We start from the raw sequence: 55,696 nt of genomic DNA on the forward strand, positions 1-55,696 counted from the left end.
TTGCAGACCATCGACAACCCGTTCGGCACGAGGTTGTCACCCATGTCTTAGGTACATTCTGTTACCCATGTCTCCGGGTCGTACCTTCGATTTTTGGTAGCGGGAGAGGGACTTGAACCCCCGACCCCAGGATTATGATTCCCGTGCTCTAACCAACTGAGCTACCCCGCCAGGGCGGCGAAGGCCCGAAATCCAGCTTAAATCGGCAGGCATATCGGCGCGTTCGCCAAGGTCGCGCGGATATAAGGTTGCGAGGCCAAGCCTGTCAAGCATCGAAGTGGCTGCCGCGCCGGCATATTGCTGGCGCCTAAAGCTTTGCCGGGCAGACATTGGGCGCACAGGCCGGGGTTGAGTTCAGCGAGGCACGTCGCTATGTCTCGGCCACGAAAGCCATGGTCATGAATTGATGAAACCGCGCATTGCAGTCCTCGGTTGCGGATACTGGGGCAGCAACCACATCCGCACCCTAAAGGCGCTCGGCGCGCTGCATGCGGTTTCGGACGTCAACCCTGCGCGTGCGGAGGGTTTTGCCAGCGAGCAGGATTGCCTGGCGATCGAGCCGGAGGCGCTGTTTGCCCGCGACGATGTCGACGCCATTGTCATGGCGCTGCCGCCGCAGTTCCATGCCGACATGGCGGTGCGCGCCGTGCTCGGCGGCAAGGACGTGCTGGTGGAGAAGCCGATCGCGCTGACGGTGGCCGATGCCGAGCGTTCGGTGCAGGCGGCCGCCGATAATGGCCGTGTCTTCATGGTCGGCCACGTGCTGCGCTTTCATCCCGCCTTCGAGACGCTGAAGGCGCTGATCGACAATGGCGAACTCGGCGAAGTCCGCTACATCCACTCGCATCGGCTCGGGCTCGGCAAGTTCCACACCGAAAACGATGCGTTGTGGGATCTGGCGCCGCACGATCTGTCGATGATCCTGGCCATCACCGGCACCGAACCGGTCGAGGTGCGCGGCGAAGGCGCTGCCCTTCTCGACAATCTCAGCGACTTTGCGCATCTGCATATGCGCTTTCCCAGCGGCTTGCGCGGCCATCTGTTCGCCTCGCGGCTCAATCCCTACCGCGAACGGCGGCTGACCGTGGTCGGCACCAAGGCGATGGCGGTGTTCGACGATGTCGAGCCGTGGGAGCGCAAGCTTGCCGTCTACCGCCATGCGGTGTGGCAGGACAGCGGCCAATGGGCGTTCACCGCCAACGAGCCGTCCTATGTGGCGGTCGGCGAGGGCATGCCGCTCACGCGCGAGCTGGAGCATTTCATCCACTGCATCGAGACGCGGGCCGAACCGCGCACCAGCGGTGAGGAAGCCATCCGCGTGCTGCGCATCCTGACCGCCGGCACCGTTGCCCACACCAGACCCTAAAGAGAAAACGCCCTCTATTCGGCGGGAACCCGCGCCGGCTGGACGGCAAGCCGCGTCAGCATCGCCTCGGCTTCGGCGCCGCGCTCGGAGCGCTCGATGAAGCCGCCGCCGAACACGCGCGCCTCGTTGCCGTCGCCGGAATAGAGCACGCAGGCCTGACCGGGGGCGATGCCGGACTCGCCGTCAACCAGCTCCACCGAAGTGACGCCGGCGCGGTGATGCAGCACCGCCGGGCGCGGCGGCCGCGTCGAGCGTACCTTGGCGAAAAGCTCAAGCCCGGCCGCCGGGATAGCGGTCAGCGGGCCATCGCCGAGCCAGTTCATGTTGCGCAAGAAGATCTTGTGGGTCTCCAGCGCCTCGCGCGGGCCGACGACGACACGGGCCCGGTCGGCGTCGAGATGGACGACGTAGAGCGGCTCGCCGGAGGCGATGCCGATGCCGCGGCGCTGACCGACGGTGTAGCGCAAAATGCCCTCGTGGCGGCCAAGCACGCGCCCGTCTATATGGACGATGTCGCCCGGATTGGCGGCAGCCGGCTTCAGCTTGGCGATGATGTCGGAATACTTGCCCTGTGGCACGAAGCAGATGTCCTGGCTGTCCTGCTTGGCGGCGACCGTCAGTCCCATCTCCTCGGCGATGGCGCGAACTTCAGGCTTCGACAGGCCGCCGAGCGGAAAACGCAGATAGTCGATCTGCGCCTGGGTGGTGGCGAACAGGAAATAGCTCTGGTCGCGGTCGGCGTCGACCGGCCGGTAAAGCGCGCGATGGGCGCCATTGGCGCCGGAGCGGATGTAGTGGCCGGTGGCCAGCGCATCGGCGCCGAGTTCCTTGGCGGTCGCGAGAAGATCGGCGAATTTCACCGTCTGATTGCAGGAGACGCAAGGGATCGGCGTTTCGCCGGCGACATAGCTCTCGGCGAACGGGTCGATCACCGCCTTGCGGAAGCGCTCCTCGTAATCGAGGACGTAATGCGGGATGGCGAGCGTCTCGGAGACGCGGCGGGCATCGTCGATGTCCTGGCCGGCGCAGCATGAGCCGGCCCGGTGCGTTGCCGCGCCGTGGTCATAAAGCTGCAATGTGACGCCGACGACGTCGTAGCCCTCGCGCTTCAGGAGGCCGGCAACGACCGACGAATCGACACCGCCCGACATGGCGACGACGACGCGGGTGTTTTCGGGGCGTCCGGGAAGATCGAGGCTGTTCATGGTTCTTTCGTTCTGCGCGGCGCTTCAGTGCCAATGGCCGGAATATAGGTCAAGCGTCTCGACTGCGCCAGCTTTGCCGGGCCGGTTCATTTTTCCTGCCGGGTTCAACGCGCATGCCGGCAGATGTTTCAAATGCCGATGAAAAGGCTAACGCCGCGTTCATGATCCTTACCTAACCATTAGGGTCTGCTTAGGCAAATTTTAAAGCTGTGGCGGTAATGTGGTGGGGATTGGGTCTTTGAGTTTTTTGTAGAGAGTACGATGACCGATCTAATTAGACCGCGAGTCAAATATGTTATCGGGCCAGACGGCAGCCCACTTACCATCGCCGATCTGCCGCCGACAAACACACGTCGCTGGGTTATCCGGCGCAAGGCGGAAGTGGTGGCGGCGGTGCGTGGCGGGCTTTTGAGCCTCGAAGAGGCATGCCAGCGCTACAAGCTCACCACCGAGGAATTCCTGTCCTGGCAGGCGTCGATCGACGAATACGGCCTTGCCGGCCTGCGCACCACGCGCATCCAGCAATACCGGCATTAGGCCGGTAAGGGCGCTGATCAGCGCCCTTACGTTTGCGAGGGGCGACGATCTGCAATTTCAGACCGTCAGCACCACCTTGCCGATCGGCCTGGTGGCGAGAAAGGCATGGGCGGCACCGGCCTGTTCGAGCGGAAACGCCTTTGCCACGTGGACGGCCAGCTTTTTCGCGTCGATCAATTTGCCGAGCTCCACCAGGGCGGCACGGTCGGGCACTACGGACATGCGCTCGACGCGGACGCCTCGCGTCCTGGCCTTTGCCTTGGTGGCATCGCTGACATCGAGCAGCGACACCAGAACGCCGCCAGCGGTGAGCACTTTCAGTGATTGCTCCGCATGCACGCCGCCGAACGGGTCCAGAACCAGATCGATGTCGCGGGCCTTCCCGGTGAAATCATCCCTTGTGTAGTCGATCACCTCGTCGGCGCCGAGCGAGCCGACGAAATCGAGCTTTTCCGGGCTGGCGGTCGCGACGACGTAAGCGCCGTGCGCCTTGGCGATTTGTACCGCCAGATGGCCGACGCCACCGGCTCCGGCGTGGATCAGCACGCGCTTACCAGGTTCGAGCCGGCCATGGCGAACAAGGCCTTGCCAGGCCGTCAGGCCGGCCAGCGGCAGTGCGGCGGCTTGCGCGTGATCCATGCCTTCGGGTTTCGGCGCAAGCTCATCAGCCGGGACAGCGGCGAGTTCGGCGTAGGCTGCCGCCTGTTTGGGAAAGCGCGTCATGCCGAACACGGCATCGCCGACCTTGAGGCCGGAGACGCCGGAGCCCAGCGCCTCGACAACTCCCGAAACGTCCCAGCCAAGGACAAAAGGCGGCTCGCCAAGCAGCGGATAGTGGCCGCCGCGCACCGCACCATCGACCGGATTGATGCCGGCCGCCTCGATGCGGACGAGCACTTCGCCGGCCTCGGGTGATGGCGCGGGGCGATCGGCAACGACGAGGACGTCGGGTCCGCCGAAGGAATTCTGAATAATGGCACGCATGGAAGGCTCTCCTGCTGGTTTTGATGTGCCACTATCATTTTGGATAGTTACATTCTCTTGTCTAGTATGTACCTTTTTGATATATACGCACCTCATGGATAGTGAAGATGTTTCCCCTTTCGGCTATGACGCCTTTCGGCGGTCGTGCCCGTCACACGCCGTGCTCGAGACGCTCGCCAGCAAATGGGTCTACCTGGTGATCTGTGCGCTGCGCCGGGGCCGGCTCCGCAACGGCGAATTGGCGCGCAAGCTCGAAGGCATCACGCCGAAAATGCTGACGCAGACGCTGCGTATCCTGGAACGCGACGGGCTTGTGCGGCGCGAGGTTTTCCCGGTCGTTCCGCCGCGGGTCGAATATGAGCTGACCGAACTTGGCAAGAACCTGGCAGGACTGCTCAATCAGATCAGAGCCTGGTCGGAGCAGCATGTGCCCGACATCAAAAATGCGCGCGCACGGGCGGCGGAACAGCAAGAAGATTTGAGTGCCTGAGGTGGGCACAGTTCGGTGCGCAGCAATAGCGCGCAAGCGCGACGCGCGTTAAAGTCTTGTTTTCAGCCGATCATGGCGCTGCGGCCGCCGGCTTCCGTGTCGCGCGCCTTGGTGTCGCGCGATTCCAGCATCTCGGCCTTGGAAAGCTCCGCTTCGGCTTCGCTCAGCAGTGATTCGGCGACATTTCGCTGCTGGGCGAGGTCGCTTTGCGAATTTCTAAGGTTGTCGCGGCGTAGACGTGCCGCCTTGGCGAAGGTCGGATAAGCAAAGTGATTGATGTCGGTGATGCCGGCCTTCTTCTCTTCGGCAGCGATCTGAAGTTCCAGCTCGACGGCCATGCGCTCGAATTCGGCGATCATCATGTCGAGCTGCAGCAGCTGCCGCCGCTTCTCGCTCACCTGAAATTGCTTCAGCCGAACGAGGTTTTCACGTGACTTCATGATTCGGTACTCCCGGAAACGCACACCTGCACATATCGTCCAATTCACCCGGCAAGGCCCAGGCGTGACCCGTTTCCACCGGCTTTCCCGGAACTATGGGAAACAAACTCCTAAAGTTTTTTGCCGGCGGTAACCATTCGTTTACGGGCATTGTTAATCATACGGCTCAGGACTTAAGGGCGGGTAAAAATTCTGCTTCTCGTCGCGAAACCCGGCCAACGAGTCCGAAGAGTCACTTAGTCTGGCTTATTAATGTGCCGCATTAACGGTTTGGGTCTGTGATTCGTTATTGGATTCAACAAGGTGTAGAAAGGGGTTAAAAAATCTGATACCGTCACGGACGGGGAATTAGGTTTTATTAACCATTCGATGGCAGCCTCTGCTCAGGGCAATCACTGCTCCGGTCCTGGACGGGTCGTGAAATGGTCCGGCAGCAGAAAAGGGGAATGAAATGCGCGTTCTGCTGATAGAAGACGACAGTGCAACCGCACAAAGCATCGAGCTGATGCTGAAATCAGAAAGTTTCAATGTCTATACGACCGACCTTGGCGAAGAGGGCGTCGATCTAGGCAAGCTTTATGATTACGACATCATTCTCCTCGATCTCAATCTCCCCGACATGTCGGGCTATGAAGTTTTGAGAACGCTTCGCCTTTCCAAGGTGAAGACGCCGATCCTCATCCTCTCCGGCATGGCCGGCATCGAGGACAAGGTGCGCGGCCTCGGCTTCGGCGCCGACGATTACATGACCAAGCCCTTCCACAAGGACGAACTGGTCGCCCGCATCCATGCCATCGTGCGGCGTTCCAAGGGCCACGCCCAGTCGGTCATCACGACGGGCGACCTGGTGGTCAATCTCGATGCCAAGACCGTTGAGGTCGGTGGCCAGCGCGTGCATCTGACCGGCAAGGAATATCAGATGCTGGAACTGCTCTCGCTGCGCAAGGGCACCACGCTGACCAAGGAAATGTTCCTCAATCATCTCTATGGCGGCATGGATGAGCCGGAGCTGAAGATCATCGACGTCTTCATCTGCAAGCTGCGCAAGAAGCTTGACGCCGCGTCTGGCGGGCAGAATTACATCGAGACCGTCTGGGGCCGCGGCTATGTGCTGCGTGAGCCCGAAGATATCCGCGTCAGCGCCTGAGCTAGGGGCGTGATCCCAAGGTGGGCGCCGGTTTTTTCGGAAAGAACCTGGCAAACAACAAGATAGAGCCGATCCGATTTTCGTCGGAATTGAACAGCTCTGATCAGGCGGCAACCTTCAAGGCGCGGAAGCACTCGAGCAGTTGCGGCCGGTTGAACGGCTTCAGCAGGTAGCCCTGGGCGCCGGCTCGTTTTGCCCGCCAGCGAAATCAAAACCTGCGGCAATACCGGGCTTTCCATGGCGCGCACGCGGCGGATGAGGTCCTGCGCCTGCATGTCCGGCAAGGCGCCGTCGACGACGATGATATCAGGCATGTCGGCCGCGCACATCTCGATCGCCTCGTGGCCGCTGGCGGCTTCGATCACCATCATGCCGGAACCGCCCAGGATACGCCTTGCGACCTTCCTGATGACGCTCGAATTATCGACGAACATGCAGCGTTTCATTCCCGGACCCTCTTGCCGTTTGGCGAACCGGCAGCGTCGTGGCATCTGCCGGGGAACATAGGCCGATCTGGTAAAGAAGCCGAAAAGCCGTTAGGTAAAACTTTCCTGAAGGTGTTTTTAGTGAAATCTTCTTTCGCAATGCTTCACGCAATCAATCTGCAAGCGCGTCTCTCACAAATATTAAGACCACGCCGTAAATAGGACTTGGAGAAAATACTTTCCCCGCTCTTTCGGAGAACTTCAGGCTGCCGAAAGGACGATCTCGTCGGCGGTCGCGTGGATCGAAATCGTCATGTTGGCTTCGCGGGCCAGGAGCAGCGTGTAATAGGGCTGCACCGAATGCGCGTCGATCGGCTCGTCCGGCCTGTTGCCGGAATGCAATTCCAGGAATTTGGGCGGCACGCGCAGCATCGGGCCGCTCGCCGCGAGTGCAAAGCGCGGCTCGGTCTCCAGGTTCTCCAGCGTGACCGCCAGCCTGCCGCCGCGCGGAATGGCGGCGTTGGCGACGAGGATGAGATTGAGCAGCAGCTTGACCTTGTTCTTGGGCAACAGCGCACGGGTCCCGTTCCAGACCAGTTCCGGCTTCTCGTTCTTCAGGAAGGCGATGGCCACGGCCTCGGCATCCCCGGTGTCGATCAGCATGCCGGCGGAACCGGCGGCGCCGAAGGCGATGCGGGCGAATTGCAGGCGGGCGGAAGCGTTTTTGGCGCTTTGGCGGATCAGTTTCATGGCGTCTTCGTCGGCGCCGCCCTCGTCGAGCAGCTCAAGCCCGTTGTTTATGGCGCCGACCGGCGAAATGATGTCGTGGCAGACCCGGCTGCACAAAAGCGCAGCCAGGTCGGGTGCGGAAAGGGTGAAAAGCTCGGCCATCGGCAAAAATCCCTGCAAATTTCACAACACAATGACCGGGCGATCATGATCACGCCTGTCAACACGAATCACGCTCTCTCCCAAGCATTCTGAATACACAGCGCTTATGCGTGCAGCAACAAATCCAAAATTTTGATTGTCGAAAATGGTGTGTTCACGCAGCAGGGTGCTGCGCGGGCGATGCGAAACAGCCTTCGAACCGCCATCTTCATGTGAGAGTTTAATGGTTGAAAAAGGATTACGGCATAGTTTGCCCCTAACAGTCATCCTTAACGGCCGCCAAAGAGCCGTACGGATGCGAGGCGTCGGCGAAAGTGCTCCCTGACGGAGATTGGAAGCATGGTTTCCCGATTCTACGACCGGACTTTTTTCCGTGTCATCTCAATGACGATCGCGCTCATCGGCCTTGTCGCCTTTTCGGCATCGGCGGCGCGGGCGCAGGAATACACGGCCCAGGAGATCGTCGATTCCGGTCATAAATTCTTCGGCGCGACATCGGGCGGGCTCGCCACCGTCGTCGAGAAGATTTTCGCCACCTATGGCCTGCCGAACGGCTATCTGCTCGGCGAGGAGGGGTCCGGGGCGCTGATCGGTGGCCTGACCTATGGCGAAGGCACGCTCTACACCAAAAATGCCGGCGATCACAAAGTGTTCTGGCAAGGCCCGTCGCTCGGCTGGGATTTCGGCGGCGAAGGCTCACGCGTCATGATGCTGGTCTACAATCTGGACGATGTGAGCAGCCTCTATAACCGTTTTGGCGGCGTCGCCGGCTCCGCCTATGTCGTCGCCGGCGTCGGTTTCAACGTGCTGAAGAACAACAATGTGCTGCTCGTGCCGATCCGTACCGGCGTCGGCGCCCGTCTCGGCGTCAATCTCGGCTACCTCAAGCTCACCCAGCGCGCGACCTGGAATCCGTTCTGACCGGCATGACGGAGCGACGGCGATTGGGCCTGTGATCCAGCGGCCCGAGCTTTGCCGCGACATACTCTTGCCGTGGCGCCGGATTTCCGTCATGCGAAGATGGCAAAGTCGACCTTTGGCGGTTGCCATGCACAACGGATAGTCATCTTGGTCCAGTCGATCCTGTTCTTTGTTCTCGGCTTTCTCTGCGCGGGCTTTCTGGCGCTGATGATTGCTCCGGCCGTGTGGCGGCGGGCGGTGGCGCTGACGCGCAAGCGCGTCGAGAGTTCGATGCCGTTGACGCTGGCCGAGATCCAGGCGGACAAGGATCGCATTCGCGCCGAGTTCGCGGTTTCGGTGCGCCGGCTGGAAATGACCGTCAAGTCATTGCGCGAGAAGGCCGCCGAACAGCTGGTCGAGATCGGCCGCGACCGCGAAGCCCTGAAGGAATTGGCGGCCGAGCGGCAGGACAAGAACCGGGTCGTCGCCGATCTTACAACCAGGGGCGAGGAGCTTCGCAAGCGCGATGAGCAGCTGCAGCAGCTGTCGGAGCGGCTTGCGGAGACCGAGCGCGCCCTCGAAAAGCGCGGGCTCGAACTGCGGAAACTGGAGCACATGTATGACGACGCCAGTTTCTCATCCAGCAGCCGGCAGATCGAGCTGGTGGCGCGCGAATCCGAGCTGCAGAAGCTGGCGAGCGACATTTCGCTGCTGCGCGGCCAGCGTAAGGAGGCGGACAGGCGCAGCCAGGAATTGGCAGCCGAAAGCAAGGCTTTGCGGGACGCGCTGAAGGCCGAGAAGAAAAGAACCGGCGACCTCGAAAAGAAAATCGAACGCCTGCTCGCCACGCTGGCCGATCGCGAGGACAGGCTGGAGCGCCGCGAGAAGGAACTGGTGCGCCTTCGCGAAAAGCCGAAAGGCGCTGAAAGGGCGCCTGCGGCGGGTCTTGCCGGCGTGCCAGGCAGTCAGGTCAATGTGGCCGCCAACGGCGACATCGAAAAGACAACCGCCAAGCTCGACGCCGACCGCGAGCGGCTGGAGGCCAGGCTGACATCGCTGGCACGCGAGAACAGGCGGCTGAAGACAGATCTTGCTGCCGTTGAAACGTCGAAATCACGGGCCGGAGATGATGCCGGCAGAGCCGGCGCGGCATTGCGCGAAGAGATGAACGATCTGGCGGCGCAAGTCGTGGCCCTGACGGCAAAGCTCGACGGGCCGGATTCGCCGATCGCCCGGGCGCTTGCAGCGGCTGAGGATACGCGGCCGGGGAGCGGCGGACGCAGCCTTGCCGATCGGGTGCGAGCGCTGCAGAAGGCCGCTTCGACCGACTGAGATACCGCAAGTGCGAGTGCGGCGGCTCCAAAGCGCGTCGCGTTCGACCGGCCTCATCGGACGCGCTTTAAGTTATCGCAAAACCGCTGCACGCTTTTGCGCAGCCTGCATCAGGCTCCGGAAAAATGATGCAGCGCGATGGCTGACGCGGCGGCGACGTTCAGGCTGTCGAAGCCTTGCGCCATACCGATCCGTAGCGTCTGCAGGCGGGCAAGCAGGCTTTCCGGCAGGCCTTCGCCCTCGGTGCCGAGATAGAGCGCCAGCCGCTCGTTTCTCTCGGCATCGCGAATGTCGATCTGCCCGCGCGGCGACAAGGCGAATTGGCTGAAGCCTTGCCGGTCGAGCATTGCGGTGCAGCCGGCGGTATCGGCAAAGCAGGCGAAGGGGACTTTCAAGGCCGCACCCACCGAGACGCGGATTGCCTTGCGGTACAGCGGATCGCAGCAGGTCGGGTCGAGAAGCACGGCATCCGCGCCAAAGGCCGCGGCATTGCGGAAGATCGAGCCCATATTGTCATGATTGGCGATGCCGACCAGCACCACGATCAGCGCGCGGGCGGGCAGTGCGCCAAGCAAGGCCTCGGCGGAGATGGCCGCGCCCTTGCGGCCGATCGCCAATATGCCGCGATGCATGTGGAATCCGGCAATCCTGTCGATGATTTCGCCGGATGCGACATAGATCGGAAGCCCGGCAGGCGCCTTGCGCAAGACGTCATCGAGGCCGGCCAGCCGGTTTTCGAGTACCAGCACCGATTCTGCCTCGAAGCGCCGGGCGGCGAGCAGCGTGTCGAGCACCACCTTGCCTTCGGCGACGAAACGGCCTTGCCGGCCGGCAAGATCTCGCTCCCGGATGTCGAGATAGGCTGCGACGCGGGGATCGTGCGGATCGTCTATGCGGATCGGATTCATGGCTTCCTCGGCGGACCATGGCGTCGGGCACGAATCGGGACTCGGTTTCGGAAGGCATGATGCCGGATCCGAAGCTCAGACCGTATCTCAGCGTCGAAATGGATGCACGCCGTTCTAATAGTCATCCAGTCACTGGGGCGCCGGGCCAGGATGGAATCTGCCCGGGCTTTGGCGACGGGGGAATATTGATTCCCGCGGTACGGCTCTTCGGCAAAGCCGCTTCAATGCAGAATTTCGATGGGGCGAGGGAACCGCACAGGGCCATGCCGCGTCATAGAAGCGGGCTCCTGCTGCGGTCCTGGAAGGACATCGATGATCAGGCTCCTCGTCGTCTTTGCCGCCACGCTTGCCCTTGCATGCGGCGTGGGCCGCGCCGCCAAGCTCGATCCTGCCACCGTCAATCAGGCCCAATTCACTGTCGGCGAACCGAAGGGTGTCGATCCGATGCTGCTGAAGGCGCAGATCCTTCTGGATCGCGCCCGCTTCTCGCCGGGCCTGATCGACGGTCGCCTTTCCCAGAACTTCGCCAAGGCCGTCGCCGCGTTTCAGGCGGCAAACGGACTTCCGCCCGATGGCAAGCTCAGTCCACAGACCTGGAGCAAACTCATCGCAACCTCCGCCAAGCCGGTGCTGGCGACCTATGAGGTGATGCGCAAGGATGTGCGTGGACCGTTCACCCGGCGTATTCCCGCCCGCTTGGAGAGGATGGCCCGCCTGCGGCGGCTCGGCTACCGCAATGCGGTGGAGAGGTTGGCCGAGCGCTTCCATGTCAGCGAACAATTGCTGAGAATGCTCAATCCGGGCACCAGCCTCAGGAAGCCCGGCAGGACCTTGGTGGTGCCGGATGTCGACAGGGGCGACCCTCCCGCCGGCGTCGCCACCATCGAGGTCGACAAGGGCGCTCGCCTGGTGCGTGTGCTCGACCGTGCCGGCAAATGGCTGGCGGTCTACCCCGCCTCGATTGGGAGCGAGGAGAAGCCGGCGCCAAGCGGCATGGCAGAGGTCAGGCGAGTGGTGCACAATCCTACCTATCACTACGATCCGGACTTCGCTTTCAAGGGGGTCAAGACCAAGCGGCCCTTCACCATCGCCGCCGGGCCGAACAATCCCGTGGGATCGGTCTGGATCGACCTTTCCATCGAAAGCTACGGCATCCACGGCACGCCCGAACCAGGCAAGATCGGCACGACCTTTTCGCATGGCTGCATCCGGTTGACCAACTGGGATGCCGAAGACCTTGCCTCCATGGTGCAGCCGGGCACCAAGGTCGAGTTCAAGGAGGAGATTGCGCAGGCCGCCGACGAGCGTGTTCAGTAGCAAGGCTGACTTGGCAGCAAAGCGGATTTGGCGGCAAGCGGATTTGGCGGGGTGTTCTCCGCCTCGGCCGCTCAAGTCCCGGCGCGACGCAGCCGGTGAGCCATCTGCGACAGTTCACCTTCGCCGAAAATGCCGTCCAGCATATGCAGCAATTCGCGCACCGCCCCGGATTTGCAGGAATAATAGATCATTTGCCGATCGCGGCGGGTCTCGACAAGGTCGGAAGCCCTGAGCTTGGCCAGATGCTGTGACAGGGCGGATTGGCTGAGCGACACCTTCTCGGCTATGGCGCCGACCGACATCTCGCCCTCGGCCAGATAGCTCATGATCAACAAACGCTTTTCGTTGCCCATCAGCGTCAGAAACGCAGCCGCGGTTCCGGCGTTGGCGACTAGTTTGTTCGAGACCATAGATCCCCCATGCCTTCTTGCTCATCCGCCGCTATGGGGGCAATAGCGTCGGATTCCATAGACTTTCCCTATAGATGCACGCCAGCGATTCAGCGTCACTCGCAAAGGTAGAACATTTCGCTCAAATCTCAAGGCTTGCTTTCCATGCAAGCCGATTAACTGTGCGGCTGTGATTAATTTGCCGATCGGCCTGCCTTTGCCATATCGACCAGGACAGGCCTGAGGTCGCGTGTCGCTGCCAGCGGCTCGGGGAAGAAAACCCGACAGACATTGTCGCCGGATACGAGATCCATCCCGTCGGCGTCGAACCCGGTGACGATCCAGCCGTCGCCCTCGGCCCCGCCGAAATGACTTGCGTAGAGGGCAATCGCATCGAGATGGTCGGCGTTCATATGGTCGAGTGCCGATTGCTCGCCGACGGCAAGCTCTTCGACGATCGCTCCCGTCGCGACCAGATCGGTGCGGTCGAGCAGATAGGCCTTGCCGAAGCCGCCGTTCAGGCTGGCGCGCTCCGGTTCGACCCGGAAGAGCGAGAAGTCGCCGAGTCCGGCATAGAGCTTCGCCTTGGGGTTGCGGTTGAGGTAGCGCCGCTCGGCGCGGGCGTGTTCGTTTGATCCGCGTTCAAGCCGCACGGCGCGGCAGACGAGCGTCAGTCGCGGATGCGCCAGCGGATCGCCCTTGCCGGGTTCGCCGACGAGCAACGAGCAGCGCGGGTCGGCCAGGATAGCGCCGGTGTGGGCGGACAGCATCGAGACCAGGATCAATGGCGTGCCGTCGATGTCGGTGGCGACGCCGACCCGGCTGGCCAGCGGCGAACCGGTCCCCGGTTCGAGCACCGCCAGCGCGCCGAAACGGGCGCTGCGGATCAGCGTCTTTGCCAGCCTGATCGCCTCGGCGTCGGTCGCGCGGATCACGTCTTTCCTGGGTTCGTCCAAAGCACCACCGTCGCTTTTATTTCGGCGCCATGCGGATGGCGCCATCGAGGCGAATGGTCTCGCCATTGAGCATCTGGTTCTCGACGATGTGCAAGACAAGTGCCGCGTATTCCGAAAGCTCGCCCAAACGGGAAGGGAAGGGTACTGCGGCGCCGAGCGAATCCTGCACCTCCTGCGGCATGCCGGCCATCATCGGCGTCCTGAAGATGCCGGGCGCGATGGTGCAGACTCGAATGCCAAAGCGGGGCGAGATCGCGCGCCACCGGCAGCGTCATGCCGACGACGCCGGCCTTGGACGCGGAATAGGCCGCCTGGCCGATCTGGCCGTCATAGGCCGCGACCGATGCGGTGTTGACGATCACGCCGCGCTCGCCGCCCTGTAGCGGTTCGAGCCTCGCGGTCCGGTCGGCGACCAGGCGGATCATGTTGAAGGTGCCGATCAGATTGACCTCGATCACCTTGCGGTATTGATCGAGTGGGTGCGCTCCGTCCTTGCCGATCGTCTTCAAGCCGATGGCGATGCCGGCGCAATTGACCAGAATGCGCGGCTCGCCGAGCGTCTCACCCACTTCCGCGACAGCAGCGGCACCGCTCTCCGCGTCGCTCACATCACATTGGACGGCGATGCCGCCGATGTCGGCCGCCACCTTGGCCGCCCGGTCGATGCCGAGATCGAGGACGGCAACCCTGGCGGCACGGGCGGCAAGAGCGCGCGCCGTCGCCTCGCCAAGGCCGGAGCCGCCGCCGGTGACGATCGCAATCTGGCCGTTCGGGTTCATCTTGACGTTCGCCTTCCTGCCCAGACTAATGCTGCGAAGCCACCGTGCAACAGCGCCGGCACGGTCACGCCATCGCGGCGATGTGCTCGGCAATCCTTGCCTGGTCGGCGTGGCAAACCTCGCCCACCAGCCTTGCCACCGCGCCCGGCATGATCTCGTGCGCCAAAAGCCGATCGGGATCGACCGGACGCGGCATCGAGATCTGCCCGCGCGGCAGCCTCTTGAAGCCGAGCGGGCCGTAATAGGGTTCGTCGCCGACCAGCATCACGGCCGGCGCGCCGGCCTTGGCGGCGGCTTCCAGCGCGATTGCCACCAGCTTGCGGCCAATGCCGAGATTTTTGAAGGCCGGCCGCACGGCGAGCGGCCCGAGCATCAGCGCGCGGCCGGCACCGGCGGCGATACGCGTCATCCGTACCGAGGCGACGACGATTGCGCCGTCGACGGCCACGAATGACAAAGCGCGTTCGTGCGAGCCAGCTTGGCGGATCTTGTAGGCGGCAAGCACGAAACGGCCCGGCCCGAAAGCCTCGTTGTTGATGGCTTCGATTTCAGGATCGTGCGCCGGAGTTTCCGGCAGGTATTTCACGTCGGCAAGGCTCATGGTCTTTGCGTTCCGGTATACGAGGAAAGGTTTGCTGCAAGCGGCAGCGTTCGCCAGTCAGCGCTTCATCAAGCGCGGGCGCTCTTTCGTCGTCGGTCGAACCGGATCACGGCAAAGTCAAACATGCGGATGTCCGCTACCACCAATTTTCAGCCGCCGCAATCGGCCGGCGCAGCCGACATGCACTCGACGCAGCCGTTGACGATCTGTTCAGCGTCGGGGATTTCCGCGGGGCCGCTTGCTGCCCTACATCGGGTAGGAACGCGAAAGGATATTTCATGGGATTGCTAGTCGAAGGCCAATGGCAGGACCGCTGGTACGATACCGGGGAGAGCGGCGGGAAATTCGTGCGCGCGCAGTCACAGTGGCGCGACTGGGTGACCCGCGACGGCGCGCCGGCCGAAGGGCGAAAACGCGGCTTCAAGGCCGAGCCCGGCCGCTATCACCTCTATGTCTCGCTCGCCTGCCCGTGGGCGCATCGGACGCTGATCTTTCGCGTGCTCAAGAAACTCGAGGACGTGATTTCCATCTCGGTCGTCCATCATTTCATGGGCGCCGACGGCTGGACGTTCCTGGCCGAGGACGGCGCCACCGGCGACACGCTCTACGGCCTCGATTTCCTGCACCAGATCTACACCAGGGCCGATCCCGGCTATTCGGGCCGGGTCACCGTTCCCGTGCTGTGGGACAAACGCGAGCAGACCATCGTTTCGAACGAATCTTCCGAGATTATCCGCATGCTCAATTCGGCGTTCGACGAATGGGGCGATGCCAAGCTCGATTTCTATCCGCAACCGTTGCGCGGCGAGATCGATGCGGTCAATGCGCTGGTCTATCCCGCGGTCAACAATTGCGTCTACCGTGCCGGCTTCGCCACCGCGCAGACAGCCTACGAGGAGGCGTTCGGCGAATTGTTCTCGGCGCTCGACACGCTGGAGGACCGCCTGTCAAAGCAGCGCTATCTCGTTGGCGGCCGCATCACAGAGGCGGACTGGCGGCTGTTCACGACACTGGTCCGCTTCGACCCGGTCTATGTCGGCCATTTCAAGTGCAATCTGCGCCGCATCGCCGACTATCCGAACCTGTCGAATTATCTGCGCGACCTCTACCAGGTGCCAGGCGTTGCCGGCACGGTGAATTTGCACCACATCAAGGCGCATTATTACGGCAGCCACGAGACGATCAACCCGACGCGCATCGTGCCGGTCGGGCCAGAGCTCGACTATGGCGCGCCGCATGACCGAAACAGGTTCAGGAAGGCGGCTTGAAACCACCGACCGCGAGCTGGTTACTGGAAAGGCTCCGCATCGAGTTGGGCCCGTCTGGCGCGACTGGCCTTCAGAAAGATTTTGCCGAGTCGCTTGTTGAAGCCGATCGCGTTGAGGCAAAATCCAAAAAGCGCAAGTATTGCCAGAACTAGTATCCAGGCTCCGGCGGGGATATCTTCCAAGCTCGTCGGCGCGACGCCGACCAGCACCGAGAACAGTAGGCAAACGATTGAAAACAACAACGATGCAGCTGTTGAAAGAATGACTATTTTCCAATACTCACTTCGCTCAAATAGTCTTCCATGTCGTTTTATGAATGCTGAGTAGGAGAAAGAAGATGACGCGAATATTATAGCTAAATTCACGGCCGTTGCTGTGCTCTTTTCCACGGATGGAAGCAGGTACACAAAGGCTACCCATGAAACGTACAATACTATTGTTGCAGAAATATAAATTCCAACATAACGCCAAATATTTACGGCTTCAATCTTGTCAGCTGGCATTTGTTTCCCCTGAATTCGACGCAAAATAAAGTCTTGAGTTCCAAATGCAAGAAAATTCTCTGCTGTTAAGTCACCAGTAAGGCGATACCGCCGCGCCATCAAAAACCTCGGCAATCCGTCGCAAAGTTGCCGGAGTCGTTCCCTGGGGCAAGCGATCGAGCGAAAAGAAGCCGGCTTCGGCGATCTCGCGGTCGGGCAGTTTCGGTGCTGTCTGGTTGAACTCCTCGACCAGATAGAGGCCGACATGATCGCGGCGGCTAGCGCGGCGGTTGAAATGCAGCGATTTCAGCACCGGCGATCCGGTCAGCGCGATGTTGCCTTCCTCGAACAGTTCGCGCGCCAGCGCCTCGATCATGGTCTCGCCCGGCTCGACGCCACCGCCGGGCAGGTGCCAGCCAGGAACATAGGTATGGCGGATGAGGAAGACGGAGTTGGAGGCTCGGTCGTGGATCAAGCCGCGCACGCCGAGCGTCATCGGCCGCCGCAGTACGAAGTACAGGTGAAACAGCCGTGCCCTGAGGCCCGGCCAGCCGGTCTGGCGCAGGGCTTGCTCCGGATCCGGCGTCGTCATCGTCCGCGAAACCGTGAGTGGAAAGCGGCGCGCGCCTCGCCTATGAAGAAAAGATGTTCAGGCTCGCGCATATTTCCGATGTCCATCTGGGGCCGCTCCCCGATGTAACCTATCGCGATCTCGCCTCCAAGCGCGTGGTCGGCTACGTCAATTGGCAGCGCAACCGCCGCCGCCACATGCACGACGCCGTCATCGACACGATCGTCGCCGACATGAAGGCCAGCGGGCCGGACCATCTCGCCATCACGGGCGACCTGGTCAATCTGGCGCTCGACGGTGAACTCGAGATGGCCAAGCACTGGCTGGAGACGCTGGGCTCGCCCAACGACGTGTCGGTCGTGCCGGGAAACCATGACGCCTATGTGCCGGGCGCCTTCGACAAGACCTGCCGGTCGTGGGCGGCGTGGATGACCGGCGACGGCGTCAATACGCCGGTCGACCGCAACACCTTTCCGTATCTGCGCGTACGCGGCGATGTTGCGCTGATCGGCGTCTCCACGGCGCGCGCCACGGCTCCGTTCATGGCCAACGGCTTCTTTCTGGAAGGCCAGGCGGAACGGCTGCGCGGCATGCTCGACGCCACAGGCAAGCGCGGCCTGTTCCGGGTGATCATGATCCACCACCCGCCGATGCGCGGCGCCGTTTCGCAGAACAAGCGGCTGTTCGGCATCTCGCGCTTCCACAGGGTGCTTCACCGGCACGGCGCCGAGCTTGTGCTGCATGGCCATTCGCATGTGCCGTCGCTGTTCTTCATCGGCGCCCGCAAGACAAAAATCCCGGTGGTCGGGGTCGCCGCCGCCGGGCAGGCCCCCGGCAGTTCGCATGCGCCGGCGCAATACAATCTGCTCGACATCGACGGTGAAAAGGACAATTGGCGGATCAAGCTGACGCGCCGCGGCCTGACCGGGCCGGCATTGCCGCCCAGCGACCTGCAGACGCTGGAGCTTGGCGTCGAGGCCGAGGCGTCGATGGCTAGAGCAATTCCAGGAAAAGTGTGAAGCGGTTTTCCGTCCGGAATTGCATCAAAACAAAGAGATAGAGCCGTTCAGCATTTCGGTGAAACGCTGAACCGCTTCAGAAGCTGATTTTCATCGCGACGATGCGATCCCAGAACAGTACGAGCGAAATCGCCAGGCCGACCAGGGCGCCGGCGGCGATCAGGCCGAGGCCCGAGAAGAACGCCGACCAGCCGTTGCTGCGCGCGGCGATCTGCAGCGGCGGCTCGGCCTCCGCCACCAGGGCGCGTTTGAGGCCGGCGACGGCTTGCTCGATGCCGCCTTCCATCATTCTCTGGCGTTCGACAACGCGCTCGGCGACATAGCGCGTCACCTGGTCGGCAACGACCTTCATGTCGGTCGATTCGGCGAGGACGACGCGGCCGATGCGCGTGTCCTTGAGAAAGCGGTAGGTGCGGCGGTCGCGTCCCATGGCGACATGGCTGACGGCGTCGATCCACAGCCGTGGCTGCAGGCCGGACGAGACGGCGAAGTCGAAACTGTCCATGTCGGTGGGCACGTCGCCGAAGACCGGTGCGAGTTCGGCGGCAAGCAGATCGAGCCGCATGCGATGCGCTTCGCGCATGTCGACGACGACATCGTCGCGGTCGGCGAAGGCGTTCTTGACGTCGCGAATGGCATCGGACAGTTTTCGCGACTGATCGATCTGGGTGATGTTCTCGCCTGCGTCCTTCATCGGCGTTGCCTCGCGGGTTTGGTTAACACCGAATTAACACAGCCGCCGGCAAAATGCACTTGCCAGATCGACGGGCCGGCAAGGGTTCGGTGGAAGGAGCACCTGCGCCGCGGCCGTCCCGCGCGAGGGCGGATCAGCTCGCCGCCGCAGCCAATTCTGGACGAGGCCGCCTGCTGCGGCGCCGCATGTTGCGACGGACAGCCTCGACGACCAGGCCGGGCGCTTCCTCGACCAGCATGTGGCCGGCTTCCAGCACGTGGTGCAGATGAAAATGCTTCGGCAGGCCGTCCGCCTGGCTGACGGGCAGCATCGCGTCGTTGGTTCCCCAAACCACCATGATTGGCATATTCAGCGTTTTAAGCCGCTCGCTTGGGATGACGCCTTGCCGATCAGCCCTGGTCATGGCGGCCCCGAGCTCGACAAGTGTCCGTAGCTGACCGGGACGCTGCCGCATCTCGTTGACGAGATCGACCCTATGCTGCGAAGGTCGGCTTTGTGGTCCCGACATGTCGGCAAGACAGGCGCGGATTTCATCCGTGCCGGCAGCGGCGGCGTAACGACGCAGCAGCGGACCATTGATCTCAGGACCGAAACCGCCCGGCGCCAGCAGCGTCAGCGAGGCTATTTTTTCCGGCTCGTTCAATGCCATCAGGGCGGCCACGGCGCCGCCCATCGAATGGCCGACGAGATGGGCCCGCTTAATCCCGCGAGCGGAAAAATCCGTAAGGACGGCACTGGCTGCAATCCTGGCCGGACCGCTGCCCGGAAAATCGAGCGACAGCCCATGCCCCGGCAGATCATAGGCCAACGTCCGCGCGCCGAGTGCCAGGGACGCGGCCACCTCGCGCCAGTCGTCGTGGCAGCCACCGAAACCATGCAGCAAGGCGATGGTTGTCGGGCCGGTGCCCCGTTCGGCAGCGTAAAGAGATGGGCTCATGCAAACTTTATGGATCAGATGCCCGGGGGCGGTCTTATGCGAGGATCAGTCTTTGCGGGAGATCAGACTTATGCGGAGATCAGTCTTATGCGCGATCAGACCTATGTGGGATCAGATTGGCCGGTTCAAATTGTGTCTGAATTGCGCTTTGGCCGTCCGGATGGCCAGTAAAATCTTCGCGATCACCTGACGTCGTGCACGCGCCGGGAGACGTCAGCTGGCGCCGCCAAGCCCGGCGGCGCGCAGGGCCTCCACCAGCCGGTTGGTCAGATCGGCGGGATATCTTCGCTCGACGAAGGTTGCGCGCGGATCGGCTGCGAATTTCGGGAATTTGGTGGTCAGTTCCTGCAGCAGCCTGCTCGCCAGCTTCTCGCGGCCGGCAGCTTTGGCACCGATCAGCCGCGCGGCCAGATAATGCGATTTCATTTCCGTCGTTCGCAAGCCGTCGCCGGCGAGCGTCGCCTTGTTCATGTCGCCCATCATGAACTCTCCGGCGAACAGCCCGTAATCCCACCATGTCGGATGGGCGCTGGCGATGTCCACCGCGTGAGCGATGATCGGGGTGCCCTCGCTGTACCTGCCGGCGAAAACCAGCCCGTAGCCATAGGCGGCGGCCATTGCGAGATCATACGGATTGAGCTCATAGGCCTTGCGCATCCAGCGGATCGATTCCGCGGAATCGCCCATGCGCGAGTTGAGATAACCAAGGGCGCGGTGCGCGTAGGGGCTGGTCGGGCCCATCTGGATGGCGCGATGGGCAAACGTCATCGCTTTTTCGATCGTCGCGTCGGCGGGGTAGGGATAGTGGTCGGTGACCGCTTCAAGATGCAAGGACGCGAGCTCCGAATAGACGAGCGACGACTTCGCCTTCCCGTTGGCAAGATCTTCGAGGCAGCGGTAGGCGGCTTCGTGCGTCTGGGCATTCTGGTCGAGATAATATTTGCCGTTGAGCACCAGGCACGCCGTCAGCCCGGTCTGGATGCCGCTCTGCTCGATGTAGTTGTAGATCGTGCCCGAGGCGGGAAGAGCCGAGCTCAAAATGCCGGAGATCTGGTCCTCGATGGCGGTGTTCGCGCTGTCGCCGGCGGTCAGGTTGCGTGACAGCAGCACGCGGCCTGTTGCCACGCTTTGCAGCTCGAGCATGATGTCGCCGCTGCGCGGCCCGGGCAGGACATCGAATACGAAGCTGGCGGCGTCGGTAACTGGATCGGGCGGGCTGTCGGCATCACGGCCGATGAAATTGATGGTGTCGAAGCCGCTAAGGCCGGCGCGCAGCGATGCGGCGACACGGCGAGCCACGTCGCTGTCGGCCTTGATGGCGATGTAGACCTGGGGAAGGTTTTCAACCGGAGGCGCTGCAATGCTGGCGGTCGCCACCGCGGTCTCGACCGCCGTGTCGCCGCCGGTCAGCAACACCACGCTGCCCTGACGAAGGATCAGCACACCCAGCATGAGGATGACCAGCGCGATCGCCAGCCAGAAGAACTGCAAATGGCGCTGCAGCGAAGGTGCAGCAGGGGCGACGGCTGGAACGCTCAGCAATGCAGCCGGATGTGTCCGGTTGCGGGCATCTTCCGGCGATCCGGGCGGGGCGTTTGTCGCCTCCTCTGTCGCCGGCTGCGGCTTGCTCTTTGCCTCCACCTCCGCCGGCAAGCGAATGGCATTGAGTTCGTAGGATGGAACATAGCCGCCGCGCGGAATGGCGATGCGGACCGGTTCGGCAACGCCCTCATTGGCGAAATACTGCTGCAGAAGCTCGCGCAGCCTGCCGGCCTGCACCCGCACCACCGCATCGGTCGACGGATCGAAATCGCCGTCCTTGCCGAAGACGTCCATCGCTATGGAGAAGCCCTTGAGCCGGTCGGCTTCGCCTGCCTGCTCGCGCTCGACGAGATAGCGGAGCAGCTTGCGCGCGCGCTCGGATCGTCCGAACGTTTCGCTGGCAAGCAATCGCTCCAGCGTTTCGCGCACTGCGGGGGCGGCAGGCGTGGTATGCTGCAAGTGTCGATCCCTTCGAATTCGGCACAGGTTGAGGTACAATCATATAGCGCTGGCGGCGCCTTACAAGCGTGTGCTTATGGTGCGATAGCGTACCCACCGGATAAAAGTCCGGTGGGCCGATGGCGCAAGTCTGGCAGTCTCGGCTAGCCGAGCTTTCGGCCGACGATGCGGTTGGCGGCCGAAACCACGGCTTCGAGCGAGGCGGCGACGATGTTGGTGTTGATGCCGGCGCCGAACAGCTTGCCGTCCGGATGTTCCATCTCGACATAGGAAATGGCCGAGGCATTCGAGCCGCGCTGCATGGAATGCTCGGAATAATCCAGCACCGACATGGGCACCCCGACATGGCGCGACAGCGCATCGACGAAGCCGTCGATCGGGCCGGTGCCGGTGCCTGATATGGTCACCTCCTTGCCTTTGTCGAGGATCACCGCTTCGACCACGCGCCGGCCCTTGACCTCGGTGTCGGGGTAGGTGTGGTGGTCGAGGAACTTCAGCCGCGCGCCGGGCTGGTCGACATAGGTATCGAGAAAGCGCTCGTAGATGCGCCTGGCCGGCACTTCCTTGCCTTCGGCGTCGGTGATCGCCTGGATGGCCTGGCTGAACTCGATCTGCAGGTTGCGCGGCAGGTTGAGGCCGTAATCCGCATGCAGCACATAGGCGATACCGCCCTTGCCGGACTGCGAGTTGATGCGGATGATAGCTTCATAGCTGCGGCCGACATCGGCCGGGTCGATCGGCAGGTAGGGCACCTCCCAGTGCGGCGTGTTGGCCTTGCGCAGCGCCTTCATCCCCTTGTTGATGGCGTCCTGGTGCGAGCCGGAAAAGGCGGTGTAGACGAGCTCGCCGACATAGGGATGGCGCTCTGGGATCTTCAGCTGGTTGGAGTATTCGTAGACGTCCTTCATGCGGTTGATGTCGGAGCAGTCGAGCTCGGGATCGACGCCTTGCGTGTACATGTTGAGCGCCAGCGTGACGATGTCGACATTGCCGGTGCGCTCGCCATTGCCGAACAGCGTGCCTTCGACGCGGTCGGCGCCCGCCATCAGGCCGAGTTCTGTGGTGGCGATGCCGGTGCCGCGGTCATTGTGCGGGTGCAGCGAGATCAACAGGTTCTCGCGGTTGTCGAGATTGCGGCACATCCATTCGATGCGGTCTGCATAGATGTTGGGCGTCGACATCTCGACCGTGGAGGGCAGGTTGATGATCAGCTTGTTTTCCGCCGTCGGCCTGACGATCTCGGTGACCGCGTTACAGATCTCCAGCGCCACTTCGAGCTCGGTGCCGGTAAAGCTCTCCGGCGAGTATTCGAAACGGTAGCCGCCGCCGGCCTTCGCCGCCATGTCGGTGATCATCTTGGCCGCATCGGTGGCGATCCGCTTGATGCCGGCGACGTCCTTCTCGAAGACGACACGGCGCTGCAGCTCGCTGGTCGAGTTATAGAAATGGACGATCGGGTTGGTGGCGCCCTTCAGCGCCTCGAAAGTGCGGGTGATCAGTTCCGGCCGGCACTGTACCAGGACCTGCAGCGAGACGTCGGCGGGCACGTTGCCTTGTTCGATGCACCAGCGGGCGAAATCGAAGTCGGTCTGCGAGGCCGACGGGAAGCCGATCTCGATCTCCTTGAAGCCCATGTCGAGCAGCAGGGCGAACATGCGCGCCTTGCGTTCCTGGCCCATCGGATCGATCAGCGCCTGGTTGCCGTCGCGCAGGTCGACCGAGCACCAGATCGGCGCCTCGTCGATCACTTTCGAAGGCCAGGTGCGATCGGCAAGGCCGACGGTCGGATAGGGTTGGTATTTGCGGGCAGCGTCCGGCATGCCCCTTGCGGGCTTGGTGGTTTCCTCTACGTTCAGACGGATATCTTCTCTTGCGTTCATCGTCTTTTCTCCCGGCGGCTCGCGGATCCAGCTTCAGGCGGATTGGTGGCGAGCGGCGCCTTTACCAGAATTTCGTTCGCTTGATGTGACGTGCCAATTTGTAGACTGGCCAAGGAGCGTGCGCGTGAGCGGCGAATTCGACCGCCGGGCGCTCCTTCAGCGAACCCGGCGATCGCCGATAAGGCCAAGAAGCAGCAGGGTGGAGGCAAGCGCGCGAACGGTCTGGCCGGCAATGCCGGTCGGACGGGACGCAAAAGAGGTGGCGCGCGGGCTCATGGCGGTTTTCATACAGGAGCGGGCAAAGCGAGGCAAGTGGGAGCCTCGCTGTCGGCTTGGGGCTGTTCGATGCCAGGGAAATCAATCAAAAGGATGACCGATGCCGGCGCTGCCCTTCACGCAGGGCGGCGCAAACCTGTCGCGATTGTCCGGGGTAGCCACATTTTGTTCTTGCTTTGTGCCGGCAGCTATGCTACTAATCTGGGTATGGTGCTAATTGGCTCCAACGACCCGCCTCCCGAGGCGGGTTTTTATTTTCGGCGTCATGCTTCGAGGACTACCCTATCGTCCCATCCGGCCGCTCCTTCCAGAGCACCGGAATCCGGTCCAGGAGGAAAGACATGGACACGCCCGATCCCATCCGCCGCTTTGTCGAAGCCACCAATGCCGGCGACACCGAAGCCTTCCTGGACAGTTTCACGCCGGATGCCTTTCTGAGCGACTGGGGCCGGTCGTTCCGGGGCCGCGAGCAGATTGCGCGCTGGAACCAGTCGGACAATATCGGCGTGCAGTCCAGGTTCAGCATCCTCGGCATCGCAGCAGCGGACGGCACCTGCCGCGTTCGCATCGCCGTCGAAGGCAACGGTTTCAACGGCGAGGGCGATATGGTCTTCACGCTGGACGGCGAGCGTATATCGAGCCTGGTGATCAGCTGACGCAGCCCAGCTGGTCTTTACTCCCGCAGGCTTCTCGCCACCAGCCGCGCCACGCTTGGGCCGACCAGAAGCACGATCAGGAAGCGTGCCGATTGCAGCGCCATGACGAAGGATATGTCGACATGCTGCGCGGCGGCGGCGATGATGGCGACGCTGTCCATGCCGCCCGGGCTGGTTGCCAGATAGGCGGTCAGCGGATCGATGCCGAGCAGGCGGCTGATCAGGAAGGCGAGGCCGCCGCAAAAGCCGATCAGGGCAATGATCGAGCCGACGATCTGCGGCAGCGCGCGGGCCGCATGGCGCAAAATGGCCCTGGTGAAATTCAGGCCGATGCTCCAGCCGATCGTCGTATAGCTCAAGGCAAGCAGCCAGGGCGGCAACTGCATGGTCACGCCGAGCCCAAGATGGATCACGGTGCCGAAAATGAAGGTGCCGAGGAAGAACGGCGACGGCAGCCGGAAAATCTTGCCGGCGAGGCCGCCAACCAGCGCCACGCCGAAAGTCGCGGCTAAGCCTTGCGGGTCGACCGGTGGGAACCAGACGATGGCCGGCACCTCGATGCCCGAGGTGTCGACCCAGAGCTTGGCCACCAGGGCTGCCGTCATCGAGACGCAGATTACGCGCAGATAAAGCATGAAGGCGACGAGGCGCTGGTCGGCGCCGAACGCACCGGCCATCAGCACCATGGCGGTGGCGGCGCCCGGCGACGAGCCCCAGACCGCGGTGGTGCCGGGCAGGATGCGCCAGCGGCTGATCAGCCAGCCGAGCAGGCTGGATGCCGCGACCGTCGCCATCACGACCCCAAGGAACAGCGGCCATTCCTTGTAGAAGACGGGAAAGATATCGGCCGAGATGGAACTGGCGACCAGGCAGCCGACGACCGCCTGGGCTGAGCCGAACAGAACCCGCGGCACGCGCACCGTGGCGCCGTTGGTGCCGGCGACGATGGCCGCCAGCATCGGTCCGATCAAGAGCGCGGCCGGCAGGGCGGCGAGTTCCAGCGCGCCGGCAAACAGCACCGAGACCACCACCAGGACGGGCCACTGCCAGGCCTTGTGGATCCGCGCCAGGTGCTCGATGGCCGGCGGGTTCGGGGAAGAATCCATAGATGGGCTCTTAGACCGGCCGCGAAAAAATGCGAACCCTTTTTGCGGGGTTGGCCTTGGGTGACGACTGCACTAGGAGATGGCCGGCAGGCCAGAGGGGGGCGCTGTCCCGCCGGCCTCTCCCTCTATTCCGCCTTCACTGGCAAGCCGAACCCGCCAACAGGATGCGTCTCCACCTGGAACTCGAACCCGGCGATGATCGGCCGTGCCTTGGCGATTGCCGCCTGGATTTCGGGCAGCTGCAGCGAAGCCTTGTGGCTTTCGGCATCGGTCCACACCTCGGTCACCCAGATCGCGTCGGCATCGGCCGGATCGGTGGCGATGATGTAGTTCAGGCAGCCGGGCATGGCGCCGGTGCTGGCGAGCAGGATATCCATCATTGCGTCACGCTGGCCGCGCATCGCCCGCATCTTGCCGATCAGTCCGTACATTCGCTTTGCTCCGTTGAGATGACGCAACCAGGAGTATGCAGTTCGCCGTCTACGGCATCAACTGCCCGCCATTGACCTCGATCACCTGGCCGATGATGTAGCCGCTCAACAGATCGGAGGAGAGGAACAGATAGGCGCCGACGCAGTCCTCGGCCGTGCCGGCGCGGCCCTGCGGGATGGTGGCGATCATGCCTTTCATCTGGTCGTCGGTCGAGTAGCGCTCGTGGAAAGGGGTGGCGATGGTGCCGGGCGCCACCGCGTTGACGCGGATGTTGAAGCCGATCAGCTCCTTGGCCATGCCGCGCGTGACGTTGGAGACGAAGGCTTTGGCCGAGCCGTAAAGGCCGGCGCCGCCACCGGCGCCGTTGCGCGCGGCGATCGAGGAGGTGTTGACGATGAAGCCGCCCTGCCGCTTCAGCCATGGGATCGCCTTGCGCGAAGCTGTCAGCACGGAACGCGCGTTGAGATCCATCACCGCGTCGTAATGCGCTTCGGTCTGCTCGGCATAGGGCACGCGGCCGAGCATGCCGCCGGCATTGTTGACGAGGCCGTCGAGCCGGCCGAAATGTTGCGCACTGTCCTCGACGACGCGCTCGACATCGGCGGGGATCGAGAAATCGCCCTGGGCGAGGAACACGTCGCCGCCGCCGTTGCGAATGGTCGCGGCCAGGTTTTCGGCAGCCGCGCGGCTCGAATTGTAATGCAGCGCGACGCGGCATTTCTGCGCGGCGTAGGCGAGTGCGAGCGCCGCGCCGATGCCGGTCGAGGCGCCGGTCACCAGGACCGCCTTTCCGGCAAGGTCGGGGATGACCAGAGAGGGGCTGACAAGGGTGGTGGTGGCTGGCACGTCTATTCCTCCGGGGACTCTGCCTGCTCTTCGTAGGCCCTCGCAGTCCTCGCGTTCAAGTCCGTAAAAGTTTAGAGCGGTTCACCGTTTCACGGAAACGGCGAACCGCTCCCTCTTTGTCTTGACGCAATTCCGGACGGAAAACCGTTTCACACTTTTCCTGGAATTGCCCTATGGCCTGAGATAGGCGTAGCCCTGGCGTTGCAATTCGGCGAGCTTGACGACGCCGCCCCTGTCGGCTGCATGGAAGCCGTCGAGCAGGTCGGCCAGGCCGATATCCATGCCGTGCATGGTGTTGGCGCAAGCGTGCGGGCTGAGCCCATCCTGGACAAGGCCGGCGAACCGCCCGGAAATGGCGGCCGATATGCCCTTCGACTTGAAGGCGGCAAGTGCTGGGCCGTGCACGACAAGCGCGATGTCGACTTTGCCGTCGGTGCCTTCGAAGTGGTTCTTGATGTTGCCGAGCACGAAATTGACCTTGTCGAGGTCGCTGAGGTGATAGGCGACCTTTTGCCTTTCCTCTTCGGCCGCCGCCGGCTTGACTTCACTAGCTGCGGCCTTGATGGGGCGCAGCCCGAAAAGCCCGGCGGCCCCGGCAAGACCGACGCGGAAAATATCGCGGCGTCGCATGGCTTCATCTCCCATTTGGCCGGCCGGCGCAAATTGCGTGGCCTCGGCCTCGATCCTAACATAAGTTCACGCCATGTCTTGTCGGGGCAGGGGGAGCCAGCATGATATCAAGGACCGTGATGGGCGCCGGAGTTGGGGTTGCCTTGCTCGCCGCCGTCGCCGGCTCTGCTTTCGCCGATGACACGCTCAAACTCACCGAGCTCAGCCCCGACGGCAAGGACGCCTGCTTCGGCCGCGTCTATGACGCCGCGCATCTCAAGTCGCATCCGCAGCAGAAGGTGACGCGCATCTTCTTCTATTACGGCCGCGATCCGGTCAGCCGGCCAAACGAGGAGCCAAGCACCGGCATCGATTCCTCCTACAATGGCTTCATGGCGACGACGGTGCGCGGCGCCGAGGCGCCTGAATGGCTCGGCGGCTGGTGCAGTCATGAGTCGGAGGACGGCAAGACCGGCCCGATCCGTTGCGGCATGGACTGCGACCGCACCATGGCTTCGCTGAAGGTCGACGACAAAGGCCGGCTGATCGTCTCGGACGTGCAGCCCGACCTCTACCTCGACGCGGGATCGGAAGACGAGCTCGGCAAGGCGGAGTATGAAAGGCAGGCGCTGGGCAAGGACGACAACGGCTTCAGGCTCGACCCGATGCCGGCCGCCACCTGCAAGGCGGAGTTCGCGCGCATCGACCCGATCGACCCGGCCCTTGGCCCGCCATTGCGCGAGCGGCTGAAGCCGGACCAGCCCTTCTGCTACGGACGCGACTACGACGCCGAGCATCTCGGCTCGCATCCCGATCAGCTGACCCAGTCGATCAGGGTTTTCCGCGGACCGGTCGAGCTGGCGTCTTTCGCCAAGGAGGGCGATCCGGCCAATTGGCCAAGCGGCGCCGATATCGCCGTTTCGGTTACCACGCGGCAGAAATCGGCCAAGGTCACGCAGGTCTATAACTGTCAGGGCGAGGGCGACCAGTGGCGCTGCGCGGCGAGCGCGAAGACGGGTGCTGCCTCCTGCGATATCGGGCAACAGGAGGTCTTCCTTCGCCGCGGCGCCAACGGCACGATGATGCTGGCCAACCCGAACAGCGGTCTGCCGATCATCGATCTGTGTTCGGCGGAGGGCGACACAATGTCCGACGACAAGGTCTACCGGCTGGAGCCGATGCCGCAGGCTGCCTGCGGGCTGTAGCAGTTCAGAGACGCGATGCCGGCGGGACAGCACCCCCCTCTGTCCTGCCGGACATCTCCCCCTCAAGGGGGGAGATCGGCAGCTTCACCGACAGCGTTCTTCTTTGAAAATTGGCGAAAGCCGAAGCGACATCCAATCTCCACCCTTGAGGGGGAGATGTCCGGCAGGACAGAGGGGGGTGCTGTCCCGCCAACCTCAAGGTTTTGGATGGCGGCGTCCCGCTATCGCCTCACGCGAACGGCACGGCGGTCGTGCCTTTGGGCAGTTTCGCTTCGTCGTCGGGTTCGACATGGATGATGACCCGCACGGAAGGGATCTCTGCCTGCAGCGCGTCCTCGATGCGGTCGCAGATGACGTGGCTGGCGCCGACCGACATGTCGGCGTCGACGACCAGGTGGAACTCGATGAAGGTGGCGCGGCCGGCGATGCGCGTCTTCAGGTCGTGGACCTCGAGCGCGCCCTTGCAATTGGCCGAGATGATGTCGCGTATGCGGATATGTTCCTGGGTGTCGACCGCGCGGTCCATCAGCCCGTTCATCGACGAGCCGATGACGTGCCAGCCCTGCCACAGAATGTTCAGCGCCACGATCACCGCAAGAGCCGGATCGAGAACCTGCCAGCCGGTCAGTACGGCGCCGACCAGGCCGATGAACACACCGACCGAGGTCGCCACGTCGGTCATGATGTGCCTGCCGTCGGCAACGAGAGCCGGCGATTTTTCGCGTCGGCCGGTGCGGATCAGCGTCAAGGCCCAGACGGCGTTGATGACCGTTGCGACGCCATTGACGGCAAGGCCGGTCCATGGCTTTTCCAGCAGGGCGGGATGCTGCCAGGACCACCAGACCTCATTGAGGATCAGCAAGGCGGCAAGCACGATCAGCACGCCTTCGAGGACGGCCGAGAAATACTCGGCCTTGTGGTGGCCGAACGGATGGTCCTGGTCGGCTGGCTTGTAGCTGACCTGGATCGCCCAATAGGCGGCGGCAGAGGCAATGACGTTGACGATCGATTCCAGCGCGTCCGAATAAAGCGCGACCGAACCGGTGACGTACCAGGCCACCAGCTTCAGGCCGAGCACGACGCAGGCGACGACGATCGACCAGAAGGCGAGGCTGGCGACCTTCTGCCTGGCGGCGGCTTTGATTTCCGCCGCGGTCACTGGGGAAAAGATCCCAACACTGAGCCCTCGAACTAAGCGGCCTTTTCCTTGGCCTTGCGCGGCAGGTGCGCGACGATGTTCTCGATGATGCGCATGCCGGCATTGTGGCCGAGCGTCATGATCGATTCCGGGTGGAACTGCACTGCGGCGATCGGCTCCTTGCGGTGCTCGAAGGCCATGATGATGCCGTCCTCGGTCTCGGCGGTGACGACAAAACCATCGGGCAGCCGTACCGGATCGGCAACGATCGAATGATAGCGGCCGACCGTCACCTCCTTGGGCAGGCCGGAGAAGATGATGCCCGGCTTCGACACGCGGATGCGCGACGGCTTGCCATGCATCGGGATGTGCAGTTGGCGCAGCTCGCCGCCATAGGCCTCGGCCAGCGCCTGCAGCCCGAGGCAGACGCCGAAGATCGGCAGGTCGCGCGCACGGGCCCGCTTGATGGTGGCGGCGCAGTCGAAGTCCTTCGGCATGCCGGGGCCGGGCGAGAGCACGACCAGGTTTGGCTTCAGCCGGTCGAAGATCTCGTCCGGCACCGGTGTGCGCACCGTCGAGACATTGGCGCCGGTCTGGCGGAAATAGTTGGCGAGCGTATGGACGAAACTGTCCTCGTGGTCGACCAGCAGGATGTTGACGCCGTCGCCGACACGCGCGGTGCTGCGTTCGGTGCTGGCGGCATTGCCTGATTTGGCGTCGCGGATGGCGGAGAGCATGGCGGATGCCTTCAGTTCGGTTTCGGCTTCTTCTTCCTCGGGAATGCTGTCGAAGAGCAGCGTGGCGCCGGCGCGCACTTCGGCGATGCCATCCTTGATGCGGATGGTGCGAAGCGTCAGGCCGGTGTTCATGTCGCCGTTGAAATTGACCATGCCGATCGCTCCGCCATACCAGGCGCGCGGGCTCTTCTCGTTCTGCTCGATGAAGCGCATTGCCCATAATTTCGGCGCGCCGGTAACGGTGACGGCCCAGGCATGCGACAGAAAGGCGTCGAAGGCGTCCATGCCTTCGCGCAGCCGCCCCTCGATGTGGTCGACGGTGTGGATCAGGCGGGAGTACATCTCGATCTGGCGGCGGCCGATGACGCGCACCGAGCCCGGCTCGCAGACCCTCGACTTGTCGTTGCGGTCGACGTCCGAGCACATGGTGAGTTCGGATTCGTCCTTCTTCGAATTGAGCAGCTTCAGGATCTGCTCGCTGTCGGAGATGGCGTCGTCGCCGCGCTTGATGGTACCGGAGATCGGGCAGGTCTCGACGCGGCGGCCGTTGACGCGCACGAACATTTCCGGCGAGGCGCCGATCAGATATTCGCCCTCGCCGAGATTGATGAAGAAGGAATAGGGCGAAGGGTTGATGCTCTTCAGCTTGCGGGAAATCTCGGAGGGCTGGGTTTCGCAGCGTTCGTAGAACATCTGCCCCGGCACCACTTCGAACAGGTCGCCACGCTCAAAGCTCTTCATCGCCTTGCGCACCAGCTTGGCATATTCGCCGGGCTCGTGGTCGCCGCGCGGCGGGATGCGGTCGGCGGTCCTGAACGGCTCGACGATTTCGTCGCGCGGCAGGCCTTCGGTCGAGAAGCCATCGCCGGAATAGTCGTAGCGGTCGGTCCAGGCCTTGGTCGAATAGTGGTCGACGACGAGGATCTCGTCGGGCAGGAACAGCACGAGATCGCGCTGGCTTGGCTTGCGCTCGAGCTTGTAGTCGACCGGATCGAACTGGAAGGCGAGGTCGTAGCCGAAGGCGCCGTAGAGGCCGAGATTGGCATCTTCCTCGGTCTTGAACAAGGCGGTGATGGCACGCAGCACCGTGAAGACGGAGGGAACGCGGCTGCGTTCCTCCTCGGTGAAGACACGGCCGGGCTTGGCAACTTTGAGGCGGACGAGTTTGTTCGACGTCTCGGCGATCGTGACATCGTCAAGGCCGGCAAGCACCGTGCCGATCACCGGCAAAAGCACCTCGCCGCGGCGGTTCAGCGCCTCGATGCGCATGGCGCGGCCGCGTGCCGAGATCACCACCGGCGGATCGATGATGGCGGTGTCCCAGCGCGTATAGCGGCCGGGATATTCGTAATTCGAGGAAAACACGGCGCCGCGGCGCGAATTCAGCCCGTCGACATAGCCATCGATCGCTCCCTCATAGGGCCGATCATGGCGCTGGCGGGTAATCGCCACGCCGCCCGCAGTGACGAAGCGCTCGGCTCCATTCTCCAGAATTTTCGTCGTCATTGCCGTCTCCATCAGCGTCTTTGGGCAACGGACCCGGGAATGGCTTGAAAAAACAAATGGCCGCCCGGACATTCCGCTGCGGCCACCCTCTATTGTCACGCGAACGCGTTCGAACAGGCCGCTGTCAGCGAGCCCACCACCAAATGGTCTTGATCGAACGCATGTTCATGGCGATTCCCATAGCGGCGATTGGTCGGCCGCGCAACTGGATTCAAATGAAGGCTTCAATCCTCCAGCGTCCCGGACCTTGCATCGGCGCTCTTCCTGTCGCCGACCAGCTTCAAGAGGTCTTCGCCGGCGCGGATGATGCGGCGGGAACGCCGCGTCAGGATGAGGCCCGCCTGCGGCGCCAACACTTCCGTGCGGCCGTCGGGCTCGCCGGGCGCGTGGACGATGGTGGCAAGGCGCGCACCCTTGGTGACGCGGTCGCCCGGCTTCACGTCGTAGAGGATCGCGCCCGAGCGGGGCGCCGGCATCATCTCGGCGTTTTCGAGCGGCGCGACAATACCGGTAAAACAACTGGGCCCGACGAAGCTGCCAGGCGCGGGCAGCGCCTGATCCTGGATGACGCCACGCGCCACCAGCAGCCGGTAGAGCCCTTCGGCATCGGCGACGGCCAGGGCGCCGTCGACATCGAGTATGCCGCGATATTCGACCGTGGTGGCGACACGCCGGTCCAGGCGCGCCACGTCGGCTGGAGCGTTCTGATACGGCATGATCGAGGCGCCTTCGAAGGTGCCGTCGGGATCTTCGTGCCACAGCATCACCGCATCGACGCCCATGGCCGCTGCACAATCCGCCATGGCCGGCCACAGGCTGGTGTGGACATAAAGATAGGCGAGGCCCTCATCGTCGCAATGCAGGTCGAGCACAATGTCGTGGCCGATGGAGAGCTGCAGCAGCCGCGTTTTCAGCCGCTGGTCGACCGTGCCGTGCGTCGGCAGCAGGGCGACGTCGGGCGCGGCGAGCCGCGGAAAGCCGCGATTGAAATTGGTGCGCGTGCCCAGATGAAAGCGGCCCTGATGGTCGCCGTAAAGATATTGCGCGCGGCCTATCGGATTGGCCCAGGGCACGATGGTCATATTGCCGGTGATGCGGCCTTCGGCTTCCGCCTTGCTGAGCATCGGCATTAGCGTGTCGATAGCGACGACGCCCGGCAATTCGCCGGCATGAAGTGCCGCCTGCAGATAGGCGGAAGGCGCCGTCTTGTCCGACCCGGCGAAGCGGAAGAAGGGGAATTCGTAGGAAACGCCTTCGCTGTCGCCGGCGATGCGTTCGATGGACTTCTGCATGCTGTCCTCCGTCAAGAGTTCGGAAGACATGCCCGTCGCCGGCGCGCTTGTCGATTGGTCCAGCCAGCGGCGCTATGGGCGCAATGAGCCTACTCGGCGGGATGCGCGAGGGGTCGCGCGATACGCCCGGTTCACACCAGCGGCTTGAGTTCCTGGGCGATGGTCGGCAGAAGCTCCGAGACGTTCGGGTGGATGTGGACGGCGCGCGCCAGCGTGCTGACCGGCGCCTTGGCATACATCAGGTCGAGCACGCAGTGCACCGCCTCGTCGCCGCCCGGGCCGAGCACCGAACAGCCGAGGATCTCCCTGGTGTCGGCATCGACCAGGATCTTCATGAAGCCTTGCGTCTCACCTTTTTCGACTGCACGGCTGACGCGGGTCATTGGTCGCTGGCCGACCAGGGCGCGGCGGCCGGATTTCCTTACCGCTGTCTCGGTCATGCCGCAGCGGCCGAGTGGTGGGTCGATGTAGAGCGCATAGGCCTCGATGCGGTCGCTGACCTTGCGCGGATCGTTGTCGAGCAGGTTGGCGGCGACGATCTCGTAATCGTTGTACGAGGTGTGGGTGAAGGCGCCCTTGCCGTTGCAGTCGCCCATCGCCCAGATGCCGGGCACGCTGGTGCGCAACTGGTCGTCGACGACGATGAAGCCGCGTTTGTCGACCTCGACGCCGGCTTTGTCGAGGCCGAGATCGTCGGTGTTTGGCGTGCGGCCGAGCGCCAGCAGAACATGCGAGCCGACCGCAGCCGCCTTGCCTGGCGAGAAGGTCACGGCGATTTCGTTGCCTCGCCTGGCGAAGCGGATGTCGTCGGCGCCGAGATGGACGGCAATGGCTTCGTTTTCGAGGATCGACAAAATGGCGTCCGAGACGTCCTCGTCCTCGCGGCCGATCAGCCGCGGGCTTTTTTCGATGACCGTGACTTCGGAACCGAAGCGGCGGAACATCTGCGCGAATTCGAGCGAGACATAGCTGCCGCCGACGACGATGAGATGGCGCGGCAGCTCGTCGAGATCCATCATCGACGAGTTGGTCAGGTAAGAAATGCCGTCGATGCCGGGCAGGTCGGGCACCGAGGCGCGCCCGCCGGTGTTGAGGAATATCTTTTCGGCGCTCAGCAGATCGTCGCCGACGCGCACCGTGTTGGCGCTTACGAAGCGCGCATGGCCGCGATAGAGCGTGCATTTGTCCATGCCGGCAATCCAGCCTTCGAGATTGCCGCGGGCGTCGTTGGAGACCTTGTCCTTGCGCGCTTTGATTGCCTTGTAGTTTACGCCGACGGGACCGGAGAGCGTCACCCCGTAATCCGCGGCGGAGCGGGCGAGATGCGCGGCATAGGCGCTTGCCACCATCGTCTTGGTCGGCGTGCAGCCGGTGTTGACGCAAGTGCCGCCGACCAGCTTTCGCTCGATCAGCGCCACGCTCATGCCGGCCGCATTCAGCCGGCCGGCGAGCGGCGGGCCGGCCTGCCCGGCACCGACGATGATGGCATCGAATGTCTTTGCCGTCATGCCGCCGCCGCCACGATCAGAAGCCCGCCGGCGATCGCCACCGCGTCCTCGATGAAGGCGGCGGGCGGGTCCTTGCCGAAGCCGGTGGCCAGGCGCTTGCGCGCCTCGGCGCCGCCCAGCGTGCCGATCACCGCGCCGATGGCGCCGGCGATCAGGCCGCCGATGATGGCGCCGCCGGTGGCGCCGATCACCGCGCCGGTGAAAGCGCCCAGGACGATGCGCGTGCCGAATTGCTGCGGCACCTTGCGGCTCGGCGTCGATGGCAGCTGGTCGGTGACCAGTTCGGCGATGGCCAGGATGGTGAAGATGCCGACGGCGATCCAGTGGCCCATGAAGCTCGCCCAGGTGCCGGCGACCGGTAACCAGCCAAGCCAGGCGCCCCAGGCGACCGCGGCGGGCGCAGTCATGGCGCGAAGCCCGGCAACGACGCCAATCAGGAGTGCAAGAATGTACAGCATGATCGATCCCCTCGATGGCCGGCTTGGGACAGGTCCGAGAGAGCAAGCTACCATAGGTCGGGTATTTGACCAGAGGTGGTGTCGCCGCCGGCGCTTCCGTATTTTCACCACTTGTGCTTTGGCAAAGTTGAAACTGGAGTTGCGGCCATGACGGCGAGCGAACGCACGAAAATGGCGGCGGGCGAGTGGTATTGCTGCCTCGATCCGGAACTGGAGGCGCTGCGCATTACGTCGCGCGACGCGGTGTTCGAGCACAACAGCCTACCACCGCGGCAGCGTGGCGATATCGGGCCTGGATTGCGGACGCTGCTCGGCGCTGCGGGCGAGGGCGCCCGGATCGAAGCGCGGTTCCACTGTGCCTATGGCTTCAACATCTTTCTCGGCGACCGCGTCTTCCTCAATGCCGGCTGCACCATCCTCGACACGGCGCCAGTCCGCATCGGCAAGGGAACGCTGCTCGGCCCTAATGTGCAGATCTATTGCGCCGAGCACCACAGAGAGACTGCTGGGCGGCAGGCAGGGCTGGAAATCGCCAGGCCCGTCGAGATCGGCGACAATGCCTGGATCGGCGGCAGTGCCATCATCCTCGGCGGGGTCAGGATAGGCGACGGCGCCATCGTCGGCGCCGGTGCCGTGGTGACGCGCGACGTGGCGGCGAACACCACGGTGGTTGGTAATCCGGCACGGATAATCAGCAACAGCTGAGCACCGTGCTTCTGTCGCCGGTCATGTCGTCGTTTTGATGGACATGGGGGCGGCTGTGTCACTTGGCCGGAGGTGGATGCAACCGTGTGTCGAGCGCAAACGCCTCCTGCGTCTTCATGGCGTATGCCCCTCTGGCGAGGCTCGCGTCGAAGATCAGGTTCCAGCTATGCTGCGATACGGCGCTCGGAATCACAACAAACCGGTGCCGTTGCAGAAGATCGTCGCCAAACGCCTGTTGTCCGGAGCTCGGGATGCCCGGGCGCAACCAATTGGGGTTGGGCACGGCGGCGGGGTCGACGATATGCACATCCGCGACATCGCTGACGATCGCTGCCGTCATGACATGCGCAATCGTGTCGAGCACCCTGAAGCCCTTATGGACCGCAACTTCGAGGATCGCAGTCGACGGATCGATCGAGCAGTAGACGGCGCGCACGCCCTTGCTGTTCCAGCGTCCGCCCACCCTGTATGCGCCCTCGCCACTATCCCATGTAGGCGCAAACGCGGCTTGATCGAGGCGCCATCCGATGAGGTCGGAGCCACCGAGCGCCGCCGGCAGCGGCGTCATGCATAAACGCCATATTCAAGCCGTTCCAGATAGTCTTCTACAAGCTCGATCCCCGCCGGTGTCGCCAGAAGGTCGATTGGACGACGCTGGTCGAGCCCAATCGCCGGGCGCTCCAGCCATTGCTCTGCCTCCACCTGCGAACCGAACACGTCGGTCGCTTTCGACAGGATCTCCGCGAACTTCCAGGTTCGTCCGCTCTGGTCCTGACTGAGAGGCTTGGAAGGAGCATCCTTGCGGCGCTGGTAGGTGCGCAGGCTCATGCCGACGGCCTTCTCCAGCGAATCAGTCTTCTGGATGAAGACGAGTTGCCCGATAAGATGGTCCAGCGCTGAAGCCGGCAGGCCGTGCAGAAGCAACTCGTGGGCATCCAGAGCGCTGCTGAGGCGCCTTGCCAGAATGCGGCTGCCGCCTAGCAATTTCGCCACCTTCTGAAGTTCATTGTTTTTTGCTGCTGGCGCAGCCTTTTCCAATGCCATCGCTACGGCGAGCCCTCTTCGCGTCATCTGTCGCTTTAATATATGACAGATGACGCAGAGCCTTTCAAGCACGACAGGCTCGAGAGCAGGGCAATCGCTTAGAGAAAAAGATAGCCTGCTCGGGCCAGATGGCAGTCCAACGTTGGCACTGAAGCGATTGCCCTGGAATCGAGCGCAAGCCTAATTTCGCCTCGGCATGTGCGCCACGCGCTCCGCCTGAGCACTCTTCGAGAATTCGCGCCGGTACTGCGCCGGCGAGGTTCTGAGCCGCGCCGCGAAATGCTGGCGCAGCGAGGTGGCGCTGCCGAAACCGGCCTCGAAGGCAACCGTGTCCATCGATTTTTCCGTTGCCTCCAGCAGCCGCTGCGCCAGCTGGACGCGCTGTTCGGTCAGCCAGTCACCGAAACTGGTGCCGATCGTTTTCTGGAAACGGCGCGTGAACGTCCGGCGGGTAAGGCCGGCGAGACCGGCAACGCTGTCCAGACTGTGCGGCTCACCCAGGGTTTTGCGCACCGCTTCGAGAGCCTGGGTGAAGCGGTCCGCATTGCCGGTCCTGGCGATGGGACGTTCGATGAATTGAGCCTGCCCGCCCTGCCTATGCGGAGAAAGCACGATCTGCCGGGCCAGGCGAAGTGCCGCCTCCGCGCCGTAACGAGCCCGTACGACGTGCAGGCAGCAGTCGAGCCCGGCGGCGACGCCGGCGGATGTCACGACATCGCCATTGTCGATGTAGAGCACTTCCGGTTCGACGAGAATGTCGGGATAGAGTTCCTGCAGCTGATCCGCGTAGGCCCAGTGCGTCGCCGCTCGCCGCCCCGAAAGCAGTCCGGTCGCCGCAACAGCGAACGTTCCCAAGCACAGTCCGACGATCAGCGCGCCGCGCTCGTGCGCGCCAAGCAACGCGTCGATCAATGCGGCTGGAGGCGAGCTCCCGAGATCCTTCCAGCTTGGCACGATGATGATGTCGGCGTCATCGAGCGCGGAAAGCCCGTGCGGGACGCTGATGGTCAGCCCGGCATCGGTGCGGATCGGCCCGTCCTCAATCGCGCAGACCCGGAAGTCGAAGCGCGGCAGGCCGAGCTCCGTGCGATCCGCGCCGAACACGAGACACGGCACGGAGAGATGAAACGGGCTGATGCCATCGAAGGCGATGGCGGCAACGGCAGGATCGGTCATGGGAGCTCCAGCAACGGGCGAGGCCGATTGTCCCAATTCTTTCGAATAATGTCAATTGGGACACTTTTTGCGATCCGGCGCCGAGCTTATCGTCCACCCATTAATTTCAAACAGGAAAGGAAAACCCCATGTCGCAACCAGCCACAGGCAAAGCTCCACGCCGCGCCCTCATCGTCATCGATGTTCAAAACGACTATGACGGCGGCAACCTCGCCATCCAGCATCCGCCCTTCCGCGACAGCGTCGTCAATGTGGCGCGAGCGATGGACGCGGCCACCGAGGCAGGCGTCAAGGTGGTGGTCATCAAACAGTTGGCGCCGGAAACCTCACCGGTCTTCGCCAAGGGCAGCCATGGCGCCGAGTTGCACCCGGAAATCGCCAGGCGAAACCGTGACCACTATGTCGAAAAACACCTGCCAAGCGCCTTCACCGGCACCGACCTCGAGGCGTGGCTGCGCGCCAACTCTATCGATACGATCACGGTCATCGGCTACATGACGCATAATTGCGACCTGTCGACGGTCATCCACGCCGTGCATATGGGCTTCGAGGTGGAGTTCCTATCGGACGCAACGGGGTCATTGCCCTACGCCAACAGCGCCGGCTACGCGTCGGGGGAGGAAATCCATCGCGTCATGACGATCGTCCTGCAATCGCGCTTCGCGGCCGTTCTCAAAACCGCCGAATGGATCGAGTGCCTGAAGACCGGCGTGGTACCCCAGCACGACACACCCTATGCCTCCAACCAGCGCGCGCTGGCGCGGAGCGCAGCGTAGGAGACCATTGCGGACAGGCAGAAGGGCGCCGCAGCGTTGCGGCGCCCTTTGCCGTACGAGCACTGATTATCCCTAAAACAGGCCTTCGATCTGGCCGATTTCGTTCAGGAAGATCTTTTCCGACGATGGCGCTTTGGGCAGACCGGGCATGGTCATGACCTCGCCGCAGATGATGACGACGAAGCCTGCGCCGGCAGACAGCCTGACCTCGCGCACCGGTACGGTGTGGCCGGTCGGCGCGCCGCGCAGATTCGGATCGGTGGAGAAGGAATATTGCGTCTTGGCCATGCAGACCGGCAAATGACCGTAGCCGGCGTGCTCCCAGGCGTGGAGTTGGTCGCGCACCGATTTGTCGGCGATCGCTTCGGAACCGCGATAGATGCGCTGGACGATGGTGTTGATCTTCTCGAAGAGCGGCATGGCGTCGGGATAGAGCGGGGCGAATTGCGACGCGCCGGATTCGGCCAACGCCACGACTCTTTTGGCCAGTTCCTCGATGCCGGCCGATCCCTGAGCCCAGTGCTTGCACAGGATCGCCTCTTCGCCCATCGAGGCGACGTAGTCCTTCATCGCCTGGATCTCGGCCTCGGTGTCGGAGTAGAAATGGTTGATGGCGACCACAGCCGGCACACCGAACTGGCGGATGTTCTCGATGTGGCGGCCGAGATTCGCACATCCCTTCCTGACCGCCTCGACGTTCTCCTTGCCGAGGTCCTCCTTCTTGACGCCGCCATTCATCTTCATGGCGCGAACCGTGGCGACGATCACCGCCGCTGCCGGCCTCAGGCCGGCCTTGCGGCATTTGATGTCGAAGAACTTTTCGGCACCGAGATCGGCGCCAAAACCGGCTTCGGTGACGACGTAATCGGCTAGCTTCAGCGCCGTCGTCGTGGCAACGACGGAGTTGCAGCCATGCGCGATGTTGGCGAAGGGGCCGCCATGGACGAAAGCCGGGTTGTTCTCCAGCGTCTGCACGAGATTGGGCTGCATGGCGTCCTTCAAGAGTACGGCCATGGCGCCGTCGGCCTTGAGGTCGCGCGCATAGACGGCCGACTTGTCGCGACGATAGGCGACGATGATGTCGCCGAGGCGCTTTTCCAGGTCCTTCAGGTCGGTCGACAGGCACAGGATGGCCATGACTTCCGAGGCGACTGTGATGTCGAAACCGGCCTCGCGCGGGAAACCGTTGGCGACGCCGCCGAGCGAACAGATGATCTCGCGCAGCGACCGGTCGTTCATGTCCATGACGCGGCGCCAGACGACACGGCGGGTGTCGATGCCGAGCTCGTTGCCCCAATAGATGTGGTTGTCGATCAGCGCCGACAGCAGATTATGCGCGGTGGTGATGGCATGGAAATCGCCGGTGAAGTGGAGGTTCATGTCCTCCATCGGCACGACCTGCGCGTAGCCGCCGCCGGCGGCACCGCCCTTGACGCCGAAATTCGGTCCGAGCGAAGCCTCGCGGATGCATACGATGGCCTTCTTGCCGATGCGGTTGAGGCCATCGCCCAAGCCCACCGTCGTCGTCGTCTTGCCTTCGCCGGCCGGTGTCGGGTTGATGGCGGTGACGAGGATCAGCTTGCCATCCTTGTTGCCCTTCACCGACTTGATGAACTCGGCCGAGATCTTCGCCTTGTCGTGGCCGTAGGGCAGAAGATGTTCGCTCGGAATGCCGATCTTCTGGCCGATCTCCTGGATCTGCTTCTTCCTGGCGCCGCGCGCGATCTCGATGTCGGACTTCACTTCGGCCATGGACGACTTCCCTCTGAATTGGACGGATTTGACTAGTGTGGTCGCAAGAATAGCCCGGCATTGCAGGCGCGGGCATGTTCTACCCCTGTCGCTGCCGCGGCGTCAACTTTCATGCAACTATGTTTCCTACGAAGAAAATGCCTCTGCGGCCGGCTGCCCTGCTACAGGTTCTTTTCGCGCCGGTTGCCGCGCCGTATAGAAGCCAGAGCAGGCGCGGTTCCGCCGTCTCAAAACAGCCGCGTAATACGCGAAAAGCGACAGAAGCAACGGCGCAAATTCACCAGCGCCGGCTGTGCGGGACGATCCGCTACTGCGTCAGCACGTTGCTGATCTCGACCATGTTCGAGCGCACCCTGAGTATGTAAAACCCCATCGTCGTCAGATGTGTCGGCAACAGCCAGCCGTCCTCGCGACCATTGGCGATGATGAAGGGCTGGATGCGCAGCGCCGAGACGAATTGCGCGTCCATCGTATCCCACAGGTTCTGCAGGTGCTTTTCCTTGATGACGTCCTCGAAGTCGGCCTGTGCGCCCTTCATCAGCCCGTAATAGGCATAGAGCTGGCCATAGGCGAACCAGAAGCGGTCGTCGGCGCGCGTGTCGAACCAGCCATTATTGTGGTTTTCGGCACGCTCCTTGAGGATCGCCGAGGTCGAACCGATATCGGACGAAATGCGGTCGATATACTGCTTGAGATTGTCGGCGCGGGCATCGAACGTCGCCTGGCAGGCTGCGAGGCGGGCGTTGAAGGAACGCAGCTTGCGCACCGCGTCGCGATAGTAGCTCGGCGTCGGCGTCTTGGGCCCGAACGGGTTCAAGCCGAAATACCAGGTTTCCTCATCGAACTGCAGATTGCCGCGGGCGTCCTGCAGGTCGGCGTCGATCTGCGAGGTGGTGCGGACGCGGCCGAGATTGTCGGCAAGCTCGGTCGCCGTGCGCCGCACCGCCTGGTTGATGCCGCGCTGGAACGACGCCTTGTTGTCCATGAACGGCGTGTGGTCCCAGTCGATGCCGAACAGGCCGAGCTTGTAGAGGATCATCGACGACACCCAGGCATTCTGGTTGACGTTGAAGTCGGTCAGGTCGGCAGCGACCTGGGCAATGGCTGAATTTCCGCAGGTCTTGGCCGTGTCGGTGCCGGCGCCGGCGGAAACCTGTTCACCGGCGGAGCTGTTGCGTTTTTCGAACGTGTATTTGTCGACGTAATTCGGGTCGAAATTGTTCCACCACTGGGTGGCGTAGAAGAAGTTGACATAGAGACCGATCAGCACGAGCACAGCCAGGCCGAGCACCGCCTTCAGGATCCAGCCGCGTTGCCTGTACCAGCGCCCCGCCCACAGGAACGGCCACAGGATCGCGCCGATGAGCAGGCCGATGCCGCGGCCAATCCACTGGAAAATCCGGGTGAAGAAATTCACGATCGGATCAAGCATGGCGATGTCACCCCCTCAGTCAGTCAAGCCGTAGAGGCGTGTGCGAAACGCCACCTTGTCCTTCAGATATGTGGTTTTCAGAACGTCCACAACATGCGATCGCCAGGCGTCGCTGAAGCCTTCATAGTCCCTGTAGAAGCCCGGCTTGTTGAAGACGTAACGCGAAACGAAGTCCTGCGGCACGAAGTCCGAGATCAGCTGGTTGGTCAGCCAGGCGTCGGGATGGTCCGGCTTGGCGCGGATGACCAGGAAGCGCTGCTGCGGGAACACGTCCTCGATCTTGAGATGGCCGAGCTGGGCGATCTCGCGCTTGGCGGCGTTGAGGAAGGGAAAATTGCCGTCCCTGGTGATCAGATCGGTATGGCCGTGGATCCAGGTCTGCAGCCAGACCTTGTCGACGTCGGTCAGATTGCGGTCGGGATCGGCGTCGCGGATCAGCGCGCGCACCACCATTTCGGCGCGATGCTCGAGATAACCGGAGGTTTCGATCCATGAGGCGCGCGGCAACTCGAGGCGGCCGGTCGAAGCGAGGAATTTGAACACCTTGTCGGCGTCGTGGATCGAAAGGTAACTCACCTGCCATGGCCGCGAGCGGCGGAAGCCCGGCGCTGCCGGGTCGCTGATCACCGTCGTCACGTCCGGATCGACAAACACATAGAGCCCGCCGAAATGGCTGGTCCAATAGGCATTGTGGCGGAAGATCACCTGGTCCGGCACCAGCGCATTCTCGCGGATGTCGCCGCAGATCTTCGCCAGCTCGACCATGTGGGCCAGCATGGCGTTGTCGCGCCAGGCATCCGGCTCCTGTTTCAGCCGGTCGACCAGCTTGCCGAGCTCGGCGGCCTTGCCGAGCACATCCTCGGCCGACAGCACCTTGAACTCGACCTGGTTGATCGACAGCAGGTCCTCGATGCCGTCGACCTTGGGGACCGAATCCTCGATCTCGCCGTAGATGACGTCCTTGATCGTCAGCGCATCGATGGCGCGCTGGTTCTTGGACATGAACTCGTACATCAGCAGCGAGGTGTTGGAGAACGCCGTGTGCACCACCGGCAGGTCGATCTGCGACGGCGTCAGGATGATGAAGCGGCGGTTGACCTCGTTCGGATCGAGGTAGCTGTAGTCGCCGCATTCCTCGGCGACCTGCGGCGAAAAGCCGGTACGGTCGATCTCGAAGCTTTTCAGCTTGGTCGGCTTCAAGCCGAACGCGACCATCGCCTTGTTGTAGCGCTGGATCAGATGCGGCTCGTCGATCGTCAGCAGCCGGCCGTAGATCAGCTCGTTGTCGCGCAAGAGGTCCATGGGCAACTTAGACGATTTGGAGGGACTTCATAAGCCCTCGATGAACTACAATGCTCTCCTTAAAATTCAATTCTGCGTCAGGCCGTTCGTACCTAAACATATGGATACCTACCCTCACGACATTGCCAACAACCGAAAAATAGAATAAAGTTCTCAAAATAAAATCTACATCAGATATTTTCAGCGTGTTCGATTTTAGTCGCTGATTGTAAGCTGACTTAAACTCACTGATATTCATTATCCATTTTCTTGATTCAGAGAATATCGAAAAGACGCTATCAATATCGGGTATAAGCCCATGCATCTCGTCAATAAGTTCTTTTCTTAGATAATTAGAGTATGCCTTGTCCGCATCTTTTACAGTATCAGCCGATATTTCTTCGCCATTTTTACTCAACTCAATATCTGCGCACTCTTTTAGATAATTTATGTAGTCGCGAGGCCTGCCTTGGGTGCTCATCGTGATGTACTTATAAGAGTCAATCTGCTTTTTTCCCCCTGAATAGCTCATGGGCGATCGTGAAAAGATAGAATACCAGAGTTTCTCAAAATTATCTTCTTGAATTCCGAAGACACGAGAAAGGCGGTAAGCAATCAGCCTTCTGATTTCAGGATCTTTCCATTTGAGTGATATTTCAAGATCTCGCCACTTATTTTTGTCGGCGTCCTTTATAAGATCATAGATGTCGTCTCTAAGGAAAATTACTGGGTACAGTTTTTTCCCTTTTGAGGTTATAGATGATCTAACATCTTGAACAGCCTTAAATAGACTTGTGAGAAGGTCTAAATAATTACTTTTATTGTAGCTAGCAAAAACATCTTTATAATCCTCATCCAATTCATCGAATAGAACGAATATCTTTTGATCGGGAATATTCTTCAGCACAAAAGCTTCTAAATTTTCCACTTTCTCCTGAAGTGTCGCCTTTTTCTTGTTGCGAAGCCAGTTCGTTACATTTATACCTGATCCTAAGACGTTTATTCCAAAGTCGCCAGCGATCCATTTTCCCACAATCGTACCCAGATTGTCACTGTCCGGAGCTGGGAACGCTTTCTCAATTGTACGCCTTACAAGAGGATCTGTATGGACGCTTCTGGCAATTGATCTGCACGCTGCGGAATATATAATTAATTTCCATATAGTTATGTATTGGTTTGGTTTCGTATATGTGCTATTATCTTGAGTATATAACTCATTGAATGGGAAATTTTTGAACGTTAATTTTGAGATTAGGTTCAAATTTGAATCATCATGATCGTGCAGATATTGAACAAGCGCCGTTTTTCCTGTACCTTTTCTGCCTATTACATAAGCTTTTTCTCCATCAATAATGTCGTGAAGCTCTGGAACAGTAAAGAAATATCTCTTAAGATCGTCGAGGCGAGCCTCAAGCTTCCACTTCGAAATTTCCGACAAAGCTTTTCTGCGAGTTTCTTTCGAGAGTTCGAGTGTTGGGCCTGCATACGGTTCAAGTGTTTTTACCCGATTTTGCTTTTCAGGGCTCGGGCGACTAACTGTCATCGCACTTCTCGCGTTGCGAGCTTTCATTTTTCCATCGGATTCATCTGCTTCAAAGGACAACCTTTCACCCTTCTTGAGGTCTGTCCAAGCACCGTGATATTCTGAAGAGTGAAGGAAATAGCGAACGAGAGTACCCTCGGCTTTGACGAAGCCGTAGTTTTTGCCAATGGGCAAAGTGTCAACCCAGCCGTAAAGCACTATTCCAACCCTCCCTTATGTCCGCGTCGAAAGTATATTGTAACTCACGCATTCCACAGCCCCTTCTTCTTCATCTCCTCGATCTCGCGGACGGCACGCTCCCGCAGCCGAGTATCGCGGATCATCTTGCTCACCGCGGCATCGTCGGACTTGTCGGAATAACGGAATTCGGAATCCGCATAGCGATTGATCTCCTGCATGACCATGTCCATCGAGAATGGCCCGCGCAGTTCCTCGATCATGGCTTTCTTGTCGTCGTAACCCTTGTGCATGAAGGCTTCCGGCTTTTCGAACCACTCGTCGGGCAATTCGATGTCCATGGCACGCATCTTGATCGCGTCGGTGACGTTCTTGATGGCGCGGCCGGTAAAGCGCGGCTCGGCATCCTTGATCATGTGCAGATAAGTGCCGATGTCGGCCATCGTCTTCGGTGCGCCGTTCTCCTTCATATAGCGCTCGTAGACCTTCATCAGCCCGTCTTCCTGCGGCTTTTCATGTTCCTCGTAGGCCTCCATCACCGCGCGCTGGATTTCCTGGGCAGCGTAGAGCTTGTGCTCGCCGAGCGGGATCTTGTGGTTCTTGCCGGCGAGCAGAACGAAGATGTCGATGTAGTCGTCGCGGCTCTGCGGGCCATCGACCAGCCAGCGCGCGCCGGCGCGCTGGCGCAATGCGTCGTCGACGTTCTCGGGATAGTTGGAAAACATGCCGAACGAGCAATTGCCGCGCACCACCGTGCCGGCACCCCCGAACGCGTCCATCAGGACGCCGGTGATTTCCTGCTGGCCGGCCGAGGCGCGATCGTCGGAGCGGCGTGCGGCGACCTGGTCGATATCGTCGATAGTGCCGAAGCCGATGACGCGCGGGTTCAGCACATTGTTGATGAACTGACGGCAGTTCTGGCCGGACTTGCCCTGGTAGGAGGAGATCTGGTCGACGCCGAAATTCTCGTAGGCGAAGGGATAGCCGGCGACCTGGCAGTAGCCGTTGAGAAGGCCGGCGATCATCTGGATCAGCGTCGTCTTGCCGGTGCCGGGCGCGCCGTCACCGATGAAGGTGAACAGGAAGCCGCCGAGTTCGACGAATGGGTTCAGCTCGCGCTCGAAGTCGTAGGCCATCAGCATCTTGGCGAGCTTGACCGACTGGTATTTGGCGATGTGGTTGCCGACGACCTCTTCCGGCTTCTTGAAGGTCATGACCAACGGTTTTGCCCGCTTGCCCGGCGCGACGTCGAAACCATCGAGCGTGAAATCGTCGACGTCGATGCGGATATGCGCGTTCTCGAACGGGCCGATGCCGTCGAAGCGGCCTTTTCGCGCCAAAAGCCCATCGATGGCAATACGGGCAAAGGCGCGCGCCCGGGTCATCAGGTCGGCGTCGTCCTTCGCGCCTGATATCGCCCTGTCGAGGCCGGCCACGATCGATTTCACCGCATCCTGGGGCGTGTCGAACAGAAAGTCCGGCTCGGGCGTGTCGTTCGGCGCCTCGCCGTCGCTATCGATCAGCTGGAACAGATAGGAGGCGAAGCTGAAGGCGGAAATATAGGCCGAAGCCGACAGCAGCTTTTTGAATGTGGCGGCCTCGTCGCCTTCGAGCGGCGCGCGGGCGTTTTTCGCCTGCAGGCTTTCGAGGTCAGAGCCTTCGGCGAAGACATCGGATATTGCCAACGCAATGGCCAGCCCACGCCGGGCGCGAAACAGCAGCGTGTGCTGCGGGATGGTCAGCAGCTGGTCGTCGGGATGGACGGCAGCGACGGTTTTGGCGAACTCGACCTCGCGCGTGCGGCGAACCGAGCCCACCGAAACGGTCGAGACGAAGCGGCGGTTGGTGCCGGCAAGCGCGGTACCGGATTCGCGCGATGGGTCCTCCAGCACGACGATGCGGGTGATGAAACTTTGCGCAGTGGCGCGGTGCTTTTCGATTGCCGCTTCCGGGATGGTGGTCAGACCGGTGTCCATGGAGGATACTCCGCGATTTGATGGTCAGACGTCGCTGATGACCTGCCCTTTGGACAGGATATGGACCTTGTAGCCCGAAAAGATCTTCTGCGCCTCGCCGGCGGCGTAAAGCGACTGATAGGCCTCATGCGGAATCAGCGCGTGGTTCTCGTAGCTCGACACGCCCTGGCGTGCGGCCTCGAGATCGTCGGTGTTGATGAAGAATTCCTGCGTCGTCTTCTCGCTCGAAAACAGCCCCTTGCGGCCGGGCTTCTCGGCCTTGGAAAAGACCTCCTGGATAGTCCAGGTCAGCAGCCAGGCGTTTTCCGGCTTGCGCACTTTGGCCAGCACTTCGTTCACCGTCGAATTGTTGTCGGTAATGCCGGCAGAATAGAACGGGCCGAGCACGACGCGGCGCAGCTGCTTGGGATGCAGCGTCTCGAAATCCTTGTCGAGGTTGACCGCGATCGTCGCCGGCGACAGCGTGTAGGCGGAATTCTTCTCGGTGAAATCGTCGAAACGGTGGGCGAGTTCGGGATTGAGCAAGCCGTCGACCGGCAGCGGAATGTCGACCCTCTCATTAAGCTTGCCGCTGCTATCGACCAGCTGCCGGATCATGTCGTCGGAGGAATCCTCGACCGTCGCCATGTAGACCAGCGGCAGGTTGGCGCTGCCGTCGAAGCAGGCCCAGTGGACCAGATAATAGGGCCGCAGCGTCTTCGGGTTGACCGAAACCTTGGCCGTCTGGGCGAGCGTGAACGGGCCGAAGGTGGTCCCGCTCTTGACGTCTTCGAGGTAAAGCCGCTCGGCCATCGACTTCTGCAACGCTTCGGGAAATTCCTTGTGGCGCAGAATGAAGTCGGCCATTTCCTCGCGCAGCTCGCTGGCCGAAGGGATGACGGCGAGACGGCTGTCGGCCTGGAGGCGGTCGTTTTCCAGTTCGAGCAGGTTCTGGAAAACCGGAAAACCGCTTTCGGCGCGCGAGATGCGGAACGTCTCGGTGAAACCCAGCCGGTTGCGCCAGCACGAGAACGACTTTTCGAGCCGCGCAATATATTCGGCGACGACCTTGGCGACGATGCCGTGCCGATAGAGCGGCGAGCGATCGTCGCGCATGAACACTTCGAGGCCGCCAAGTGCAGCCGCGATCGCCGAGAAATAGCGCGCCGCGGCTTCGTTTTCGGGGGTCATGCTGCCAGCCCTTGGGAGCAGTGCACGTGCAGCAATTACGACTGCACGTAATTTGCCGAATTGTGCTTCTTCATCACATCGTCGAAGCGGCGGGCGAAGGCGTCGTCGGCGAGCTTCTTGCGGCGCTGGATGTCGGCGGTGGCGACCATGTTCTTCTCGTGCATTTCAAGCAGATCGCCGATGTGCTTTTGCGAGGCGGCACCAATGCCGGCCATGGTCTCCTCGGCGGTGTTGTCGACCTGGCTGCCCAGCGTGTTGATCTTATGGGCGACATCCTGCTGGGCGGCGGTCTTCAGCGAATCTTCCAGGGCCTTGTACAGCACGATGCGCTGCTCGGTATCGATGGTCAGCTTGTTGATCAGCGTCGATTGCGCCGCGATCTGATTGTTGAGCGAATCGACGAAGGTCTGGAACATCGAGGTGTAGCGCTCCAGCGTCTGGCTCTCGGCCAGCAATTCCTGCTCCTTGGCCTGCTTTTCGTTGTATTCCGTGGCCAGTTTCGAGCGTTCGCCTTCAAGCTGCGTGCGCTCCTTCTGGCTGGTCGAGGCGGCGATCTTGTTCTCGATGTCGAGCAGCATCGGGTTGAGTTCCTCGATGCGCTTCTGCACGGTCTCGAGATTGGACATGGTTGTCTTGCGGCGCTCGATCACCTGCGACAGGCTGGCCTCGGAGGTCTTGTAGCGCGTGTCGAGAACCTGCTTCTGCGCCTTGAGGATGCCGACGATGGTGTCGGATTTCGCCAACAGCTCCTGCAAATTGCCGGCCAGCGACATGTTGCGGACGCGGTCGGTGCGCATGCGCTGTTTGCGCTGGCTGGAGAAGACGCCGACGAAATTCTCCCAGCCGGTGTAGTTCTTCATGCTCTCGAATTCGGCGCCGAAGACGTTGGTGGCGTCCTCCAGGCCGATGATCAGGTCGGCGATATTGCCTTCCATCACCTTCTGCTGCTTCAGCACGTCCTCGATGCGGGCATTCTCGATGTCGAAATTGGCGTCGCCGATCTTCTTGTCGGCGGTGGCGAGCGTGTCGAGCACGCTACCGGACTGCTCGATCTTGGTGCGCATGTCCTCTACGACCTGCTTGGTCTTGGCAATCTCGGCATCGAAATTCTGCAATGTCGCCATTGGGGCCTCCCGCTTCGGCATCGGTTTTCGTGTCGCGAACCGCCGTGACTATATGTGCCGGGTTTGGCGAATGAAAGACGGAAGACGGGCGACACCAGGAAACGAGGCAACTGGGGTCACGCTCAGGGCTTGGGATCAGCCTTGAGGTAGGCGATGACATTGGCGATGTCCTCGTCGCTGGTCAGGCCGGAGAAGGCCATTTTATTGCCGGGGACCTTCTGCCGCGGCGCGCGCAGGTATTCGGCAAGGCTTATTTCGTCCCAGACCAGGCCGGCGGCGCCGGCGTCCTTCATCCCCTGCGAGTAGCGGCTGAGATAACTGTCCGCGGTGCCGGCGGTGCGTCCGACGACACCCAGCAGATGCGGGCCGACCTTGTCGCGTTCGCTCGTTGCCTCGTGACAGGCCATGCATCTGTTGAAGACCTTCTTGCCGAGAGCGGCATCGCCGTCGGCATGCGCGGCAAGAGCTCCGACGATGAGGAAAGCAGTTGCAGACGAAATGGCTCGAAGCATGGGAACTCCCCGACGGCTCTGGCTGAGAGGTTTTGAAAATAGGAAGCAAGCCTTAACAAGCGCCGCACGATGACGCGATCGCGGAACGAATGTCGGCTGGGCGGACGGATGGACGCAACGCGCTGGTCAGGTTTTGATGAAGCCGATGAAATCGTCGGGCATGGCGCGGCCCATTTCCTCTTCCCAATGGCGGCGGCAGAGTGAGACATAGACGTCCTTGCCGATCGCCACCTGTTCACCCTGTTTCGCCACCTTGCCGTCGGCCCCTAGGCGTACCACCATCGTCGCCTTGCGGCCGCAACGGCAGATGGTGCGCACCTCGCGCAGCTCGTCTGATATCGCCAGCAGGGCGCGCGAGCCGGAAAACAGCTTGCCCTGGAAATCGGTGCGCAGGCCATAGCACATGACCGGAATGTTCAGCCGGTCGGCGATGCGGGCGAGTTGCCAGACCTGATCCTCTTCGAGGAACTGCGCCTCGTCGACAAAGACGCAATGCACCGTGGCGTGGTCATGATGCTCGGCGACCCGGGCAAACAGATCGTCGCCGTCGCGGAACAACTCGGCCTCCGTCTCCAAGCCGATACGCGACGAGATCAGCCCGGTATCGCCCTTGCGGTAGTGGCCGGCGATGAACAGCATCGTCGTCATGCCACGCTCGCGGTAATTGTACGAGGCCTGCAACAGCATCGTCGTCTTGCCGGCATTCATCGTCGCATAATGGAAGTACAGCTTGGCCATGCCGTCCTTTTAAGCCGAGTTGCAACAAAGCGGGGAGGGGGAGCGCCTACATTCCACCGGGAAAAGACGACTTCCATCCGTAAAGCGGCGGGCGTGTCGCCGATCGGCCAGCCTGCGCCGTTGTTCGTGATTGCCTTAGTGCTTGAAACCGCAGCAGAATGGTGTTTGGCTGACGGAACAAAGGTGGAAATAAAACCGCCACTTCGCTTCACCGAGAACTGAAATGGGAGAATTTCTATGTCGCGCATGAGTTCATTCGTCGCCGGTCTCGAACTGGCGGCTTTTCTATCCACGACTGGGGCCTTCGCCGGTGATGCGGAAAGCTGCAAGACGGTGCGGCTGTCCGATGTCGGCTGGACCGACATCCAGGCGACTACCGGCGTCGCCTCGGTGCTGCTCACGGCGCTCGGTTACGAGCCGCAGGTGATCCAGCTTTCGGTGCCGGTGACCTATGCGTCGCTGAAGAACAAAGACCTCGACGTGTTCCTCGGAAACTGGATGCCGTCGATGACCAACGACATCAAGGACTATACCGCCGAAGGCTCGGTCGAGACCGTCAGCGAAAATCTCAGCGGTGCCGGCTATGGCATCGTCGTTCCGACCTATGTCGCCGATGCCGGTGTCAAGACGCTAACCGATCTCGGCAAGTTCAAGGACAAGTTCGACGGCAAGATCTATGGTATTGAGGCCGGCAATGACGGCAACCGCATTATCCTCGATATGATCAAGGATCCGAAGACCAATCTCGAAGGCTTCGAACTGGTCGAGTCTTCCGAGGCCGGCATGCTCACCCAGGCCGAGCAGTCGATGAAGAACAATGAATGGATCGCCTTCCTCGGCTGGACGCCGCATCCGGTGATGGGCGCCATGAAGATCACCTATCTCGAGGGGATGGGCGACAGCGGCTTCGGCGCCGCCACCGTGCATACCAATGTGCGCAAGGGCTACATGAGCGAATGCCCGAACGCCGGCAAGTTCATCGCCAATCTGAAGTTCAACCTGGACATGGAAGGCGAGATGATGGACGCGATCCTGAAGGGCGCCGACGCCAATACCGCCGCGACCGACTGGCTGAAGAAACACCCTGACGCGATCACCCCCTGGATCGCCGGCGTCACCACCTTCGACGGCGGCGATGCGGCGGCTGGGGTGAAAACGGCGCTCGGAAGCTGACCCGACCATCTGGCATGACGAGACAAGGGGCAGCCACGGTAGAAATGGCTGCCCTTTTTCATATCCTGTGACAAGATGACCGTGCGGCGAAGGACGGCGCCGGCAGAAGAGGGGCTAGATGGATCCGATCTCCAAATTCCTGGTCAGTTACAAGATTCCCATCGGGGCATGGGGGAAGGCGTTTTTCGGCTTTCTCACCGACAATTTCGACACCATCTTCAGGGCTTTTTCCAACACCCTCAACTTCCTGCTCGACGGCATCGTCGACGGGCTGCTGTTGCTGCCGCCGGTTCTGCTGATCGCGCTGATCGCTCTGCTCGCCTATTTCCTGCAGCGCTCGAAAGGCCTGGCTTTGGCGGTATTCATTGGATTGCTGTTCATCCTCAACCAGAACCTGTGGAAGCAGACGGTGGAGACGCTGGTGCTGGTGGTCGCCGCCGCCGCCGTGTCGATGGCCATCGGCGTGCCGCTCGGCATCTGGGCCGCGCACAAGCCGAAGGTGTATCGCGTCATGCTGCCGGTGCTCGACCTGATGCAGACGCTACCGACCTTCGTCTACCTGATCCCGGTGCTGACCCTGTTCGGCCTCGGCAATGCGCCCGGCCTCATCGTCACCATCATCTTCGTCATTCCGACCTCGGTTCGGCTCACCCATCTCGGCGTCACCTCGGTGCCGAAATCGATCATCGAGGCGGGCGAGGCGTTCGGCGCCACCAAACGCCAGCTGCTGTGGAAGGTCGAGCTGCCTTCGGCGCTGCCGACCATCATGGCCGGCTTGACCCAGTCGATTATGCTGTCGCTGTCGATGGTGGTGTTCGCCGCCCTTATCGGCGCCGGCGGCCTCGGCACCGAGATCAACCGCGCGCTCGGTTCGCGCCGGATCGACCTAGGGCTTGAGGCAGGGCTGGCCATCGTCGTGCTTGCCATCGTGCTCGACCGAATGACGCGCATCGGCGTGGGAGGCAAGAAATGACCGTCGCCGTCGATTTCAGAAATGTCGACATCGTCTTCGGCGCCGACCAGGCAGGCTCGCTGGCGCTGATCGACAGCGGCGCCACCCGCGCCGAGATCCTCGAACAGACCGGCAACGTACTGGGCTGCGCCGGCGCCAGCCTCACCGTGAACGAGGGCGAGATCTCGGTGCTGATGGGGCTTTCCGGCTCCGGCAAATCGACGCTGCTCAGGGCCGTCAACCGGCTGAACGTGGTCTCGCGCGGCCAGGTGCTGGTCAAGGACGGCGACGGCACGGTCGACGTCGTGACCTGCGACGAGGCGACGCTTCGGCGGTTGCGGCAGAAACAGGTGGCAATGGTGTTTCAGCAGTTCGGCCTGCTGCCGTGGCGCACAGTGGAGGAAAATGTCGGCCTCGGCCTCGAGCTCGCCGGCGTGCCTGAAGCCGAGCGCAAGGAGCGGGTGACCAAACAGCTGAAGCTGGTTCATCTCGACCAGTGGTCGAAGAAATACGCGCATGAGCTTTCCGGCGGCATGCAGCAGCGCGTCGGCCTGGCGCGCGCCTTCGCCACCGAGGCGCCGATCCTGCTGATGGACGAGCCGTTCTCGGCACTCGACCCGCTGATCCGGACCAAGCTGCAGGACGAGCTGCTGCAGCTTCAGGCCGAGCTGAAGAAGACCATCATCTTCGTCAGCCACGACCTCGAGGAGGCGCTGAAGATCGGCACCCACATCACTATCATGGAGGGCGGGCGCATCGTGCAGACCGGTGCGCCGGAAGACATCGTGTTGCGGCCCGCCAACGACTATGTCCGCGACTTCATCGCCAATGTGAACCCGCTCTCGGTGTTGACCGCGTGGAACGTCATGCGCGACCGCCGCGACCTCGAACATGGCGAGAACGGCTGGGTGTGGCTCGACCGGCGCAAGACGACGCGCTTCAAGATCGACGAGCATGGGCTGGTGGCGGCGGCCGAGCGCGACGGCAAGCCGGCGGTATGGGTGTCCTGCGCCGATGTCGAGGCACAGCCGGAGGAGACGGCGCAGGTGTTCTGGGCCAATCCCGGCACCTCGCTGAAGACCGTGATGCTGGCCATGCATCGCTCGCAGACCGCACCGGTGGCGCTGTTCGACGACCAGTCGCGCTTCGTCGGCGCCATCGGCGTCAGGGATGTGCTGAGCGCGGTGCTGCGAAGATAATTTTTCTCCTTGGCGAGAACCGAGACCAAACGCCGGCGCGAAGGAACGCCGGCTTAGCCCGATACCGCAAGCTAAACCGCCAGCGGCAATCTCAGTTCCGTCAACAGGCCGCCATCGGGGTGATTGGACAGGATGACCTCGCCGCCGGCGCCGCGGGCGATGTTGCGGGCGATGGTCAGGCCGAGGCCGAGGCCGCCGGTCTGACGGTTGCGCGACTGTTCCAGGCGCACGAACGAGCCGAACACGGCGTCGAGCTCGGCTTGCGGTATGCCCGGCCCTTCGTCATGGATCGCCAGCGTGATTGTCTTGCCTGATTGACGCAGGCTGAGATGCGCCCTCTTGCCATAGGTCACCGCGTTCTGGACGAGGTTGGTGACGCAGCGCCGCAGCGCGACCGGCCGCGCCATGCAGATCAAGCCGCGCGAGCGCCCGTCTTCATTCTCGAAGGAGACCTCGTCGAAGCCGTCGGCGATCGATTCTACCAGCGACCAGAAATCGATCCTCTCGCTCTTCTCCTCGGTCACCTCGAAAGTGGCGAAGTCGATGACCGAGCTGGCAATGCCTTCGATGTCGGCGAGGTCGTGCGCCAGTGCGGCGCGCACGGACGAATTCCTCAGCAGTTCGAGGCGCAGCCGCATCCTGGTCAGCGGCGTGCGCAGGTCGTGCGCCAGTGCGGCCGCAAGATGCTCGCGGTCCTCGACGTAGGCGCGCAGTCTCGCCTGCATGGCATTGACCGCCTTTGCCGCGGTACGCACCTCGCGGCTGCCGCTCTCGGCGATCGGCGGGCTCTTCAGGTCCTCGCCGATCCGCTTCACCGCGGTCTCCATCATCCTGTAGGGCGCCGTCAGCCGGCGCAGCGACCAGATCGAGGAAGCCACCACCAGCCCGGCGATTAAGGCATAGAGCGGCAGGCTATCGAAGCTCAGTATCGGCCCGGCCGGCGTGTTCGGTTCGGTGAAGTTCAGCCACTGGCCGTCGGCAAAGCGAAGCGAAGCCGTCAGCTTGTCGCTCTGGGCGAAATCGGCCGCCAGCACCAGCAGGTCGCGCTCGACCTGGCCGATATCGGGACCGGCGACCGTCCCACCGGGAGCGTCCGCTTCGTGCGTTGCCGGGTCGCGGCGGACCCGTGCATCGGTGATCCCGAACTTCGACAGCCGGCCGACCAATATGTCTTCCAGTTCGGCCAGCTCGTCGTCGCCCGCTATCGACGAGGTGACGGCGGGCGTGTCGGAGACGGTGAGCGCATAGGTGGCATTGAACAGCCCGGAGGCCGTCGCCTTGCGCTGTTCTGGGGTGGCATCATGCATCAGCTGCACCAGCGAGAAGGCGCGGTCGTTCAGCCGATAGAGATCGACGACGTCATTGGCGGCCGCACGGTCGCGCGAAACGATGTAAAGGGTCGCGATCTGGCTGATCAGCAGGCCGGCGATGACGATGAGCAGCACCCACACCGGCAGCGTTTGCGGCAGGATGCGTCTCATTCGGAGGTCGTCTCAGGCAGGAACTGGTAGCCGCCGCTGCGCACGGTCAGGATCAGCTTCGGCGTTTTCGGGTCGTCCTCCATCTTGCGCCGCAGCCGGCTGACCAGAATGTCGACGCTGCGGTCGAAGCTGTAGCCGCTGTCGCCGCCGGACAGCTCGATCAGCTGCTCGCGGCTCAGTACGCGCTGCGCGCTCTT

The 55,696-nt window shown here is 62.2% G+C and carries 53 protein-coding genes, 1 tRNA gene and 2 pseudogenes (1 of these 56 cut by a window edge); 16 read left to right on the forward strand and 40 right to left on the reverse strand.

What is annotated here, in order from left to right; translation table 11 throughout:
* Window positions 1-94 precede the first annotated feature (94 nt).
* Window positions 95-171 (reverse strand) — tRNA-Met (locus NKI63_RS27300).
* A 235-nt stretch (window positions 172-406) separates the two neighbouring features.
* Here NKI63_RS27300 and NKI63_RS27305 point away from each other — a divergent pair.
* Window positions 407-1,366, forward strand: coding sequence for a Gfo/Idh/MocA family protein (locus tag NKI63_RS27305; protein WP_254819113.1), 960 nt, complete (start codon window positions 407-409; stop codon window positions 1,364-1,366).
* Between the two features lie 14 nt (window positions 1,367-1,380).
* Here the strand turns inward: NKI63_RS27305 and mnmA are convergent, their stop codons facing one another.
* Complete coding sequence (gene mnmA, locus NKI63_RS27310; protein WP_352776997.1) at window positions 1,381-2,571, reverse strand: tRNA 2-thiouridine(34) synthase MnmA; 1,191 nt, start codon at window positions 2,569-2,571, stop codon at window positions 1,381-1,383.
* Window positions 2,572-2,832: 261 nt separating this feature from the next.
* On the opposite strand from mnmA, the gene sciP reads away from it, so the two are divergent.
* Window positions 2,833-3,108, forward strand: coding sequence for a CtrA inhibitor SciP (gene sciP / locus NKI63_RS27315; RefSeq protein WP_023679563.1), 276 nt, complete (start codon window positions 2,833-2,835; stop codon window positions 3,106-3,108).
* Between the two features lie 57 nt (window positions 3,109-3,165).
* On the opposite strand, the gene NKI63_RS27320 is transcribed toward sciP, so the two are convergent.
* Window positions 3,166-4,092, reverse strand: coding sequence for an NADP-dependent oxidoreductase (locus tag NKI63_RS27320; protein ID WP_352776999.1), 927 nt, complete (start codon window positions 4,090-4,092; stop codon window positions 3,166-3,168).
* Between the two features lie 94 nt (window positions 4,093-4,186).
* On the opposite strand from NKI63_RS27320, the gene NKI63_RS27325 reads away from it, so the two are divergent.
* Window positions 4,187-4,582 (forward strand): winged helix-turn-helix transcriptional regulator, encoded by a 396-nt coding sequence (locus tag NKI63_RS27325; RefSeq protein WP_352737758.1) that lies wholly within the window; start codon window positions 4,187-4,189, stop codon window positions 4,580-4,582.
* Window positions 4,583-4,644: 62 nt separating this feature from the next.
* Here the strand turns inward: NKI63_RS27325 and NKI63_RS27330 are convergent, their stop codons facing one another.
* Complete coding sequence (locus NKI63_RS27330; protein ID WP_023719275.1) at window positions 4,645-5,022, reverse strand: flagellar export protein FliJ; 378 nt, start codon at window positions 5,020-5,022, stop codon at window positions 4,645-4,647.
* 451 nt (window positions 5,023-5,473) lie between these two features.
* On the opposite strand from NKI63_RS27330, the gene ctrA reads away from it, so the two are divergent.
* Window positions 5,474-6,169: a response regulator transcription factor CtrA gene (ctrA, locus tag NKI63_RS27335; RefSeq protein ID WP_006203583.1), complete on the forward strand. Its 696-nt coding sequence runs from the start codon at window positions 5,474-5,476 to the stop codon at window positions 6,167-6,169.
* A 103-nt stretch (window positions 6,170-6,272) separates the two neighbouring features.
* Here ctrA and NKI63_RS27340 read toward each other — a convergent pair.
* Window positions 6,273-6,615: pseudogene (locus NKI63_RS27340) on the reverse strand (response regulator).
* Between the two features lie 240 nt (window positions 6,616-6,855).
* Window positions 6,856-7,485 (reverse strand): histidine phosphotransferase ChpT, encoded by a 630-nt coding sequence (gene chpT, locus NKI63_RS27345; protein ID WP_254819119.1) that lies wholly within the window; start codon window positions 7,483-7,485, stop codon window positions 6,856-6,858.
* A gap of 339 nt (window positions 7,486-7,824) precedes the next feature.
* Between chpT and NKI63_RS27350 the strand changes: the two genes are divergently transcribed.
* Complete coding sequence (locus NKI63_RS27350; RefSeq protein ID WP_023679557.1) at window positions 7,825-8,406, forward strand: DUF1134 domain-containing protein; 582 nt, start codon at window positions 7,825-7,827, stop codon at window positions 8,404-8,406.
* A gap of 147 nt (window positions 8,407-8,553) precedes the next feature.
* A complete protein-coding gene (locus NKI63_RS27355) occupies window positions 8,554-9,717 on the forward strand; it encodes a coiled-coil domain-containing protein (RefSeq protein ID WP_352737702.1) in 1,164 nt (387 codons plus the stop codon).
* A 110-nt stretch (window positions 9,718-9,827) separates the two neighbouring features.
* Here the strand turns inward: NKI63_RS27355 and NKI63_RS27360 are convergent, their stop codons facing one another.
* Complete coding sequence (locus NKI63_RS27360; RefSeq protein WP_352737703.1) at window positions 9,828-10,625, reverse strand: TrmH family RNA methyltransferase; 798 nt, start codon at window positions 10,623-10,625, stop codon at window positions 9,828-9,830.
* 312 nt (window positions 10,626-10,937) lie between these two features.
* Here NKI63_RS27360 and NKI63_RS27365 point away from each other — a divergent pair, with 312 nt between their 5' ends.
* Window positions 10,938-11,942 (forward strand): L,D-transpeptidase, encoded by a 1,005-nt coding sequence (locus NKI63_RS27365; protein WP_352777003.1) that lies wholly within the window; start codon window positions 10,938-10,940, stop codon window positions 11,940-11,942.
* A 71-nt stretch (window positions 11,943-12,013) separates the two neighbouring features.
* On the opposite strand, the gene NKI63_RS27370 is transcribed toward NKI63_RS27365, so the two are convergent.
* The 4 genes and pseudogenes from NKI63_RS27370 to NKI63_RS27385 form a co-directional block, all read right to left on the reverse strand.
* Window positions 12,014-12,352, reverse strand: coding sequence for an ArsR/SmtB family transcription factor (locus NKI63_RS27370; RefSeq protein ID WP_254819124.1), 339 nt, complete (start codon window positions 12,350-12,352; stop codon window positions 12,014-12,016).
* Window positions 12,353-12,525: 173 nt separating this feature from the next.
* Window positions 12,526-13,332, reverse strand: coding sequence for a HugZ family pyridoxamine 5'-phosphate oxidase (locus NKI63_RS27375; RefSeq protein ID WP_352777005.1), 807 nt, complete (start codon window positions 13,330-13,332; stop codon window positions 12,526-12,528).
* Window positions 13,304-14,066, reverse strand: a pseudogene (locus NKI63_RS27380) (3-hydroxyacyl-CoA dehydrogenase). Before NKI63_RS27380 ends, NKI63_RS27375 begins: the two are co-directional and overlap by 29 nt.
* A gap of 64 nt (window positions 14,067-14,130) precedes the next feature.
* Window positions 14,131-14,667, reverse strand: coding sequence for a GNAT family N-acetyltransferase (locus NKI63_RS27385; RefSeq protein WP_254819127.1), 537 nt, complete (start codon window positions 14,665-14,667; stop codon window positions 14,131-14,133).
* Window positions 14,668-14,945: 278 nt separating this feature from the next.
* On the opposite strand from NKI63_RS27385, the gene NKI63_RS27390 reads away from it, so the two are divergent.
* A complete protein-coding gene (locus tag NKI63_RS27390; RefSeq protein WP_352823960.1) occupies window positions 14,946-15,935 on the forward strand; it encodes a glutathione S-transferase family protein in 990 nt (329 codons plus the stop codon).
* A gap of 20 nt (window positions 15,936-15,955) precedes the next feature.
* Here NKI63_RS27390 and NKI63_RS27395 read toward each other — a convergent pair whose 3' ends face one another.
* A complete protein-coding gene (locus NKI63_RS27395; RefSeq protein ID WP_352823961.1) occupies window positions 15,956-16,537 on the reverse strand; it encodes an ABZJ_00895 family protein in 582 nt (193 codons plus the stop codon).
* Window positions 16,509-17,009, reverse strand: a complete 501-nt coding sequence (locus tag NKI63_RS27400; protein ID WP_352823962.1) for an NUDIX domain-containing protein — start codon at window positions 17,007-17,009, stop codon at window positions 16,509-16,511. The genes NKI63_RS27395 and NKI63_RS27400 overlap by 29 nt, the downstream gene beginning before the upstream one ends.
* A 53-nt stretch (window positions 17,010-17,062) precedes the next feature.
* On the opposite strand from NKI63_RS27400, the gene NKI63_RS27405 reads away from it, so the two are divergent.
* On the forward strand, window positions 17,063-18,007 hold the full coding sequence (locus tag NKI63_RS27405) for a metallophosphoesterase family protein (protein ID WP_352478103.1): 945 nt from the start codon (window positions 17,063-17,065) through the stop codon (window positions 18,005-18,007).
* A 76-nt stretch (window positions 18,008-18,083) separates the two neighbouring features.
* On the opposite strand, the gene NKI63_RS27410 is transcribed toward NKI63_RS27405, so the two are convergent.
* From NKI63_RS27410 to leuA, 4 genes are all read right to left on the reverse strand, one after another.
* Window positions 18,084-18,701 (reverse strand): hypothetical protein, encoded by a 618-nt coding sequence (locus tag NKI63_RS27410; RefSeq protein ID WP_254819130.1) that lies wholly within the window; start codon window positions 18,699-18,701, stop codon window positions 18,084-18,086.
* Between the two features lie 133 nt (window positions 18,702-18,834).
* Complete coding sequence (locus tag NKI63_RS27415; RefSeq protein WP_352737705.1) at window positions 18,835-19,638, reverse strand: alpha/beta fold hydrolase; 804 nt, start codon at window positions 19,636-19,638, stop codon at window positions 18,835-18,837.
* Between the two features lie 213 nt (window positions 19,639-19,851).
* Complete coding sequence (locus NKI63_RS27420) at window positions 19,852-21,639, reverse strand: tetratricopeptide repeat protein (protein ID WP_352651068.1); 1,788 nt, start codon at window positions 21,637-21,639, stop codon at window positions 19,852-19,854.
* A 143-nt stretch (window positions 21,640-21,782) separates the two neighbouring features.
* On the reverse strand, window positions 21,783-23,519 hold the full coding sequence (gene leuA / locus NKI63_RS27425) for a 2-isopropylmalate synthase (RefSeq protein WP_352737706.1): 1,737 nt from the start codon (window positions 23,517-23,519) through the stop codon (window positions 21,783-21,785).
* A 617-nt stretch (window positions 23,520-24,136) separates the two neighbouring features.
* On the opposite strand from leuA, the gene NKI63_RS27430 reads away from it, so the two are divergent.
* Window positions 24,137-24,451 (forward strand): nuclear transport factor 2 family protein, encoded by a 315-nt coding sequence (locus tag NKI63_RS27430; protein WP_254819134.1) that lies wholly within the window; start codon window positions 24,137-24,139, stop codon window positions 24,449-24,451.
* Between the two features lie 17 nt (window positions 24,452-24,468).
* Here the strand turns inward: NKI63_RS27430 and NKI63_RS27435 are convergent, their stop codons facing one another.
* From NKI63_RS27435 to NKI63_RS27450, 4 genes are all read right to left on the reverse strand, one after another.
* Window positions 24,469-25,557 (reverse strand): AbrB family transcriptional regulator, encoded by a 1,089-nt coding sequence (locus NKI63_RS27435; RefSeq protein ID WP_352823963.1) that lies wholly within the window; start codon window positions 25,555-25,557, stop codon window positions 24,469-24,471.
* Between the two features lie 125 nt (window positions 25,558-25,682).
* Window positions 25,683-25,988, reverse strand: coding sequence for a putative quinol monooxygenase (locus tag NKI63_RS27440; protein ID WP_352478046.1), 306 nt, complete (start codon window positions 25,986-25,988; stop codon window positions 25,683-25,685).
* Between the two features lie 49 nt (window positions 25,989-26,037).
* Window positions 26,038-26,835 (reverse strand): SDR family NAD(P)-dependent oxidoreductase, encoded by a 798-nt coding sequence (locus NKI63_RS27445; RefSeq protein ID WP_352478045.1) that lies wholly within the window; start codon window positions 26,833-26,835, stop codon window positions 26,038-26,040.
* A gap of 171 nt (window positions 26,836-27,006) precedes the next feature.
* On the reverse strand, window positions 27,007-27,465 hold the full coding sequence (locus NKI63_RS27450; RefSeq protein WP_352456435.1) for a DsrE family protein: 459 nt from the start codon (window positions 27,463-27,465) through the stop codon (window positions 27,007-27,009).
* Window positions 27,466-27,566: 101 nt separating this feature from the next.
* Between NKI63_RS27450 and NKI63_RS27455 the strand changes: the two genes are divergently transcribed.
* Complete coding sequence (locus NKI63_RS27455) at window positions 27,567-28,649, forward strand: hypothetical protein (protein ID WP_352508985.1); 1,083 nt, start codon at window positions 27,567-27,569, stop codon at window positions 28,647-28,649.
* 229 nt (window positions 28,650-28,878) lie between these two features.
* Here the strand turns inward: NKI63_RS27455 and NKI63_RS27460 are convergent, their stop codons facing one another.
* The 5 genes from NKI63_RS27460 to NKI63_RS27480 all read right to left on the reverse strand — a co-directional run bounded on the left by NKI63_RS27460 (window position 28,879) and on the right by NKI63_RS27480 (window position 35,288).
* Complete coding sequence (locus NKI63_RS27460) at window positions 28,879-29,808, reverse strand: cation diffusion facilitator family transporter (RefSeq protein ID WP_502896230.1); 930 nt, start codon at window positions 29,806-29,808, stop codon at window positions 28,879-28,881.
* Between the two features lie 32 nt (window positions 29,809-29,840).
* On the reverse strand, window positions 29,841-32,030 hold the full coding sequence (locus NKI63_RS27465; protein ID WP_352823964.1) for an anthranilate synthase: 2,190 nt from the start codon (window positions 32,028-32,030) through the stop codon (window positions 29,841-29,843).
* A gap of 224 nt (window positions 32,031-32,254) precedes the next feature.
* The gene (locus NKI63_RS27470; RefSeq protein ID WP_352508983.1) at window positions 32,255-33,322 is read right to left on the reverse strand and encodes a M14 family metallopeptidase; all 1,068 of its coding nucleotides are present in this window, start codon (window positions 33,320-33,322) and stop codon (window positions 32,255-32,257) included.
* A gap of 131 nt (window positions 33,323-33,453) precedes the next feature.
* Window positions 33,454-34,830 carry an FAD-containing oxidoreductase gene (locus NKI63_RS27475; RefSeq protein WP_352508982.1) on the reverse strand — a complete coding sequence of 459 codons (1,377 nt, stop codon included), beginning with the start codon at window positions 34,828-34,830 and terminating at the stop codon, window positions 33,454-33,456.
* Window positions 34,827-35,288 carry a DUF4126 domain-containing protein gene (locus NKI63_RS27480; protein ID WP_352702948.1) on the reverse strand — a complete coding sequence of 154 codons (462 nt, stop codon included), beginning with the start codon at window positions 35,286-35,288 and terminating at the stop codon, window positions 34,827-34,829. The genes NKI63_RS27475 and NKI63_RS27480 overlap by 4 nt, the downstream gene beginning before the upstream one ends.
* A 147-nt stretch (window positions 35,289-35,435) precedes the next feature.
* On the opposite strand from NKI63_RS27480, the gene NKI63_RS27485 reads away from it, so the two are divergent.
* Window positions 35,436-35,993, forward strand: coding sequence for a sugar O-acetyltransferase (locus NKI63_RS27485; protein ID WP_352508980.1), 558 nt, complete (start codon window positions 35,436-35,438; stop codon window positions 35,991-35,993).
* Window positions 35,994-36,051: 58 nt separating this feature from the next.
* On the opposite strand, the gene NKI63_RS27490 is transcribed toward NKI63_RS27485, so the two are convergent.
* The 3 genes from NKI63_RS27490 to NKI63_RS27500 form a co-directional block, all read right to left on the reverse strand.
* Window positions 36,052-36,561, reverse strand: coding sequence for an RES family NAD+ phosphorylase (locus tag NKI63_RS27490; protein WP_352508979.1), 510 nt, complete (start codon window positions 36,559-36,561; stop codon window positions 36,052-36,054).
* Window positions 36,558-37,037, reverse strand: a complete 480-nt coding sequence (gene parS, locus NKI63_RS27495) for a type II RES/Xre toxin-antitoxin system antitoxin (protein ID WP_302896769.1) — start codon at window positions 37,035-37,037, stop codon at window positions 36,558-36,560. Before parS ends, NKI63_RS27490 begins: the two co-directional genes overlap by 4 nt.
* 180 nt (window positions 37,038-37,217) lie before the next feature.
* Complete coding sequence (locus tag NKI63_RS27500; RefSeq protein WP_352508978.1) at window positions 37,218-38,213, reverse strand: helix-turn-helix domain-containing protein; 996 nt, start codon at window positions 38,211-38,213, stop codon at window positions 37,218-37,220.
* A 128-nt stretch (window positions 38,214-38,341) separates the two neighbouring features.
* Between NKI63_RS27500 and NKI63_RS27505 the strand changes: the two genes are divergently transcribed.
* Window positions 38,342-38,989: a cysteine hydrolase family protein gene (locus NKI63_RS27505; RefSeq protein WP_352508977.1), complete on the forward strand. Its 648-nt coding sequence runs from the start codon at window positions 38,342-38,344 to the stop codon at window positions 38,987-38,989.
* A gap of 72 nt (window positions 38,990-39,061) precedes the next feature.
* On the opposite strand, the gene NKI63_RS27510 is transcribed toward NKI63_RS27505, so the two are convergent.
* The 9 genes from NKI63_RS27510 to NKI63_RS27550 all read right to left on the reverse strand — a co-directional run bounded on the left by NKI63_RS27510 (window position 39,062) and on the right by NKI63_RS27550 (window position 50,694).
* Window positions 39,062-40,741 (reverse strand): formate--tetrahydrofolate ligase, encoded by a 1,680-nt coding sequence (locus NKI63_RS27510; protein WP_352508976.1) that lies wholly within the window; start codon window positions 40,739-40,741, stop codon window positions 39,062-39,064.
* A 307-nt stretch (window positions 40,742-41,048) separates the two neighbouring features.
* Window positions 41,049-42,173, reverse strand: a complete 1,125-nt coding sequence (locus tag NKI63_RS27515; protein ID WP_352508975.1) for a DUF2333 family protein — start codon at window positions 42,171-42,173, stop codon at window positions 41,049-41,051.
* 15 nt (window positions 42,174-42,188) lie between these two features.
* The gene (locus NKI63_RS27520; RefSeq protein WP_352508974.1) at window positions 42,189-43,475 is read right to left on the reverse strand and encodes a DUF6638 family protein; all 1,287 of its coding nucleotides are present in this window, start codon (window positions 43,473-43,475) and stop codon (window positions 42,189-42,191) included.
* Between the two features lie 7 nt (window positions 43,476-43,482).
* Window positions 43,483-45,195 carry a cold-shock protein gene (locus NKI63_RS27525; RefSeq protein ID WP_352823965.1) on the reverse strand — a complete coding sequence of 571 codons (1,713 nt, stop codon included), beginning with the start codon at window positions 45,193-45,195 and terminating at the stop codon, window positions 43,483-43,485.
* Between the two features lie 44 nt (window positions 45,196-45,239).
* Window positions 45,240-47,150 carry an AAA family ATPase gene (locus NKI63_RS27530; RefSeq protein WP_352690876.1) on the reverse strand — a complete coding sequence of 637 codons (1,911 nt, stop codon included), beginning with the start codon at window positions 47,148-47,150 and terminating at the stop codon, window positions 45,240-45,242.
* Between the two features lie 24 nt (window positions 47,151-47,174).
* Complete coding sequence (locus NKI63_RS27535) at window positions 47,175-48,320, reverse strand: hypothetical protein (RefSeq protein ID WP_352509802.1); 1,146 nt, start codon at window positions 48,318-48,320, stop codon at window positions 47,175-47,177.
* A 35-nt stretch (window positions 48,321-48,355) separates the two neighbouring features.
* A complete protein-coding gene (locus tag NKI63_RS27540) occupies window positions 48,356-49,444 on the reverse strand; it encodes a hypothetical protein (RefSeq protein ID WP_352478015.1) in 1,089 nt (362 codons plus the stop codon).
* Between the two features lie 122 nt (window positions 49,445-49,566).
* Complete coding sequence (locus tag NKI63_RS27545) at window positions 49,567-49,956, reverse strand: c-type cytochrome (RefSeq protein ID WP_352702956.1); 390 nt, start codon at window positions 49,954-49,956, stop codon at window positions 49,567-49,569.
* 126 nt (window positions 49,957-50,082) lie between these two features.
* Window positions 50,083-50,694, reverse strand: a complete 612-nt coding sequence (locus NKI63_RS27550) for a thymidine kinase (protein WP_352646628.1) — start codon at window positions 50,692-50,694, stop codon at window positions 50,083-50,085.
* A gap of 237 nt (window positions 50,695-50,931) precedes the next feature.
* On the opposite strand from NKI63_RS27550, the gene NKI63_RS27555 reads away from it, so the two are divergent.
* The 3 genes from NKI63_RS27555 (at window position 50,932) to choV (ending at window position 54,018) form a co-directional block, all read left to right on the forward strand.
* Window positions 50,932-51,867, forward strand: a complete 936-nt coding sequence (locus NKI63_RS27555) for a choline ABC transporter substrate-binding protein (RefSeq protein WP_352823966.1) — start codon at window positions 50,932-50,934, stop codon at window positions 51,865-51,867.
* Window positions 51,868-51,985: 118 nt separating this feature from the next.
* Window positions 51,986-52,840, forward strand: coding sequence for a choline ABC transporter permease subunit (gene choW, locus NKI63_RS27560; protein ID WP_352690872.1), 855 nt, complete (start codon window positions 51,986-51,988; stop codon window positions 52,838-52,840).
* A complete protein-coding gene (gene choV / locus NKI63_RS27565; RefSeq protein ID WP_352646623.1) occupies window positions 52,837-54,018 on the forward strand; it encodes a choline ABC transporter ATP-binding protein in 1,182 nt (393 codons plus the stop codon). Before choW ends, choV begins: the two co-directional genes overlap by 4 nt.
* 71 nt (window positions 54,019-54,089) lie before the next feature.
* On the opposite strand, the gene NKI63_RS27570 is transcribed toward choV, so the two are convergent.
* Window positions 54,090-55,499, reverse strand: a complete 1,410-nt coding sequence (locus NKI63_RS27570; protein ID WP_352509806.1) for an ATP-binding protein — start codon at window positions 55,497-55,499, stop codon at window positions 54,090-54,092.
* Window positions 55,496-55,696, reverse strand: the final stretch of a protein-coding gene (locus tag NKI63_RS27575) for a response regulator (protein ID WP_352509808.1). 516 nt of this gene lie beyond the right edge of the window; 201 of the gene's 717 nt are visible here — the last part of the coding sequence; its start codon lies off the right edge, out of view; it ends in the stop codon at window positions 55,496-55,498. Before NKI63_RS27575 ends, NKI63_RS27570 begins: the two co-directional genes overlap by 4 nt.

Origin of the sequence: Mesorhizobium sp. M0410 (assembly GCF_040321435.1) — a bacterium.
Taxonomy (GTDB): domain Bacteria; phylum Pseudomonadota; class Alphaproteobacteria; order Rhizobiales; family Rhizobiaceae; genus Mesorhizobium.

What these genes read in the sequence shown, in the direction of transcription:
- NKI63_RS27415 (WP_352737705.1), bottom strand. Translation starts at nt 19,638, where the DNA reads ATGAGCCCATCTCTTTACGCTGCCGAACGGGGCACCGGCCCGACAACC.
- chpT (WP_254819119.1), bottom strand. Translation starts at nt 7,485, where the DNA reads ATGGCCGAGCTTTTCACCCTTTCCGCACCCGACCTGGCTGCGCTTTTG.
- NKI63_RS27455 (WP_352508985.1), top strand. Translation starts at nt 27,567, where the DNA reads ATGATATCAAGGACCGTGATGGGCGCCGGAGTTGGGGTTGCCTTGCTC.
- NKI63_RS27520 (WP_352508974.1), bottom strand. Translation starts at nt 43,475, where the DNA reads ATGGACCTCTTGCGCGACAACGAGCTGATCTACGGCCGGCTGCTGACG.
- NKI63_RS27470 (WP_352508983.1), bottom strand. Translation starts at nt 33,322, where the DNA reads ATGCAGAAGTCCATCGAACGCATCGCCGGCGACAGCGAAGGCGTTTCC.
- NKI63_RS27395 (WP_352823961.1), bottom strand. Translation starts at nt 16,537, where the DNA reads ATGGCGCGGCGGTATCGCCTTACTGGTGACTTAACAGCAGAGAATTTT.
- NKI63_RS27330 (WP_023719275.1), bottom strand. Translation starts at nt 5,022, where the DNA reads ATGAAGTCACGTGAAAACCTCGTTCGGCTGAAGCAATTTCAGGTGAGC.
- NKI63_RS27510 (WP_352508976.1), bottom strand. Translation starts at nt 40,741, where the DNA reads ATGGCCGAAGTGAAGTCCGACATCGAGATCGCGCGCGGCGCCAGGAAG.
- NKI63_RS27505 (WP_352508977.1), top strand. Translation starts at nt 38,342, where the DNA reads ATGTCGCAACCAGCCACAGGCAAAGCTCCACGCCGCGCCCTCATCGTC.
- NKI63_RS27540 (WP_352478015.1), bottom strand. Translation starts at nt 49,444, where the DNA reads ATGGCGACATTGCAGAATTTCGATGCCGAGATTGCCAAGACCAAGCAG.
- NKI63_RS27450 (WP_352456435.1), bottom strand. Translation starts at nt 27,465, where the DNA reads ATGCGACGCCGCGATATTTTCCGCGTCGGTCTTGCCGGGGCCGCCGGG.
- NKI63_RS27365 (WP_352777003.1), top strand. Translation starts at nt 10,938, where the DNA reads ATGATCAGGCTCCTCGTCGTCTTTGCCGCCACGCTTGCCCTTGCATGC.
- NKI63_RS27490 (WP_352508979.1), bottom strand. Translation starts at nt 36,561, where the DNA reads ATGACGCCGCTGCCGGCGGCGCTCGGTGGCTCCGACCTCATCGGATGG.
- NKI63_RS27305 (WP_254819113.1), top strand. Translation starts at nt 407, where the DNA reads ATGAAACCGCGCATTGCAGTCCTCGGTTGCGGATACTGGGGCAGCAAC.
- NKI63_RS27320 (WP_352776999.1), bottom strand. Translation starts at nt 4,092, where the DNA reads ATGCGTGCCATTATTCAGAATTCCTTCGGCGGACCCGACGTCCTCGTC.
- NKI63_RS27410 (WP_254819130.1), bottom strand. Translation starts at nt 18,701, where the DNA reads ATGAAGGACGCAGGCGAGAACATCACCCAGATCGATCAGTCGCGAAAA.
- mnmA (WP_352776997.1), bottom strand. Translation starts at nt 2,571, where the DNA reads ATGAACAGCCTCGATCTTCCCGGACGCCCCGAAAACACCCGCGTCGTC.
- sciP (WP_023679563.1), top strand. Translation starts at nt 2,833, where the DNA reads ATGACCGATCTAATTAGACCGCGAGTCAAATATGTTATCGGGCCAGAC.
- NKI63_RS27550 (WP_352646628.1), bottom strand. Translation starts at nt 50,694, where the DNA reads ATGGCCAAGCTGTACTTCCATTATGCGACGATGAATGCCGGCAAGACG.
- parS (WP_302896769.1), bottom strand. Translation starts at nt 37,037, where the DNA reads ATGGCATTGGAAAAGGCTGCGCCAGCAGCAAAAAACAATGAACTTCAG.
- NKI63_RS27390 (WP_352823960.1), top strand. Translation starts at nt 14,946, where the DNA reads ATGGGATTGCTAGTCGAAGGCCAATGGCAGGACCGCTGGTACGATACC.
- NKI63_RS27350 (WP_023679557.1), top strand. Translation starts at nt 7,825, where the DNA reads ATGGTTTCCCGATTCTACGACCGGACTTTTTTCCGTGTCATCTCAATG.
- NKI63_RS27515 (WP_352508975.1), bottom strand. Translation starts at nt 42,173, where the DNA reads ATGCTTGATCCGATCGTGAATTTCTTCACCCGGATTTTCCAGTGGATT.
- NKI63_RS27435 (WP_352823963.1), bottom strand. Translation starts at nt 25,557, where the DNA reads ATGGATTCTTCCCCGAACCCGCCGGCCATCGAGCACCTGGCGCGGATC.
- NKI63_RS27485 (WP_352508980.1), top strand. Translation starts at nt 35,436, where the DNA reads ATGACGGCGAGCGAACGCACGAAAATGGCGGCGGGCGAGTGGTATTGC.
- NKI63_RS27465 (WP_352823964.1), bottom strand. Translation starts at nt 32,030, where the DNA reads ATGACGACGAAAATTCTGGAGAATGGAGCCGAGCGCTTCGTCACTGCG.
- NKI63_RS27440 (WP_352478046.1), bottom strand. Translation starts at nt 25,988, where the DNA reads ATGTACGGACTGATCGGCAAGATGCGGGCGATGCGCGGCCAGCGTGAC.
- NKI63_RS27325 (WP_352737758.1), top strand. Translation starts at nt 4,187, where the DNA reads ATGGATAGTGAAGATGTTTCCCCTTTCGGCTATGACGCCTTTCGGCGG.
- NKI63_RS27360 (WP_352737703.1), bottom strand. Translation starts at nt 10,625, where the DNA reads ATGAATCCGATCCGCATAGACGATCCGCACGATCCCCGCGTCGCAGCC.
- choV (WP_352646623.1), top strand. Translation starts at nt 52,837, where the DNA reads ATGACCGTCGCCGTCGATTTCAGAAATGTCGACATCGTCTTCGGCGCC.
- ctrA (WP_006203583.1), top strand. Translation starts at nt 5,474, where the DNA reads ATGCGCGTTCTGCTGATAGAAGACGACAGTGCAACCGCACAAAGCATC.
- NKI63_RS27570 (WP_352509806.1), bottom strand. Translation starts at nt 55,499, where the DNA reads ATGAGACGCATCCTGCCGCAAACGCTGCCGGTGTGGGTGCTGCTCATC.
- NKI63_RS27475 (WP_352508982.1), bottom strand. Translation starts at nt 34,830, where the DNA reads ATGACGGCAAAGACATTCGATGCCATCATCGTCGGTGCCGGGCAGGCC.
- NKI63_RS27400 (WP_352823962.1), bottom strand. Translation starts at nt 17,009, where the DNA reads ATGACGACGCCGGATCCGGAGCAAGCCCTGCGCCAGACCGGCTGGCCG.
- NKI63_RS27500 (WP_352508978.1), bottom strand. Translation starts at nt 38,213, where the DNA reads ATGACCGATCCTGCCGTTGCCGCCATCGCCTTCGATGGCATCAGCCCG.
- NKI63_RS27375 (WP_352777005.1), bottom strand. Translation starts at nt 13,332, where the DNA reads ATGGCGCCATCCGCATGGCGCCGAAATAAAAGCGACGGTGGTGCTTTG.
- NKI63_RS27405 (WP_352478103.1), top strand. Translation starts at nt 17,063, where the DNA reads ATGTTCAGGCTCGCGCATATTTCCGATGTCCATCTGGGGCCGCTCCCC.
- NKI63_RS27530 (WP_352690876.1), bottom strand. Translation starts at nt 47,150, where the DNA reads ATGGACACCGGTCTGACCACCATCCCGGAAGCGGCAATCGAAAAGCAC.
- NKI63_RS27370 (WP_254819124.1), bottom strand. Translation starts at nt 12,352, where the DNA reads ATGGTCTCGAACAAACTAGTCGCCAACGCCGGAACCGCGGCTGCGTTT.
- choW (WP_352690872.1), top strand. Translation starts at nt 51,986, where the DNA reads ATGGATCCGATCTCCAAATTCCTGGTCAGTTACAAGATTCCCATCGGG.
- NKI63_RS27555 (WP_352823966.1), top strand. Translation starts at nt 50,932, where the DNA reads ATGTCGCGCATGAGTTCATTCGTCGCCGGTCTCGAACTGGCGGCTTTT.
- leuA (WP_352737706.1), bottom strand. Translation starts at nt 23,519, where the DNA reads ATGAACGCAAGAGAAGATATCCGTCTGAACGTAGAGGAAACCACCAAG.
- NKI63_RS27430 (WP_254819134.1), top strand. Translation starts at nt 24,137, where the DNA reads ATGGACACGCCCGATCCCATCCGCCGCTTTGTCGAAGCCACCAATGCC.
- NKI63_RS27480 (WP_352702948.1), bottom strand. Translation starts at nt 35,288, where the DNA reads ATGCTGTACATTCTTGCACTCCTGATTGGCGTCGTTGCCGGGCTTCGC.
- NKI63_RS27385 (WP_254819127.1), bottom strand. Translation starts at nt 14,667, where the DNA reads ATGAGCCTTGCCGACGTGAAATACCTGCCGGAAACTCCGGCGCACGAT.
- NKI63_RS27545 (WP_352702956.1), bottom strand. Translation starts at nt 49,956, where the DNA reads ATGCTTCGAGCCATTTCGTCTGCAACTGCTTTCCTCATCGTCGGAGCT.
- NKI63_RS27535 (WP_352509802.1), bottom strand. Translation starts at nt 48,320, where the DNA reads ATGACCCCCGAAAACGAAGCCGCGGCGCGCTATTTCTCGGCGATCGCG.